This is a genomic window from Sporosarcina sp. E16_3, from assembly GCF_017347125.1.
Classification (GTDB): Bacteria; Bacillota; Bacilli; order Bacillales_A; family Planococcaceae; genus Sporosarcina.
Map to the genome: position 1 here is coordinate 461,374 of NZ_JADPRX010000001.1, position 57,671 is coordinate 519,044.

Genomic DNA, 57,671 nt, shown 5'->3' on the forward strand with positions numbered 1-57,671 from the left:
CCTGTACGTCGAAGGGTCTTAAGATAAAGGCGATCTTTGCCTTTAACTTAAGGACTGAAGCGACAGAGGAAGGCAGCCTAAGTTCGCGACGTCCTTTCGCAATAGCTGCATGACCCACTTCGTGTGGGCCTAGGTGCTAGGCGCTGAAGTCTAGACATGAACAAAATAGGGGGTGCTTTCATGAAGAAAAGAGAGTTGGGTAATAGTGGTCTATACATTTCCGAAATTGGCCTTGGTTGCATGTCGCTGCCAGGTGACTTAGCTGAATCGAAAAACATCGTCGACGCCGCCATTCACGCAGGCATCAATTATTTTGATACAGCCGATTTGTATAATGGCGGTAACAATGAAGAACTTCTGGGATTAGCGCTAAAAGGAAGACGGAATGAAATTATTCTTGCGACGAAAGCCGGTAATAAGATGAATCCCGAGGGTGAAGGATGGACATGGGATTCTTCTAAAAAGCATATTATGGACGCCATCAAACAGAGCCTATTGCGCCTTGACACTGATTATATCGATGTCTATCAGCTTCATGGTGGGACAATGGAAGACGCAGTAGAGGAAACAATTGATGCATTTGAAAGCTTAAAAAAAGACGGGCTTATTCGTCAATATGGCATATCTTCGATTCGCCCAAATGTCATTAAGCGATTCTTGGATACTAGTTCAGCAGTCTCTGTCATGATGCAATATAATCTGCTTGACCGCAGACCAGAAGAATGGTTTCCAATGATCCACGGAGCCGGTGCCGCTGTTATTACGCGTGGGACCATTGCCAAAGGATTTTTGACATCTGAAGGCTTGACAAGAGCTGCAAAAGCAAATGGATTTGTCGAGTATGATGCCGGTGAATTGACACGTACTGTCCAAGCGCTAAGTGAACAAACAGTTGACCTACACGCGGCGGCAATTGCTTTCACTCTTCATGACAATACAGTGGCATCCGCCCTCGTTGGTGCGCGCACAACAGATCAGTTACTTGATTCTGTGATTGCTTATGAGAAAAAAACGACAGGCGAAGAAATCACTCTGCTAGGGAATATCACGAAAATACACAATTACAAAGAACATCGCGTTTGATTCTTGTCTATAGGAACAAACAATGAACTGTATACGATACTGCCCCTTAGGTTCAAGGCATTTCTCGCTGTAGACAGCGACCGTTCACCTGGTTATGACCGGCATAGAGCTCGTTATCACCGCCATGGGACCTGTTATGCTCGCCATGACTTTGTTAATGACCGGCACCAGCCGTATTATGCCCGCCACGGGATACCCGCACAAAAAAGGAGCTACAAACCACTATGGTTTATGCTCCTTTTCCAATTCAATTAACGTCCTCTTATTTTATTGCTTCAACTTGGTCAAGATTTTTCTCCAGATACTGCCTCCAAAAGTCCACGAAACGTAAAAAACACACCCAATGGATGTGCTTTTCATGCTTTATTAATTAAATAAACATCCCCGCAATAGCAGCACTCAATAACGAGGCTAACAGCCCCGCTGCCACCGCACGAATACCCAGTCTTGCAATGTCAGGACGTCGACTTGGCGCTAGAGAACCTAAGCCTCCAAGAAGGATCGCCAATGAACTTAAATTAGCAAAGCCGCAAAGTGCAAAGCTGACGATGATGACTGTTTTAGGGCTAAGTGAAGCAATTTCCGGTGCGAATGCCGCATATGCAACAAACTCATTCAACACAAGCTTTTGACCAATGAATCCGCCTGCTATAACCGCCTCAGACCAAGGCACACCAATAGCAAATGCAAGGGGTGCAAATACAACGCCTAAAATCCCCTCAACCGTTAACGATTCGAAACCAACTAACTTACCGAGTCCACCTAACATGCCATTCATCATCGCAATAAGCGCGATGAACGCCAGTAGCATTGCACCGACATTGAGGGCAAGTTTTAATCCATCCCCTGCCCCACGCGCCGCTGCATCAATGACGTTCACCGATTCCTGATCCTTCTCCATTTCAAAATCGGCAACTTCCGATTTTTCGGTTTCGGGTATCAGTATTTTCGCCATCACTAACCCTGCAGGTGCAGCCATGAAACTCGCTGCAATCAAATACTCAAGTGGAACTCCCAAAAGTGCATAACCCGCGAGAACAGAACCCGCAACAGATGCAAGACCCCCTGTCATAACTGCAAAAAGTTCCGACTTCGTCATGTTTGCCAAAAATGGCCGGATGACAAGCGGAGCTTCTGTCTGTCCGACAAATATATTCGCTGCCGCAGATATCGATTCCGCCTTACTCGTACCAAGTAGTTTCGATAAAGCGCCTCCGATTAGTTTGATAACCATCTGCATAATTCCAAGATAATATAAAACGGATATCAAAGAAGAAAAGAAAATGATGATTGTTAACACTTGGAACGCAAAAACAAAACCGAATCCTTTAACATCTGCTGCCGGACCAAAAAGAAATGCAACCCCTTCTCCTGCATAGTTAATAACATTTTGAACGAGTCCGGAAAACCATATTAACCCAGCTCTTCCCGCTTCCCATTTCAAGACGACGAATGCAAATGTCACTTGAATAGTTAAACCAACTGCGATAGTCCGGTAATTAATCGATTTCTTTCCATTAGATAAAAGAAATGCAATTCCTAACACCACAACTATCCCTAAAAGCCCCCACAATAAATTCAACTAGTACACCTCTTCATATGGAAATTTCCCATTTATAGTTTTGTTACTAATACGCCAATTCGCACTATGTAAACACCTTTTTTTGTCGTCTGACGTCGGACAACTAAATGAGTTTAGCAAACGAAATGACATAAGTAAATAAATTGTGCAGAAATCAGGGAAAACTATGTTTTCAAAACGATTCAGTGGTTAGTATTCCACATTTATCCGCTTTTACCCGTCATTTTTTGAATATGCTCACATTTTTAGTCACGGATAAAAGACTGTCCCCTAAAGTCAATACAGCTGACCTAATGGATAGTCCGATTACAATTGTCTTCTAAATTAATGAAGAAAAATACAGCTGAAATTGATAAGTGGATTAAACGAGGACAGGGAATTGGTCCTAGAATGATTTAAAGAAAATTACTCATCCTATAAAAAAAGGAGATGTGATCAATTATGCGGAAAATAATTATTGCGCTCGGAGTTTTTACTACAGTTAATTCAGCACCAACACATATCCCAACTGTTGCGCATTCACAACCAGAAATTCCAGCCTATGCTAAGTGGGGAAAGCTTGCTATTAAAGAGACACAATCAAAATATCCCAATGCGAATATTGTTGACTACTTGCATGAAGGAAGCGAATCGATTAAGGATTCAACTATTGAAAAGTTTAAGCTATGGTTAAAAGATGGTGACAAAGAATTCGGCGTTTTTGTAAGAATTGAGTATACTACCGCAACTGAAAAAGTAGTTACTATTGAACTTGATGAAACTTCTAGATAAATTATCTTAGTTGAAACTATTCTATTTGAATTTGACAATTCATTTACAGCAAACCAAAAACCACTAATACATCAAGACCTAAAAATACAAAAAGCATTCCAGAAAGTCCTTGATGATTAAAGAATATTAGCACTAGGCTAAATTACTAAGACAATATAAAACACCTTCGTAAATGATCCACTGATGAGTGAATTTATCGAAGGTGTTTTTTCTTGGGCTAGTCTAATTTAACTATTTTCAACATCAAAATAACTGATTTTCACCATCATTCAATTATTGCTCCCATAGGCTCTAAAACAAATTTCTCGATAACATGGAGTACCCCTTCTTCATTGTTCGTCAGTGAAATATAATCTGCAATGTCTTTCAATTCCTGGACCCCGTTACCCATTGCGATACCTAGACCAGCCGTCTTTATCAGTTCTATATCATTGTGATTGTCACCTATACCGATAATTTCTGTACGTTCGATGCCAAGCTTACTCGCAAGGTGTAATAAAGCACATCCTTTGTTTGCTTCGGGATGTGTCACTTCAAGGTAGTTTACTAAAGACTTGGCGATATGTGCGTCCTCCCCAAACAATGCCCACAATTCATCCTGTAAGATTGCAAGGTAGGTAGGCTCTTCGATAAAGAGTGCTTTCGTAAATCCTTGTTTCGCAAGTTTGGCTAGATCCGGTTCTATCTTATACGGGACCTTCGATTTTTTGGAGTACTCAATAATCTTATCATTTTCTGATGCGGCATAAAGAATATCATCTTGATAAACTTGTAAATGTATTTTTTTATCACGAGCAATCTCAACTAGTTTTTGTGCAATGTCAGGCCGAATAAGTCGCTCATACATCACTTCATTGTCATCAATGCTTTTAATGATTGCACCCTGATATGTAATCACCGGTACATTTATGCCAAGTTGTTGTGCAAATAATTTTGCGGATGGAAACATGCGCCCCGTCGCAATCGTGACAACCGTACCTAATTCTACTGCTTTTTGAATCGCCTTGATTGTTCTTGGTGTAATCTGCAATTCATCCGTAAGTAATGTCCCATCAAGGTCAATCGCAATTAGTTTATACACGAAATCTTCCCCCTTTACTTAATACTATCTTGTTATCCTCGCATGTTGTGGCGTGCACTGTCTAGTGAAGATGTTTTTTATGGTTGATTTAATGAAACCGTATATTGGGATAAGAACAAACCTTAACATATACCCATGTTACTACAGCAATCCCCTCCAGTATTAATGGGCTACTGACAAAAATAGCAAGTTTATTAAAAGTAGATGAGTCGCTTTTGTTTTGAGTAAGGCTGCAACCATTTCTCGACAGCTTCCTTCTAAAATGTTATATCTAACCACCGAAGAAGAAAAAAACAATAATAAAAGGCAGGGAAATAATCCATGCCTTCACTTCTTATTAATTAATAATCAAATTGACGATAATAACGACGAGTATCTAGATCATGACCACTATATTTTTCAAAGTAGCGGGAAAGTCGATCAACTAATAGTGTTGAAGAAATAGTCGGAGCTAAAATCCATCGGAATTCATCATCGATCCCCTCTAAGGCATAATCCTTTGTATCAATGACAACTAATTTTTTTGTATACTTTTCACAAAACCTTTCCACACGATCGTCAATTGCTCGACGTTTGCCTTCGCCTTTTACTAGAAATACGGGAACGTCTTCTTCAACTAATTCTAGTGTTCCATGGAAAAACTCAGCTGAGGTAACAGCCTTTGTGCGCATCCATTGGCATTCTTCCAAAACGCACATAGAATAAAGGTAGACTTCACCCCACATCTCTCCATCACCAATCCAAATCGTATACTCTTCATTGTAATACTTTTCGGCAATTTCAGCGGCTATTGGTTCAAATTTCTGCTTTGCTTTCAAAAGATTTTCAGGAAGCTTTTCTAATTGGTCTGCAAACTTTTGATACCCCGCAAATTCATTTCGATTAGCGAGTAACTTAAACACAAGAAGAAACAACTGCATGTACTGGAATTCAATTCCATTCAAAGCTTTGTTTGGTATAGTCCAATTACTTAACTTTTCTAATGGTGTCTCCGGCTTTCCTAATAATGACACAACTCGATAGCCATTATTCCGGCACCACTCTGCAGCCTCAACCGTCTCTTTTGTATCGCCAGATTTCGATGCCATAATAACAATCGAGTCTTTTGTTAATTGTCTATGACCTGTTAAAACAATTTCGCCAGCTTGCTCCGCATATACGGGTACATCTGTTAGTTGTTTTAGCATTTCTTGGATTGGCCACATGATTGCTATAGATCCGCCTGCAGATATGAAAAATATATTTTTAAAACCTTCATTTGAAATCTCATCAGCAATTCTTTCAATCTCATTCCGTGTCTCATACGTAATACGCCCATTTTCTAAGTACACTTCTTTATTAAATTTCAACATTATTTCATCCTCCTTTTATTAACACCAGAAAAAATCGGTATTCACTTCAGTTCGTCTTATGGTATATACCACTCAGCAAGAGCCTCAAGGGTTATATAATATAATCAACCCTTTACCCCTCCCTCGGAAAGGCCACGAACAAAACTTCTTTGAAAAACTATAAAAACAACAATCATCGGAACTGCAGAAATAGCTAATCCTGCTAATTGAACACCAAAGTTTGTATTGAGCTGGCTCCTTAAATTCATTAGACCAACTGGAATTGTCCTTAATGCAGAGTCTTCAATAAAAACTAAGGCAAATGCAAACTCATTCCAAACATTCATAGTTGCTAATAGTGCGGCAGCAATAATAATAGGCTTACCCATTGGCAGTATGATATGCAAATATACTTTCCATGTATTACAGCCATCAATTATCGCTGATTCCTCCAATTCTTTGGGTATGGCAAGGAAATAAGATCTCATCAAAAAAATAGCAAAAGGTAATTGGAATGCGACGTAAGGGAGAATTAATGCCCAATACGTATTGTATATTCCCATGATCTGGAGCATTTTGTATAGGGATATCAAACTTACTTGTGGCGCCAACATTAGCCCACTTAGGATAATGATTAAAAAGACATTTACTCCTCTAAATTTAAAGCGGCTCAATCCGTAAGCAGCCATTGACCCCAGTAATACAATAATCGTGATTGATACAGCCGTTACGAATAAGCTGTTAAAAAAGAACTTTCCTACTCCTGCATTCCATGCATCTACATAATTTCCCCAGATCGGTTCTTTTGGAAATGACCATGTATTTAAAAAGAACTCGCTATTAGATTTTAATCCATTCATTGCTAACCAGATCAAAGGGTAGATAATGGCAATTGAATAGACAATAAACCAGATCAGTACAAAAATACGGAAAATATTTTCTGTAATTCTCATAAGCTATTTCAATCCTCCTTACCCGATTTTGCTAATCTCATCTGGAGCAATGACAATCCTAATGTGATTAAAAATATTGCAGTAGCAATTGCTGAAGCATATCCCATTTCATCGTTACGAAAAGCTGCTCTATAAAGCATCGTACCAAGCACCTCAGTGGAACGACCCGGGCCACCAAAAGTCATAATATAGACTTCATCAAATACTTTAAAAGCTCCAATAACTGTAATCATAGAACCAACTAAAATCATCTCTCTAATTTGAGGAATCGTTATATGGAAAAATGTTTGTATCCGATTTGCTCCATCAATTGTGGCGGCTTCATAAAATTCTCCTGGAACTTTATGCATGGCAATCAAAAAAAGCATGACAATATATCCTGTATATTGCCACTGAGACATAGCAACTATCGCATATATCGCAGTTTTACTATCTCCTAGCCATGCATGGGCCAACTCGCTCTGTCCTATGGCCCTTAGCGCCTCGTTAATCAAACCAATATCGGGATTATATAGCAACTGCCATAATAACCCCACTACTGCAATTGAAATAACGGACGGGATGAAGAAGATTGTACGGAACACGGGTTGCCATCTTCTAATCACCTTATCCTCTAAAACTGCCGCTATCACTAGTCCACCACCCACTTGGACTAGTATTGAAATAATAGCGAATAATGAATTATTTTTTAAGGCAATATAGAAAACAGGATCCTTAAAGAGCTTTATATAATACTTTAGGCCAACAAAAACTCCATCCATATTAAATGCGCTCCAACTGTAAAAACTATAATACAAGTTAAAAATAATCGGGATGAATACAAACGTTAAGATAAGAAGGAACGCCGGCAAAATATAGAATAGTGCCGATTTCGTATTTTGAAAAGACTTCATCCTTCTCCCCCCCAGAGAATAGTTAAGTAGCCAATAATTATGATTTCGCTTCAGATTGTACTTCCTTTGCAACAGCTTGAACTTCTTTCATTATCTCTTCCGGTGATTTTGTTCCATCTAATAGTAATTGAATATTTGACAAGTATACATCAGCTATTTTTGCATGCACGTCCGTATCTAACCATTCTGCCATTCCCTCTGCATCCTTTAGTGTTTCAACACCATTTGCTACTTCTTCTAAAGCAGTATCTGTGTTAGTCGCCCCAATAATAGGACTCGGCCAACCAAGTTGTTCTGATAATTTTCCCGCACTTTCTTTACTTGTTAAAAACTTTAGAAATTTGATTGCTTCTTCTGGATGCTTTGTTTTAGATGAAACAATAAATCCATCAGGTGCACCAGTTATATAATTTTGGTTGCCCTTTCCTTCCTTAATATCAGGCATTTTAAAGAATCCCCAATTTCCAGGTATGTTTTCCTCTATCATTGGAAACTCCTCTAGCTCGAAATACATCATAGCCCCAGTGCCCACAAGAAACTGTTGGCTAGCCATGTCATGGGAACTCGAGTTAACATTTTTATTGAAGTATTGGTTATCTGCTAGTTCTTTGAGATACTCTAGCGCCTTAATATAGCCAGAATCTGTAAACTCGCCTGACTTTGGATTATAATCTTTCCTTAGTACTTCATCCTTTACAATCTTTTGGTTTAATCCCGTTAAATAATGGATTGAAGCCCATGGACTAGCATTTCCAAGCATAATTGGGACTTCTCCGCCAGTCTTTAACGTTTCCAATACTACCAAGAACTCATCCCATGTTGTTGGTTCTGCTAGGTTATATCTATCGAAAACTTCCTTGCTATAGACAAAAAATTTCCCATTAAAACGAAGTGGAATACCGTAATTCTTTCCATCGGATTCAAATGGTTGTAAAGATGCTTGGATGAAGCTATCTTTCCACTCGGGATCCTCCTCTAAGTATTTCGTTAAATCTAGGGCAGCGCCAGAACGTACAAACATACGCGCAAACTCTCCTGACCAAGAAAAAGCGATATCCGGAACATCTCCACCACCCATAATAACTCGGAGTTTATCTTTCATCGGTTCATCCGCAACTGCCTCCATTTTCACCTTGATAGTTGGATTCTGATCTTCAAACTCCTTAACAATCTCATCAAAATAAGGAGAAAATTCCGGTTGTGGCCATTTATGCAGAAACTTAATTTCTATAGAATCAGACTCAGTTGCTTTGCTACCAGATGAATTTGAACATCCAGCGACAACTAAAAGTAATGATAAACATGCTAAAAGAAGTATTCTTGTCGATTTCATGTGTTCAGCCCCTTTATAGTTTTATAACAACAACCCAATAATATGATATAAATATCCTAATCCTCACCTCCCTTGCAAGTGTTAGATAAACCAATAGACTTGTAATGATACTAGTCTAAAAATAATGGAATTAGAAAGGCACTCCATATCCAAATGCACCTTCAACGAGGCACGTCTTTGCAGCAAACTTAGCTGCCTCATCTAAACTTCTCTCAATAATGGGTCCCTTCTCTGCAAATGGTACTTTTTCTATTTCCTTAAGATAATGAATAATAAATGCAGTGAAAAATGAATCACCAGCTCCTAGCGTATCTACGGGTTCTACAAAGTGTGGTTTCTGGTTGTAAAAGGACTCACCATCATAGACTATAGATCCCCGTCCCCCCATAGTTCCTATCGCAAAACTACTACCATAAGAGTGGACTCTTTTCAATAAATTTCGAACTTCATTTTCACTTAATCCACCGCAGGATAATAGGCTAAAATCAATGTTCGGACAGATTTCTTTTAAATATTGTTCATTAAATTCATCAGAGAAATCGAAAGAGACTAGTATTCCTGTGTCCTTTAGTTTTTTTAGTTCTTTCTCGATTCCACTATAGATACTGCTGTGAACGATTTGAAATTCTTTTATATATTCAAGATCCATAGAACCAAGGTGAATTGGGAAATCCTTCTGTACTCCCCCCTGATTTCCCCCAACAAACACTCTGTCCCCATTTACTAAATTGACGAGAGCATATCCATTTTCACCTTCGTGCTGCCTACAATGGGATATATCAATGTCCAGGTCCATTAGCGTCTCTCTAATATGTTCAGATGCCTCATCATTACCAAATACACCTAGGTAAGCGGAGTCTATTCCTAGCTGTTTCGAATAGACACCAAAGTTCAATGCATTTCCACCTGGATACATCTTATTTTTATCCATATACTTATCGACGACATTATCTCCTATGCCAATGACCTTCATCCACTTTAGCCCCTTGCTATCTATTTATTTGGTATATACCACTATATATACACGAATTGAAAGCGCTTTAATATCAGCCGAAGCTACAGGTTTAATTCAGAATAAAATTGGACCACATCGCTTCGAATAAGTGATGTTGAAAATTCAATTTCCTTCATATCAATGTCAAAAGCAACTGCTTCCCTAAGAATACATGGGCTATTAGCTCCTATTTTTAAGAGCTTAATTTCAGATTCATCGGGAAATCTGACCTTCATATATTCTTTTGCTTTGACGAGCACAATTCCATATTGATCTTCTAATACTTGATACAATGACGTGTTATCACTAATAAAACCCTCGATTCCTTTACAATATTTAGACGGGATGAATGACTCTTCAATAGATATTGGCATATTATCGACTAGCCTTACCCTTCTTAATATAGTAACTTCATCATTGGGTTCAATCTTTAATTTATCTGCTAAATAAAGTTTGGCTTTTTCCTGACGAATAGAAAGTTTCTTTGTGGTTGGCTTAAATCCTTTTGCCAACATATCTTTAGAGAAACTATTGAATGTAATAAAATCCATACTTATTCGGTTATTTGTAATAAATGTTCCAGCGCCAGCCCTCCGTTCCACAACACCTTCTCTTTCCAAAACTGATAATGCATGTCTAGCCGTCATACGACTAATACTAAATTGCTCTGCTAACTCTCTTTCTGATGGGAGCTTATCTCCATGTTTAAATCTTCCACTTTCTATATCATCTTTTATTCTATCCCCAAGTTGTTTATAGAATGGAGATTTTTCTTTATTTCGTATAAACTCATGCATAATTAATTCTCCCCTTGGTATATACCACCTTATGAGTACCTAGATTAGTTATCTAATGGTTTAATATCTATTACTATTATTCCACTTTATAATATTCTGATTAATATGTCAAATGTTTTTTCTATAGAAAAATACATAAAAACTCCCCAGCTCTGTTGAACTAGGGAGTTTTCATTATTTAACTTTTCATTTAGACAACTGAGCCGGTTTCTTCTTTTTCGAAGGTAACATATTAAATAAAATATTCAACACAATCGCAGTGACACTTCCAGCGACGATACCATTACTCGTTAAAATTTTAAGACTTGAAGGGAACTGTGCAAAAAGCTCAGGTACAACAGTCACACCAAGTCCAATCCCAATTGCGCAAGCAATGATCATAGAATTCTCTTGAGAATCGCTAATGATTTTGCTTAACATTTTAATTCCTTGTGAAACGACCATTCCAAACATTGCGAGCATCGCGCCGCCTAAAACTGCATTCGGAATTATTGTTGTAAAGGCTGCGATTTTAGGAACAAAACCGAGCGTAATTAGCATAATACCCGCGATTAATATGATCTTTCGTGATCTGACTCCAGACATTTGAATTAAGCCGACATTTTGTGAGAACGTCGTATACGGAAATGCATTGAAAATACCGCCTAGTAAGACGGCAATTCCTTCCGCACGATACCCTTTTTCAAGGTCTTTTTTCTTTATATCGCGTTCACAAATATCGCCTAGCGCAAAGTAAACGCCTGTCGATTCAACAAGAGACACCATTGCCACTAAGATCATTGTAACGATAGCCGGCCATTCGAAAGTCGGCATACCGAAGTAGAAAGGCTCTACCATATGGAAATAGGCTGCATCCCGAACGGCCGAGAAGTCAACTTTCCCCATAAATGTGGCTACAAAAGTGCCGACAACCAAGCCTAGTAAGATGGAAATAGCCCGCATGAAACCTTTGGAAAATTTAAAGACTAGGAGAATAAAAAGCAATGTTCCGAAAGACAATGCTATATTCGACAATGAGCCGAAATCACTAGCACCTTGTCCTCCACCCATATTGTTAATAGCTACGGGAATCAAAGTAATCCCAATAATTGTAACGACAGAACCTGTTACAACTGGAGGGAAAAATCGTACAAGCGTACCGAAAAATCGGCTAATAACAATGACGAAAAGTCCCGATACAATGATTGCCCCGTAAATAGCGGAAATTCCAGACTCGGTGCCAATCGCAATCATCGGTCCGACCGCTGTAAACGAACAGCCTAATACGACTGGCAGTCCGATTCCGAAGAAACGGTTATTCATAATTTGTAAAATCGTTGCAATCCCACACATTAAAATGTCGATGGAAACGAGATAAGTCAATTGTGTAGACGTTAAGCCCAAAGCATCCCCGACAATTAATGGTACGAGGACTGCCCCCGCATACATCGCCAAAACATGTTGCAGCCCTAAAGCAGTTGACTTAAGTGGATTGCTCACTTGGAAGTTTCCTCCTCAATAAAAGTCACTTGCCCGTTTTCGAGTGATGCTATATTCGCCAGTGATTCTACGCGGATGCCGCGTTCACGAATGAGCGCTCCGCCAGGTTGGAAACCTTTCTCGATAACAATACCAACGCCTGCCAACTTCGCTCCAGCTTGCTCGATGATATCTAGCAATCCAAGTACGGCTTGTCCGTTTGCAAGGAAGTCATCGATGAGTAAGACTGTGTCTTGTGCTGTAATAAAGTCCTTTGAAACGGAAATATCATTTGTTTCGTTTTTTGTGAATGAATGTACACTTGCCGTATACAGATGGTCCACTAACGTTAGCGATTTGCGTTTACGTGCGAAGATTACCGGTACACTAAGTATCAAGCCCGCCATCATTGATGGAGCAATACCCGACGATTCAATCGTTAGGATTTTTGTAATACCCGCGTCTTTAAATCGTGCTGCAAATTCTTCCCCTACCGCCTGCATAAGGGGTGGATCGATTTGATGGTTCAAAAATGAATCTACCTTTAGCACCTGATTCGATAATACTTTACCGTCCTGCACAATTTTCTCTTTTAACAATTTCAAAATACTATTCCTCCTTCTCGTTTTCACAATCAAAAGCCAAAAAAAATAAGCCCTATGACCGTGCATCCAATCAAACCATGAGTGGAGCAATGTCATTCGGGCTTATTTGCCGAATGGAAAAGAAAGAGACATACCCAATTAAATGAGTACGATTATTTCAATCCGTTGCTTCCCATAGTCGATTTATTTACGGTAAATCGGTAGAAACTTGCAGGCCATATCCCCGCGATTATATGAGTTAATGCTATTAGAATATTTTTAGTATAGCATGGGAAATTCACATTTCAACGTCTCTCAAAGTTAAAAAATGATTCATTCAATTCAATGAACATACTACGCATGATGAATGTGTTATTGTAGATGAAACAAGTAGACGTTGGGGGTATAATCTTGACCAATCCACATTCCATGAATACAACTAAAAAATTGAAATTCACACGAAATACGTGGTTTCTTCTCATCGGAATCATTTTCATCGCTTCTACACTTAGATCACCCTTAACATCTGTCGGACCATTAATCTCCTCAATTAGAGATAGTTTGGCCATTTCAAATGTGTTAGCGGGATTTCTAACAACCATTCCTTTGCTTGCATTCGCACTCATTTCACCGTTCGCTCCGAAAATTGCACGTCGCTTCGGAATGGAACTGACATTATTCGTATCTCTTATTTTATTGACAGCGGGCATCATTATTCGTTCTCTGGGTACAACACCTAATTTGCTCATTGGGACTTTCCTAATCGGGCTTGCCATTGCGTTTGGAAATGTCTTATTACCAGGTTTAATAAAACTCAACTTTCCGCTTCACATCGGTCTAATTACCGGAATTTATTCTGTCTCGATGAATTTATCCGCATCCATTGCGGTTGGTGTCAGTGTACCGCTTGCCCATGGAACGCGGTTTGGATGGGAAGGCGCATTAGGTATCTGGGCGCTTCTAACATTTATTGCACTACTTGTATGGTTGCCCCAACTTAAAAGCAAGAGAATGCCCGACTCTGTGAAGTTGCAAGCAGAAAAAGCCAAATCCCCTACTTTATGGCGTTCTCCATTGGCTTGGAGTGTTACATTCTTCATGGGGTTCCAGTCGTTGATATTTTACACAACTTCTGCATGGATGCCTGAAGTCTTAAATTCGCGAGGAATAAGTCCCGATAGCGCTGGTTGGATGGTTTCCCTTTTACAATTTTCTCAATTACCAATGACATTCATCGTTCCGATTCTAGCAGGGAAAGTAAAAGATCAGCGCTGGATTGTAGTAGGTGTCGCAGCTTTATATCTCATGGGTTATGGAGGTATCATGTTAGGTGGAACTGCACTCGTTCCATTATGGATGATTATGATTGGAATTGCAGGCGGTGCAGCATTTGGCCTTTCGATGATGTTTTTCTCATTACGTACACGAACACCACATGAGGCTGCGGATTTATCAGGTATGGCACAGTCTTTCGGCTACGCGCTTGCCGCCATCGGACCTGTATTATTCGGTTTATTGCACGATTTCACATCTGGTTGGACAGTTCCAATGCTAATTATTATCGGCGGAATTTTAATCATATTGCTATCCGGTTTGAAAGCGGGTAAAAATGATTTTGTTACTTCGGAAGAGAATAAGTAATTGAAATTTGTTAAATAAGAAATGAAAAAAGCTTCTGGGTATGACTCCCAGAAGCTTTTTTCAATGCATTACTCTTTATCAGCTATCATTAGTTCATTGATAGCTCAGTAAAAGCTTGTTTATATCTGCTATGCCACTTTTTCCATTTAGCGTCTCTAAAATCGATTGGCTCGCCATCAAGCAAAGACTTAATGACATCCAGACAAACATGCCAGCCTGCAAGATCTTTTATTCTTTGTTCAGTTGTCGTTGTGAATTTCTCCGTGAAAACCATTAGGCAGCCACCTTGCTCAGGATGCAGTTCAAAACGAACAACATCTCCAAACCAATCGAATTCCAGTACAGTAAATAGCGTGTGTTCAAAAATTTCAAGTTGCTCAAACTTACCGTCCGGCATGTTAAACTTCATGAATCCACCTTTGCTCGGTTCTCCGATGCTTAACTCTTGAAACCACTTTTTCAGTTCTTCATTATCCATCAGCATTGCCCAAACATGTTCTACGGGGTGCTCGATATGACGTTCATATCGGGCAATGTAACCATTCTCGACTTGTTTGATAGCAGCAATCATCTGAATCTACCTCTTTCGTTCTTTTTTTAAACTAGCGTTTGCGAAAGCGACATAAGAACTACTCCATCCAATGATAACTGTTCAAAATGCCGGTCAATCTCTTCTGCTGTATCGTATAAGACAAACAGCTAGATAGCAGGCGTAAATGTAAATGTAGCAGGCATAACTGTACCATCCGGATTGTGTAGCATTTTTCCGATTTTCGAATCGGCAAATACCGATGCGTAATTATTCATCGCTTCCTCATCTTTTCTTTCGAACATCAGAAATGTCGTGATTTGTTGGTTTGTATTCCCTATCATTCCCCTCCCCTTTATCCTATTAATGTAGAATCCATTTCCAAAACAATTGGACAATGATCACTACCAAGTATGTTCGGATGGATATCGGCGTTTTTTAGCTTAGGTGCAAGCCGCTTTGATGCAATGAAATAATCGATTCGCCAACCGATATTGCGTTCCCTCACTTTGTTCATGTATGACCACCATGTGTAGGCATCTGTTTTATCAGGATGAACATAACGGAACGTGTCGATAAAGCCTTCCGCTAATAAAGCGGTCATCTTACCTCGTTCTTCATCAGTGAAGCCCGAGTTTCCGATATTCGATTTCACATTCCGAATATCAATTTCCTGATGCGCGACATTTAAATCGCCGCATAAAATAACAGGCTTCAATTTGTCCAACTTTTTTAAGTATGCACGCATATCCTCTTCCCATTCCAAGCGAAAAGGCAATCGTGCCAAATCACGCTGCGCATTCGGCGAGTAGACGTTCACCAAATAAAATTGTGGGTACTCTAGTGTAAGAATTCGACCTTCTTCTTCAGTTAACAAATCCCCTACGCCATACTTCACCGTTAACGGTTTTTCTTTCGTAAAGACAGCTGTTCCGGAGTACCCCTTTTTTAGTGCATAATTCCAATACTGATGATAACCATCTACTTGCAAGTCGATTTGGCCTTCTTGCAACTTTATTTCCTGTACGCAGAAGATATCTGCATCCACCGATTTAAAGTATTCCAAGAATCCTTTGCCTACACACGCCCTTAATCCATTGACATTCCAAGAAATTAATTTCATTTATAATAGCTACTCCTTTAGTCGATCCACAAATAACTTAGTTCCTATTCAAATTATACCACAAAAGAACATACGTTCAATTTTTCGAGAAAAAGAAAACTTCTAAAGCATAGACTTCATTTAACAGAATCCAGTTATAAGGTTTGCTAAGTAATAATCCGAAACTAATTTATTACTCGTAAAAAGGCCCATCACTCAAGGAATGAATGATGGGCCTTTTATGGAGGAATCCGAAAAGTGGGATATTTTAATGAGCGTCGGGAAATACTCTTTTCACTGCATCAGAAAACTCTGTAAAGAATCCTTCTACCGGTTCATTAGCTCTGATTTTGGTTCCATATTCATTCATTTGTTTCACAAAGTCAGGATTCATCGATACATAAACATTTTTAAAGGTAGCATTAGTTGACCTGACCTCATCCGCAATCTTGTTTTCAGTTGCTTCTGAACCATTCGCTCCTTCTTTCAACACGACTGCCACATACGCATTCGTGTCAGTTACGATGACATTTGCGCTTTCCACTTCCTCCATTTTCACAAGTTTTTCCGCAACGTCATCGGCCACTGCCAGCTTATGATTTCCTTCTTTATTTAGGTTTGTATCTGTTGTTGATTCTTTGCCGACTTCGTCTTTTACAATCGTTTCCGTTTCCGTGCCCATTGCATTTTCCTTAACTTCTTCAGTTTTCTTCATTCCACATCCCATCAAAGAAAATATGATGAGCAAGCTAGCCAAAACTCGCAACATTTTAGTCATTTAAAATCCTCCTTCAATTTGTCAGTAAGGATAGCATTGTCTGTTTCTCTGTTTTTATGTATACGTTTTATATTTTAATGCCAAAACAAAAGCGCTAGAGTTTGGACGTGAAATCTCTATGTTGTAGCTTTTCCACAGTACATGATTTTATAGTTTCCTAAGCAATAAAAAATTCTCAAGCTAAAAAAAGGCTTGAGAATGAAGAATTTTATATTAATAAGTTTGGGTGACTGTCACTCAGCTGTGATTGCACTTGCAACTTTATACAACTCAAGGTCAATTTCAACCGGTTCATCCATTGCTAATTTTGCTAGTTGTTTGCCTAAGAAAGGTCCGACTGTTAATCCAGAAGCACCCAATCCGTTCGCTAATATAAGTCTCTTTGCTCCTGGAACTTCTCCTATAATCGGTAGAAAACCTGGGGTAAACGGACGATATCCTACACGCACCTCGGTAAATGTACTGTCTGCTAATCCTGGTGCAACTGCTAAGGCTTTGCCTAATACCTCGTGCAAGCCTCCTGCAGTAACGCGCATGTCGAACTGCTTATCATCTTCATGCGTTGCCCCAATGACTACTTTTCCATCATCGAATGCAAGAATATATTGGTCACTTGGCGGCATGACGACTGGCCATTCGGCGGTTTGTGTATTTTCAAGCTGTAAATGGACAATTTGTGCTTTCTGGGAACTAATTTGCAGGTGAATACCAAGTGGCTCCACTAATTCTGCCGCCCATGCGCCAGCGGTAATAATGACTTTATCTGCTAAAATTTGACGGTCTTCCACTTGGACACCCGTGACAATGTTGTCAGTAGAAATAAGCTTTGCTGAACCGTGAATAAATACAGCACCATGTTTTTTAGCTGCACTGACTAACGCTTCCCTTAATGCACGTCCGTTTACGCGTGCCGCTCCACTGATGTTAACGGATGCATATTCCATTGACAGCGGTGGAAATAGTTCCGATGTTTCACTAGAATTCAGTTGACGGATATCGCCGATTTCAGGTGCATCATCTCGTCTTTTCACCGCACGTTCTTTCATTTTAACGAGTTTGACAGCATCCGTATGCAAACTGACCGCACCCACGCGCCGGTACCCCGTTTCGGTTTCACCGACTTCTTCAAGTTGTTGAATGAGTGACGTATAATATGCCGCCCCACCTTTCGCAAGCGCGTACCAGGCTTTATTTCTCCGTTGGGATAGCCATGGACAGATAATGCCCGCTGCTGCATCCGTCGCCTGCCCCGCGTCCTGACGATCTACAACCGTCACTCTAACTCCTGATTTTGCTAAATGGTATGCTGTCGAGGCCCCTAAAATCCCAGAGCCGATAATGATAAACTTCTTCATAATAAACACCTTTTTCACTTTGAATTAATTCCAATCATACCAGTTCTTCTACTAAAGTTTGGTGAATTAACTCGGCTTCGCGGAATTTACCCACGATTCCATTTAAAAACACCACAACCTCATCTTCAGGTTGTGGTGTCTTATCCTTATTCACTTCACACAGATAACAACGCGGCATCACTGTTTAACTTTTCACCGCGAATGCGTTGGAATTCGGCCATTAACTTTTCAATCGTCAGCTGCTTCTTCTCCTCAGCTTCAACTTCCAAGATGATTTGCCCTTTATCCATCATTATGAGCCTATTGCCTAAATCCATTGCTTGCTGCATATTATGTGTGACCATCAACGTTGTCAATTGATCCTTTTCTACGAGTTCTTTCGTCAAATTGGTGATCAATGCCGCCCTCGATGGGTCAAGAGCAGCTGTATGTTCATCAAGAAGTAAAATGGACGGTTGTGTAAAAGTCGCCATTAACAAAGAGAGTGCTTGGCGCTCTCCTCCTGAAAGCATACCTACCTTAGCATTCAAGCGATCCTCGAGGTTCAAATGTAGTGTTTCAAGTGATTCACGGAATAGGTCACGGCGTTTCTTGTGAACGCCTCTGCGCAAGCCGCGTGTTTTATTGCGCGAATAAGCCATTGCTAGGTTTTCCTCAATTGTCATGGAAGGAGCGGTTCCTGCCATCGGATCTTGGAATACCCTGCCAATCATTACAGAACGTTTGTATTCAGGGAGTTTCACAACATTTTTACCCGCGATTTCAATGACTCCGAAATCCGGAGTGAGTGCTCCTGAAATCATATTCATCATTGTTGATTTCCCCGCTCCGTTACTGCCGATGACGGTTACAAAATCACCCTTCTTTAAATGCAAGTTGATTTGATCAAGCGCGATTTTTTCATCAGGGGTTGCTTCGTTAAATACCTTATTTATCTGTTGGAGTTTCAGCAATTGCATTCCCTCCCTTGTTTAGTCCATGATCATAAGTTGTTACTCGTTCTGCATGACGTTTCGCTTTTCTCTTGTTTTCCCGTCTTTTATCAACGTATTGCGGTAAAATAAGTGCCGCTATAACGATAACAGCAGTGATCAACTTCATATCTCCTGTATCGAGAAAATCTACACGAAGTGCAAGTCCCAATACGATTCTATAAATAATAGCACCTGCAATCACTGCAAGTGTTGTTCGCATAATTGTTTTTGTACCAAAGATTGCTTCACCGATAATAACAGAAGCTAATCCGATAATAATCATACCGATTCCCATACCAATATCGGAAAACTTCGAGTACTGAGCAATCAATGCACCGGAAAAAGCGACAAGCCCATTAGATAGGCCTAACCCCAGGATTACAAGCGTATCTGTATTCGCCGAAAAGCTGCGAATCATTTTCTTATTGTCACCGGTTGCGCGTATTGCAAGCCCGATTTCTGTTTGTAAAAACCAATCTACAACGACTTTAATGAACAATGTAGCTATAATCATTAAAAACAACGTTCCCCATGTAGATGGCAAGTATTTGACACCGAGCGTGCTGAAGAACTGATTGATTGTTTCATCGATTCCGAGCGTACTCCAAAATGCATAAAATTTACTAAACAACGTTTCTGCATTTAGCAATGGAATATTTGGGCGTCCCACTGAACTTTCTGACGTTAGGCCCATAATCCTTAAATTAATAGAGTACAGGGCAATCATCATCAAGATACCTGCAAGTAACGGATTAATCTTTCCTTTCGTATGTAAAAGACCCGTAATACAACCTGCCATAAATCCAATTACGATGGCGACTCCAGTTGCTAATAACGGATGATAACCAAAGACAATCATCGTCGCTGCAACCGCTGCCCCTGTTACGAAACTTCCGTCAACCGTTAGATCGGGAAAATCTAGCACTCGGAATGTGATATACACACCGAGTGCCATGATTGCATAGATGATTCCTTGCTCTACAGAGCCAAATATTGCACTAAACATACAGAATCATCTCCTAATTCATTCGCTAAATTCAGCTTTCCATTCGTCTTTGATAGTAAGACCGATTGAATCAGCTGTATCTTTATTTATAATAAGTTTTAGATTTTGTGGAATTTGTACAGGTAAAGTAGCCGGTTCACTTTCACCTTTTAGAACTTTAATCGCCATTTGACCTGCTTCATAGCCGATGTCATAGTATTCAAATCCATATGCCGCTAATCCACCGCGTTTTACAGAATCGAATTCGCCAACCATCATAGGGAGCTTATTATCATTCGCAACTGATATAACGGATTCAAGTGCAGATACTACTGTATTATCTGTAATAATATAGAACGCATCTACTCTACCAACCAGTGATTCTGCAGCCTGTTTAACGTCAGCGGATGTCGCCACTGGCGCTTCCACTACTTTCATATCCATATCCTTTAGTAGCTCTTTAACTGCATCTACTTGTGCACGTGAGTTCTGCTCGCCTGCGTTAAATACCATCCCAACATTTTTCGCTCCAATTTCTTGAAGGAATTTCATCGTATTCGGGATTGCATCAGGGTGATTGTCAATCGTACCTGTGACATTTCCGCCAGGATTTTCATGTGAAGCCACAAGTTCAGCACTTACAGCATCCGTAACAGACGTGAAAATAATTGGAATTTCCTGCGTTGCGCTAGCTGCCGCTTGTGCACTAGGTGTTGAATTCGCGAAAATCAAATCAACGCCTGTACTTACAAGGTTATTCGCAATCGTTGTATTCGCACTGTTGTCGTTCTGTGCATTTTGTATATCATATTCTACATCTAGCCCTGCATCTTCAATTGCCTTTTTAAAACCATCAAAAGCAGCGTTCAAAGATGGATGCTCTACAATTTGAGTCACACCAATTTTATATTTCGTCGTTTCTTCATTAGTTCCTGGTTCCTTTTCACCATCTGATGGCTTCGATGCATTATCCGCTTTATCTCCTCCACATGCTGCAAGGATGAAAATGACACTGAATAATGCTACTGCAAACTTTAACCAATTTGTTTTCATTATTGTTCCCCCTTTTTCATTATCGCCTTCTTTATAGACCTATCTTTATGGCGATAATTATTCGTAACAATACACTGTTTACAAATGTTAGTCAATGGAATTTTAAGTATTCTAAACATTGAAGCGCTTACATTTTCGGACTATTCTATTTTGCTTGCGAACTCTTAACGATTCATCTTCATGTATAAAAACACAATGAATCTCTTAGTTTTTTTTACATACAAAAAAACGACCAATCTCCACCGTTGGAGTTTTGACCGTTTTTTCCACCTAAGTTGAGTAAACCTATCTCAGGGTTGCGTTACTATTTTCTTTATTATGATACTTTTTCTTGATATCTGTTGATCAACACATCTAATTCTTGACTACATGCCACGACAAGAGGATGTGTAAATCCGAAAGTTTTCGCACGTCTATACATCACTTTTCTTTTAATCCCAATTTGTAACAACAACGCCTTTTCATTTAGTAGCCTTTTCACAAATCTTCCTCCATATAATATAATCCGCTTCAAATTATGCAGTTTTTATCTAGTAGGTTCAGAAGCGACTAGTACATCGTATAACAATCTATTTAAAAATTATGTCGTATTAAGGCAAGATTACGCTTATTCATAAATTTGTCACATATTGCAGGAATATAAGTCGTAATAGTTGATTTTCAAGGCTCCGAACACTTTTTTATTTTTTAATAGTTTCAACAAAAAGGTTTACTCCAAATTCAGCTGGGTATAGATAGATTACAAGGTGAAACAACCTGAAGAAGAAATTCGTAGACGAGTAACCTACCCATAACTTCTAAGGATGAAGTGCACAACCTTGGCGGAAAAATTGCTTTACTGGCGACTAGTTACACGCTATGAGAAACACCTAATTTAGATTTAGGTTGCATATCACTTAGTTACTTTTCCAGTTGTATTGATTGATGACTAAGGCATTAACCAAGTAATTTCGGTTAATCACGATGTGTTAGACCAGGCAAGCGTTACGTTTTTTGTTTAAGTGCAAATTAACTTCTGACAGCTTTGTCGAAAGTGGCGACGCGCATCAGCATCACCAAACTGCAAGATGAATAGTAAATAATCATCAGTAAAAACGGTTTGTGATATTGAAAAAAACAAGTTTTCCGAGTGCACCCCTTACACAGGGGAACGAAAAAGCGTGGTCCTTTATGGATCATGCTTTTTTCGTCTTTATACTACTTCTTCACGACGCATACGAATTGAATTCGTTTTTCAAGCCATATTAAAGTGGAATACACTTATTGAAATGGAGGGTTTATTATGAGAAAAGATAATCCAAAAGGAAACACCAACAAATCAGTATCATTGCCACCTATATCGAACCAACAAAAATCAAAATCGAATACCATGAAAGAAGAAATTTCACTTGAACTAGCCGAACTCGGAAACCTAAATCCGAAGCATGAACCAATGACACAAAACAACAGACAAAAGAGTGAATCTGAAAAGACTTACAAGTAATAGAAGAAATTAAACAGGGTAGCTACTAAGAACCACTAGGAATCACCAATCCTAGTGGTTTTTTTCGAACACCCTACGGTAAAAATAAAAGCGTTGAGGAAATCCCATCAATATGTTCCTTATCTGCCCATAAAACAAAGTAATTATAGGTAATTCCATCAATCATTATCGGAGTTGGATAATGTGCAATAAAAGCTGCCTGCCCATTCATGTCAGCCGGTTGATTGGCAGAAGGTAAAATGGTACAAGACTGTTCATATGGATTCTGTGATTTTATTATTCGAGGCGCTGAACCATAGGGCATTAATTTTTGAAAAGCTTCGTTATGGCATACCTTGTCAATCGAATCTGCTCCAAAAAGAGCTGAAATTTGAAAAAAGCCATCATCGCCTTCGTATCTTTCATCGTTTACCTTATGCCAACTTGAAGGATATTGAAAGTTAACGCCAAATGTCTCATTCGTAAATTCTGCTTTTGACAAATCCATAACCGGAGTTGGCGACCATTGCACGGCCGTTATAGGCACCCCATCTATGAGACGAATCGGGACAGGATGGGTTAGATCAAGCACCCACAGTTCATTCGCAAATTCTTGCCCTTTACAACCAGTAAGGTATGCAATTTTTCTTCCGTCAGGTGACCAGGTAACTGGCGTCGAAAAGCAATTCGAAATCGCCCATATCCGATCATCATACCCAAGACGTTCCACAGTTCTTATTTGTGAAGAATAGCCTCTGTCATCAGATGCGGTTGCACTATACGCAATTCGTAAAGAATCAGGTGACCATTCCGGGAAATAGTTTTTGCCATCTGGTCCCCCTTTCACCTCATGGACAGCACCTGTCGTAAGCTCCACAGTGTAAATAATTGAAACACTTGCGCCTGGTGTTGTATAAAGAACAAACCGACCATCCGGCGATAGACGCGCGTCATGAAGAGGACCATCTGTATTTTTAGTAATTTGCTGTTTAGCTGTTCCGTTTATCCCACTTCGGAACAGCTGACTAATACCGGATGCATCCCGGGCTTGAAACAATAATTCCGTGCCACTTGGAAACCAGCTGACATCGGATGCGCCGGGTTGCCTGAGAGCCTTCGCTACATGTAGCGTGGCATTATACAACATGATTGTTCCTCGGGCCACATAAGCCAAACTTGAACTATTTGGAGACCAGTCGAGACTGAAATCTCCCCCTTCTTCCAACTGATCTATACCAGCAATTAAACCCGTCGCGGCATAAATAACATAAATAATTCTATCCTTCCCCACAAATGCGATTCGGCTGCTATCAGGCGACCAAATTGGTTGCGATCGTGCATCACCTAAACCATTTGTAAGCTTCCTATTTTCCCCAGTCCGCGGATTATACACCCAAATATCGTACTGCCCGCCTCGACTTGATGTGTAAGCAATAAATCCTTGATCACCGGTTGGAGCGTAAGGAATAACTAATTTCATTCCGGGAATAATGGCTGTGGTTGGCAGTTCGTTGACAGTTAGTAAATACTTAGGGTTGTTTTGTCCACCTGTTGTCACATTGAAACGCTTGGCAATCTGAACCAACGTATCCCTAGGTTGAACGATGTAATAAGAAACGCCGGGCGGTATTTCAAGTAACTGCCCTACCCGTATGGCATAAGGTGGCCTAAGCCTATTTTTTTCGACAATCAAAGTAACTGGAACACCAAACTTTTGGGAAATCCGATACACAGAATCTCCCGTTTTCACACGGTATCTAGTGACGCCTGGTGGAATTGACAGCTGTTGCCCGACAGAGATTCTATACGGAGACGTTAAATTATTTGCGGCAATAAGGGATTTCACTGGAAGTTCCCACCGCTTAGCTATGTTATTTAATGTGTCACCAGTCCGAACTACGTAAAAAAGTTGCATCGTTACCACATCCCTTCCTCTTGACAACATCGTAGTTTACCGAGTTGATATGACCCTAATCCCATAACTCTACCCACCCTATGTTATTCGTCTAGCGGGCGGTGTGTTCTAACTTAAGGTCTTATGTAATGAATGAATGAATGCAATATGTATCTAGTTGGCACTTAACAAGTGGAATGTTCTTCCTACACCGCTTTGTCGCTTGGTGATAACCTAACGCTAGATTTGTCCGTTATACTGGTGAGGTATACCACCTAGTTAATTCTAAATAAGTAGCGCCAAATATATAGAACAAAAACACGAACTGCTCTTTTAATAAAGAGCAGTTCGTGTTTCCAATTTCACTTATTTACTTTTCAAAGATTTGGTGAATCACATCATTCGGCTTGCTGTTATTTAGGTTTTTGTAAATGCAGCTTGCTGGTTTTTCTCGCAACGTTTCAGCGAAGGCGTTTGCTAAATCGGCTTCACCCGACACATGGATTTCTTGCCAGCCGCGTTCTTTCTTCAGTGTTCCGATGATTTCACCCATGCCTTTGTAGAACCTCTGCAGATTTTCTCTCAGGCGTGGTTCAATTGCGTCGCCTTTTGAGCTTCCCATTCCTACATTATGGGCAGCAGAAGCCTTACTCCTTTCCCCCCACCCTTCCAAATTCGGGTCGAAATCATAGGAGAAATCGGCAAGGATAGCTCCCATTGATGTGTCTAAGATACGCACTTCCCCAAAGCTCGGTAAAATAATTCCCGCTTCCGGATACGCTTTGTACATATACTCCATTTCTTCAGTCACCGGGTGATTCTCCCAGTGGAAGCTGGTTTTCACTGGGACCTGAACATAGTGAACCGACCATAGTTCTGGGTCAACTGATGCAAAAATCACGACACCTTTGCTTAAATCATTCTTATTATCCTCGACTTCTTTTGCGACTTTTTTCTTTAGTTCATTAAATGCTTTCAATTCATTTTCATCATCCGAAGCCGTCAAATATTCATCAATTCGCTTCAAACCACTCTTCAAATGAATTCTCCACGCGCCATTTAATTGCTCTGGATCACCTGGATTGGTGTTTAAATAGACACTCAATACACAACGGTTATCACAGTGAAAGTCTTTTAAGGTTTGAAGTTCTTTGCTTATTGACATAATTTCATTACCCTCCTTGAGTTTTGATTCGTTACTAGCATACCCACGCACGTCTAGTCTAAAACGAATCATGAAGGATACTGTCTACATAAGACACCATGTTTAATTAACAGCACCAAAACTCACGAAAATCATAATGAATCATTCTCTATTTATTCACTACGTTCAGCTTTCCACTCTTCCTTAATCTCAAGACCAATTTTAGATGCAGCATCTTCATTCATTACAAATTTCAAGTTTTTTGGAACTTGAACAGGCAATTCGGAGGGCTTGCTTTCTCCTCTTAAGATTTTCACTGCCATTTGACCTGTTTCATAGCCAAGATCATGGTAATTAAAGCCGTATGCTGCCAAACCGCCTCGTTTCACGGAATCTAGCTCACCAACCATCATTGGTAGTTTATTTTCATACGCAGCTGACGTTACAGTTTCAAGCGCCGAAACAACCGTGTTATCTTTAATGATATACATTGAATCGACTTTACCAATCAATGAGTCCACAGCTTGTTTCACATCCGCTGAAGTAGCAACAGACGCTTCAACAATAGTTATATCCATATCTTGTGCTAATACTTTTGCCTTATCCATTTGAGCACGTGCATTTTGTTCTCCAGAATTAAAAATCATACCTACATTTTTCGCACCTAATTCTTCTTTCAAGAACTTCAGTGTCTGCGGAATTACATCAGGATGCAAATCAATTGTGCCCGTCACATTACCTCCCGGGTTTTCCAATGATTCCACTAATTCAGCACCAACGGCATCCGTGACTGACGTAAAAACGATTGGAATTTCTTGAGTCGCACTTGCTACAGCTTGTGCACTGGGTGTCGAATTTGCAAAAATCAAATCTACACCCGAGTTAACCAGGTTTGTAGCAATCGTTGTGTTAGCACTATTGTCATTTTGTGCATTCTGCACTATATATTCCACGTCAAGCCCTGCATCTTCCAATGCCTGTTTAAAGCCATCATAAGCAGCATTCAATGAGGGATGTTCTACGATTTGCGTGACACCTATTTTATACTTCTTTGTGTCCTCATTAGTACTTGATTCCTTTTTCTCTCCGTCTCCACATGCCGCAAGAAGTAATACAGCACTAAAAATAACCACCTTTATCCAGTTGTTTCCCATTCCATTTCCCCCTTTAGTTAATTAAATCTGCTTATTTTGTAAAAATTTGATTCTAAATGATAATTTTTCATAATGCTACACCGACTGTGATTGATAGTCAATGATGTTCCAAACATTTAGAATACTTAAGCGCTTACATTCGCGTTATTCTCATTGGATAGTCCCCAGCATGTCCAATTTGGACCCAAGCGAAGGCGTAATTCAATTTAGAGGCCTTCCAATTGTTTTGTAATCGCCCTTTTTAACCAATACAAAAAGAACCTACGAAAAAGTTAGTCCTTTTTCATAGGTTCTTCATAATTATTCTATACGGTAGTTTAGTTCAATTCTTAAGTCATCATTTTCGGTTGTCTTTGTGCCAATACCGGTTCTTGACAATCAATTTCTTCACCCGTTTCAATATCAATGAACGTACTTGTTTCATTAAACCAGCAATCGGGCGCTTTGTGTCCCCAGAATGTTTGGCGAAGTGGATCATTTAAATCCCAGCGTTTCGGTTTTAAATCTGGGTCGCATGTTAAATAATCACCCGTGTAAAGTTCAATGCGGTGGCCATCTGGATCTCTCAAATAGAGAAAGAAAGCATTGGATAATCCATGGCGGCCAGGTCCTCGTTCAATTGAATCTGCATAACCCATACTCGCTAAGACATCACAGCAATCAAGGACGCTTAGCCGATCTGTCAGTGAGTAAGCAAAATGATGCAATTTTGGACCTGGACCACTCATGAATGCTTGGTCATGAACAGTCGGCTTTCGATACAGCCATGCTGCCCACAAGTCTCCCTCTTCCGTTTCCGTATACTCTGAACATGAGAATCCTAAATCATGGACATAAAAATCATAGGCTTTCTGAACATTAGGTACTGCACAGTTTACGTGGTCAATTCGCTGAATTTTAGCCCCTCGATAAAGATCATAGCGCTGCAGCATGCGGTCAACGGTGGCCATTTCTGCAAAAAACTCTAATGGTATGCCTGAGATATCATGCACTCGAAGAGCTCTTCCAATTGCATGTTGTACCCCTTTCGCCATCCATTTTGTTTTCAGACCTTGTGAGATGAAAAGCTTTTCAATTTCATCGAGATCCTGTTCTTTTTCCACCTTATAACTAAGTACTTCAACAACAGCTTTGTCTGCTTTTTTCAATAGTAAGCTGTGATGTGAATGTTCTTCTAAACCTCTTAAGTAAATATGATTTTCATCACTTTCTGTTTCAATCATGCCTAATCCATCAACATAGAACTCACGAGACACTTGCAAATCTACTACATGAAGAACGGTTCTGGCGATTCGAATGATTGAAAAGTCCATCGTGTACACCATACCCCCCTATATTTTCCCGAACTGCTGAATATGATGATCAGCAATTGAAACGTGAATAATTTTCTGTTCAGTATAAAAATCGAAGCCGTAATGTCCACCTTCACGACCAATCCCAGAGGATTTTGAACCACCAAAAGGCGTTCTCAGGTCACGAACGTTTTGAGCATTCACCCAAAGCATTCCTGCCTCAACTTTATGCGCAACGCGGTGACCCCGTTTAATATCGTTCGTCCATACATAACCCGCAAGTCCGTAATCGACGCCATTTGCCAGCTTAATAACCTCATCCTCATCTTTAAATGTCATCACGGTTAGTACTGGACCAAAAATTTCTTCTTGTGCAATGCGCATGTTATTTTCAGCATTTAGGATTAGCGTCGGTGCCACAAAGTTCCCTTTAACTAATTCAATTGGGATGTCTCCAGCAATCACTTCGGTACCTTCTTCTTTTGCAATTTCTAAATAACTTTTGACCTTCCTATAATGCCCTTTATCGATCAGCGGCCCCACCTCCGTATCTGCGTCGAGCGGGTCACCAACTTTAATATGCGCAACACGTATCTTTAATGCATCAATAAATTTATCTTTGATCCCTTCTTGGACAAACAAGCGTGAGTTCGCAGTACATCGTTCGCCATTAAAAGAGTAAATTCCCCAGACACAAGCATCCAATGCACGATCGAAATCAGCATCTTCAAAGACGATAATTGGAGATTTCCCGCCAAGTTCCATCGAGCAACTTTTTAGTGTATCGGCACTATTTTTAATGATCGTTGAACCCGTCGTTGTTTCGCCTGTGAATGAAATAAGCTGGACATCAGGATGCTTAACTAGCGCATCCCCTGCTGTTTCGCCGTAGCCGTGAACAACGTTGAAAACACCTTTCGGAAGATTAGCTTTATGAATCACATCAGCTAATAGATTTGCCGAAAGTGGAGAAAGTTCTGCTGGCTTTAAAACAACAGTATTACCTGTCGCAAGTGCTGGTGCAACTTTCCATGTTTCTAACATGAAGGGAGCATTCCAGGGTGTGATCAATCCTGCAACTCCTACAGGCGCATGAATTGTGTAGTTAATAAATTCATCATCTACTTGATAGGCATCTCCAACAAGACGACTTTCTACCATTCGGGCATAAAATCTAAAGTTTTCAGAAGCACGGCTAACCATATTTCGAGTTTGGCTAATTGGAAGTCCCGTATCAAGTGATTCCAAGTAAGCGATTTTCTCTATTTCTTCGTCAATCAAATCAGCAATTCGATAAATGTAGGCCATTCTTTTTTTTAGTTTCATCGTTTTCCATGGTCCATGATCAAAGGCTTCTCGCGCAGCTGCTACCGCTTTATTAATATCAGCAGTCTTCCCTTCAGCCACTTCATTAATTTGTTCATTGGTAAACGGATTCATATTTTTGATCGTGGTCCCGCTTAAAGCAGGAGTGAACTCTCCATTTATATAGTGTGAAATATTCTCTTGTCTTTCATGTTTGTAAGAAGCTGACTTGTGGGTTGATATCATACTTATCACCTATTTTCTTATTAGTATTTTACAGTGATTTCTATCGGCAAAATAGCAAGTTCAATAAGTGATTCTCGAACTTCTTGTTGGATTGCAGCTGATGGTAAGCCTAAAGGTAAGCGAAGCTTCGGCGTAATTTTCCCCATCAGCCCAAGTGCTACTTTAACCGGTGCTGGATTGGTATCTTTGAAAAGTGCATCATTTAATGGCATTAATTCGAAGTGAAGATCTTGTGCTCTAGCAACGTCTCCTGCAACCCACGCATTGTAAAGTTCTGCAACTTTTATTGGCTCAACGTTTGCTGTAGCACTTATGAATCCAGCACCGCCAATTGCAAGCATTGGGTAGCAAAGCAGTTCGATTCCTGAGAACAATAGGAAGTCTCTTCCACAATTTAGAAGCACGCGATTTACATGTTCAAAGTCTTTGTTTGCTTCTTTAACACCGATAATATTCGGGCAATCCTCAACTAAGCGTTTCATCGTGCTAACTTCCATATTGACGGCAGATCGACCTGGTATATTGTAAATAATGATTGGCGTTGTAACTGAATCCGCAACCGTTTTAAAGTGTTGATAAAGTGCTTCCTGGTTCGGCCTATTGTAGTAAGGTACGATAACCATTGCAGCATCTGCACCTAGTTCTTCTGCATATTTCGTTAACTCCATTGTTTCATCATGATTGGTAGAACCTGTGCCAGGTGCAAAAAACACACGTCCGGCTATCGTTTCTTTTGCTAGTTCCATCACTCGTTTTCTTTCAGCAATCGTCAAAGAACTCGGTTCACCACTTGTTCCTGTAACAGAAATCCCATGACTTCCGCTGTCAATTTGCCAATTAATCAAGTCAGTAAATGCTTTTTCATCGATTGCACCACTTTCAGTAAAGGGTGTAACGACAGGACAAATTGAACCTCTTAACTTCTTTTTAGCTTCTTCATATGCCACTAAAACCCACTCCTCTTAAATTAGTAACTATATGCATTGAAGTATGGAACTCCATAGAATTCACTGCGGCGCTAGGGGATGCCTCCCGCCCTAAGCCAAGTAGCTTTGCCGCCAGTCTTAGGGCTTCGGCTCCCCCTTGAGAGGCGCCTTCGCATAGTTTATATAGGTAGACATTTATTCGATTGATATTAAAATACTATGCCAGCTTCTATTTTCGTTTTATTTAAAAAGTTTGTAACCATGTCTTTATAAGGTTGCTTATCAAATCCATCATAATAAGCATTCGACATTCTCACAGGATCTCCAAAGAAATAATATTCATAGAGCGCTTGTCGGTTACCGAACGCACTAATGGAAATATCCCATGCTAAGCGGAATAGCTGTACTTTTTCCTCGCCATTAATAGTTGCACCTTGTGTGTAACGATGAACTAACGGCCCAACATCCGTATTGCTAAAGTCTGCTTCAGTTGGTAGCGCCATCAATCCTGAAGCACCTAGAATTTTAATGATTTCATTCATACGCTGATACATTTTCGGGAACCAGTTACGTGCTGCATTTAACGGTTCAAAATCTGGCGTCATATTGCCGTATTGATCAATTTTTGCATTGTGCTCAGATTTATATAAATGAGAACGCATCACTTCTAAAATCACCATGATTTCACTTGCTTTTTCTTTAACATGCATGAATTTATCAATACCAATCGCTTCCATCATACTAATGACAACACCCAGAATGAACTCGGTTTTTACGACGTTTTTAGCAATAACTTGATGCGTCATATGTATAACCGCATTTGTCTCGGTATACGTACGATTACATATATCAGTACTTTCACTTACAAAAACTCTTTCCCATGGAACAAACACATCTTCAAACGAAATGATTGCATCACTCTCATCAAACCTAGCACCTAGTGGGTGATCCCATTTGCTTTTACCATAGTCGAAGGATTCACGGGATAGGAATTTTAACCCTTTTGTATTATTTGGGATTGCAAATGCAAATGCGAAGGGGTCATCTGTAGTACCTGGCGTTCTATTTATAGTGGAAGGGAATACGACGAGCTCATCAGTGATACCACCTAATGTTGCCAAGAGACGACAACCATTGACAATAATTCCGTCTGAAGTCTTTTTCGTAATACGTGCGGAGAGAAATGGATCTTTTTGCTCTGCTTGCGTTAGCATCGACCTGTTTACCTGTGGATGAATTAATGTGTGGGTTAAGCTAATGTCATTTTCACGTGCATATTCATAGTAATCTGCTGCATTTTTTGCAAATTGATCGCTTCCGCCACCCTCTTGCGCAAAAAATTGACTTGCTGTACCAATGGCCATAATACTTGTGTTCAGATAGTCTGGTGAACGCCCCATCATGCCTCCGGAAAAAGTTGCCCATTCGGTATGCATTTCACGTCTCTTAAACAAATCTTCTTTTGTTTTAGGAGCGATGAAGGATAGTCCAACTTTTTTCCCGGATGTCGGTGACGTATAGAGCATTTTTTCCGGCTTCTCATGTTGTAAATCATACAGACCTGCAACGCTCTCCACTACATTTTTAAATGCTGGATGAATGGTAACGTCGTCTACTTTTTCACCATGGATCCATACTTCCGTATTCCGTTCTTTAATACCTTCTATATATTCTTTCCCCGTTCGTGCGCCCATTCTATTCCCTCCTAGTTTTGGATAAAGTCGTATTCCAATATGACAAGCGACATTTTCAGTTCATTATATTTGTATTGACATAAAGATTTCCCATTGAATCCGCTGCGGCGCTTGGGGATGCCTCCCGCCCTAAGCCAAGCAGCTTCGCCGCCAGTCTTATGGCTTCGGCTACCCCTGTAGGGCGCCTACGCTCAATTTTCATAGATAAGGCAATAACTAGTACAATGAAAAAAATGCATTGTTCCAGTTATTGACACCGCACACTGAAGAGAAAAGGCAACACCAAACAATCTCCAAAAGCGCAAGAACTTAAATAATTCATATGTGCAGCAAATATAGTCATTTCTTACTTCTTATTTAGAATTAACTAGGTGGCGAACACCTCTACCTGTATAACGAACAAATATAGCGAAGAAGCGACACTAATGAAAGGCAGCCCAATAGCGCCGCGTCCTGCGGCAAAGGCTGCACACCCGCATCCTGCAGGCGCCGGAGCAATAAGACCGACAGTGTTCTTCTGGCGGGCTTATTGCGTAAGGCCATCACCAAGCGACTAAGCGGTGTTGGAAGAACATGCCACTTGTTAAGTACCGTCTATATAGTCATTTCTTAATTCTTTTTAAACCTCGCATGAATATTATTTTGCTTATAAGTACCCGCTTCACTAAATTCGATTAATTCCATTGACAATGCTAAATAACGCTTGGCCATCACTAGTGAGAAATGTTCTTTCATCACTTCAAATAGCGCATCACAAACCTCTTTCTTTATTTCTTCCGAACGTCCAGCCCCAATTTTCAACACGGCATGTACAAAAGCATCATCCTCAACACCATCTGCCACCCTATACTCTTTTAATTCAATCGCTCTTGAGCGAATTCCCCCTATCGGGAAAATCGTATCGCGTGCAATCAAGACTTTATGAATCTCTTCAAATAGCTTAGCAATATTTGCATCATTTTTAATATTATCCGTGTACTCTACAATAAAATGTGGCAAGCAGATTCTTCTCCTTTTCACACTATCGATTTATAAAAGATTCATCTCCGATAATGGTATTTACCAAACGTCCGATTCCCTCAACTTCCGTAACGACAACATCGCCAACAGCTGTATCGACAGATCCTTTGGGCGTACCTGTAAGGATGACATCATTTTCACTCAACGTCATAAAGCTACTTAAATACGCAATAAGAGCCGGGATATCAAAGATCATATCCGCCGTCGTTCCTTCTTGAACGAGTTCGTTATTGACATGCGTCGTCAATTTTAAATTCATTGGGTCGGCAACATCTACCGCATCGACAATCCACGGGCCGAATGGCGTACCCAAATCACGATTTTTCACGCGCAAATTGGGACGGTAATAGTTCTCTAAATAATCTCTAATTGCATAATCGTTCGCGACACTATAGCCTTTTACATAATTGTAGGCGTCTTCTTTTTTGACATTTCGAGCTGACTCGCCAATGATGACGGCCAACTCACACTCATAATGCATATAAATAACATCCGCGGGGCGACGCGTATAGGCTTGGTGTCCGATAAAGGTATTCGGTCCTTTTAAAAAGACAAGAGGTTCAGATGGCGCGGCAAATGCAAGTTCTGCTGCATGATCCGCATAGTTAAGCCCTAGCGCAAATACCGTTCGTGGCTCTATCGGCGTTAGCCAAGTTACTTTGCTCTCTTCAACTAATCGACCATCATTTAATTTGAGTTGCCCATCCCATTCAATTGCTTCATGAATGGCGCCCCCATATGCTATTCGTGCTTTTCTCATATTGTCCCGCTCCATTTGAATTCTTTTTCATCTACAATAACGTTGTCTAAACTGCCAATACCCGCAATTTCAACTCGGATTTTATCGCCTATCACGGCTTGGGGTGCATCTTCAGGGACCCCTACGAGTAACACATCACCAGGATTTAACGTCATGAACTCGGTTACATCCGCGAGTAAACGAGTGACCGAACGAATCAAATTCGATGTAGAATTTTCCTGCTGAAGTTTATCATTGATGAATACGCGGATCGTTAAATCATCCGGGTTATCCACTTCTTGACGATCGATAATCCATGGCCCGATAGGACAAAACCCATCACGTGCTTTTTGCTGAACAGCTGGACGGTATACGCTATCATGTGGCACGCTGACATCGTTGACAATCGTATAGCCCGCCACATAAGTCAGCGCATTTTCTTCATCCACAGCGACGGCTTGCTTTCCTATGACCAACCCAAGAGCCGCCCCCATTTCCAGCCTTGATATCCCAGCCGGCATAGGGATTGCTGCACCATAACGGTTGAAGGTATTTGCCGGTTTTATATAAAGAACAGGAGCAATCGGGGGTGAATTATATGGTTTTTCATTTACAGTATCGCCCAGTCTATCAAGTGCTCCCTTATAGTTCAAAAGCGTACCAAAAACTGTTCCTGTAATCGGGGTGTCAAACTGTATGTCATTGGCACTTAATACGCTGTCCTTTATCGTGATGGTATTCGTAACTATATTCACATCCACTGCAACTAATTCATGTGCCCCTAACACTTTGATCCTTGCCCTGCTCATACGTTCCACTCCTTTGCTACGCATAACCGAATAGAAATTAGTACACGGATAACAATGCTTTGTCGCTCGTTAACTTTTCGCCGCGAATGCGTTGGAATTCATCCATCAGTTTAGGTATGGTTAATTTCCTCTTCTCATCGGCCTCTATTTGCAAAATGATTTGCCCTTTATCCATCATAATAAGCCTGTTCCCTAGGTCGAGCGCTTGCTGCATATTATGGGTAATCATCAGCGTTGTAAGTTGATCCTTTTCAACAAGTTGCTTTGTTAATTTTGTAATTAATTCGGCTCGTGCTGGATCTAGTGCAGCTGTGTGTTCATCAAGAAGCAAAATAGATGGTTGTGTAAAGGTAGCCATCAACAGTGAAAGTGCTTGCCTCTCTCCGCCAGAAAGCATTCCTACTTTTGCATTCAATCGGTTTTCAAGATTTAAATGAAGGGTTTCAAGAGATTCACGGAACAATTCACGACGTTTCTTATCAACGGCTTTTTTTAATACACGTTTTTTGTTTCGTGAATAGGCCATAGCCAAGTTTTCCTCAATTGTCATTGCAGGAGCTGTCCCCGCCATGGGATCTTGAAATACCCTTCCAATCATTTGTGAGCGCTTGTATTCAGGCATTCTTGTAACATCATTAGTAGCAATTTCAATTACACCAAAATCAGGAGAAAGAGCGCCTGAAATCATATTCAACATCGTCGATTTTCCGGCACCGTTGCTTCCAATCACAGTCATAAAATCTCCTGGATTTAATGTCAGATTAATTTGATCCAAAGCAACTTTTTCATCAGGTGTTGCTTCATTAAATAATTTATTAATCTGACTGAGCTTTAGCAACGGGATTCCCCCCCTTCATTTGCAACTGTTCATGCTCTATTAGCCGCTCAGCATGGCGTTTAGCTTTTCTATTTTTTTCTCGCTTCTTTTCAAAGCACTGCGGTAAAATCAATGCACCAATTACAATAACAGCTGTAATTAATTTCATATCACCCGTATCGAGAAAGTCCACTCTAAGTGCAAGGCCAAGTACAATTCTATAAATAATGGCTCCTGCAATGACAGCAAATGTCGTTCGCATTATCGTTTTCGTACCGAAAATTGCTTCACCAATAATAACGGAAGCTAGCCCGATGATAATCATTCCGATTCCCATTCCTATGTCAGCAAACTTTGAGTACTGGGCAATCAGTGCTCCGGAAAAGGCAACGAGTGCATTTGAAAAGCCAAGACCTACAATAACGAGTGTGTCTGTATTAGCTGATAAACTACGAATCATTTTCTTGTTATCACCGGTAGCCCTTATCGCAAGACCGACTTCGGTTTTCAAAAACCAATCGACGACAAATTTAATGAGCAAAACGATAATAATCATGATGAACAATGTACCCCAGGTTGAAGGCAAGTGTTGGAATCCCAGCATGCTAAAAAAATTATTAATTGACGTGTCGATTCCTAAAGGGCTCCAAAATGTTTTGAACTGAACAAACAATGTTTCGGCATTTAATAAAGGTATATTCGGACGACCGATGGAATTGGCAGACGTCAGTCCCATTATGCGTAAATTTATGGAATACAAGGCAATCATCATTAATATTCCAGATAGAAGTGCATTGATTTTTCCTTTTGTGTGCAGGAGGCCAGTTACGCACCCAGCAAGAAAACCGATAACAATGGCTACTGCTGTAGCAGCCACCGGATGATATCCGAAGATAATCATCGTGGCAGCAACCCCAGCTCCTGTAACAAAACTTCCGTCAACCGTTAAATCTGGAAAATCCAAAACTCGGAATGAAATATACACGCCAAGTGCCATAATTGCATAGATGATCCCTTGCTCTACAGAGCCAAATACAGCTGAAAACATGTAGAATCACCCTCCTATTTACTCACTAAACTCAGCTTTCCATTCGTCTTTAATGTCGAGCCCTAGAGTAGATGCCGTGCCTTTATTCATAATCAATTTTAATTTTTGTGGAATTTGAACGGGTAAGTCAGCTGGTTTTCTTTCACCTTTCAGGATTTTTACAGCCATTTGTCCTGCTTCATAACCGATGTCAAAGTATTCAAAGCCATATGCTGCTAAGCCACCTCGTTTTACAGAGTCAAATTCACCAACCATCATTGGTATTTTATTGTCATTCGCCACTGAAATGACGGATTCAAGTGCAGAAACAACTGTGTTATCTGTGATGATATACATGGAATCTACTTTACCAAGCAGTGATTCAGTCGCTTGTTTCACATCTGCGGATGTAGAAACCGATGCTTCGACAACAGTCATATCCATATCTTTCAACATTTCTTTTACGGCATCTACTTGGGCGCGGGAGTTTTGCTCACCAGAGTTAAACACCATTCCAACATTTTTCGCTCCCAATTCGTCTTTAAGGAACTTCATTGTTTTTGTGATTGCATCAGGATGCGCATCAATTGTCCCCGTTACATTACCTCCCGGACTTTCCATAGAGTCAACGAGTTCTGCCCCAACCGCATCTGTTACTGAAGTGAATATGATTGGAATTTCCGAAGTAGCGCTGGCAGCGGCTTGAGCACTAGGAGTTGAGTTTGCGAATATTAAATCAACATCCGCACTGACAAGATTCGTCGCGATTGTCGTGTTGGCACTGTTATCGCCTTGGGCTATTTGAACATCATATTCCGCATCAATTCCCGCATCCTCTAAAGCCTTTTTGAAACCATCAAAAGCTGCATTTAGTGATGGATGTTCTACAATTTGGCTAACGCCTATTTTATATTTCTTCGAGGAAGTTGCGTTATTCTTAACTTTTCCATCTCCGCATGCCGCAAGTAGTAATACAGCGCTGAAAATAACAGCCAATACTTTTTTCGAACCTTTCTTCATTATAATTCCCCCTTTTAAAATACGTTTAGATCGTTGACAAGTCTTTCTCTTTTACCGGCGCGGCATGAATCGCTTGTCCGATTAGCCCCTCTACCGCTTCAAGCAGTCCTTCATTGAATCCCGGATGTGCATAGTGCGGGAATTTAATATCTTCTTCTTTCGCAGCCATTTCAAGCAACTGTACAAACGAACCCGACATTTCAACGGCCCCTTCACCAATCATATGAATGCCTTGAATGATTTCAGTTGTTGCATCAGAAATAACTTTAATAAACCCTTCTTTTTTACCAGTAATTGTTGCATAACCGTTGCCGCCAAGCGCAAATTGACTGACTCGAACGTCCAACCCGAAGTCGCGCGCACGTTGTTCCGTAAGCCCCACAGAAACGATTGGTGGAATCGTATGCGCAATAACCGGCATAAATGTCAGATCGACTTCTGTTTGGTGTCCTGCAATTGATGCCACAGCAGTTTTTCCTTGTTTGATCGCTTTCACCGCAAGCACTGGCCCCCCCGTTACATCACCAATTGCATATATAGTAGGAATCGATGATTGCATATTTCCGTCTACCTTTACGAAACCCTCGTCTGTAAGTACAATTCCGAACCGGCTTATGCCGAGAGCCTCTAAATTGGGTCTTCTAGTTCCAGAAACGAATAGATGTGATCCACTTATTGTCTCTTCTACGTTTTTATCCGTTTGAAACGTTAGTGTAATTCCATCCTTTGTTTCATTTGTTGCTATGAATTCAAGTTCTTTATGGATTTTCAATTTACGTTTTTTAAATAAACGATTTAATTCCTTATTAATGGATTCATCAAATGGAAAAACTGCTTGATCATCAATCACGATACTGACTTGTGCTCCCAATGCGGCAAAACTTGAAGCGGCTTCAAGTGCGATATAATCATGACCTCTTACAATAAGATGTTCGGGTATCTCTTCCAATTGAAATAGCTCATGTGGAAATAGAATTCTTTCCCCTTTTTTTTGATTTGTAGATGGCATAATCGGGGAACTTCCTGTCGCGATTATGACTTGCTCAAATTCAAAAATATCGAATTGATGGCCATTTTCTACGCCTATTCTATCTACTGCGAGGAAAGTAACTTTGCCACGGATTATTTCAATTTTATTTTCATTGCATAGTCTTTCCACGCCGGACCTGAGCTGATCGATAACTTTGGTTTTATAGGAAACTAGCTTTTTGATATCGAATAGGTTATCGAATGTCCCCATTCCAAGGTCTTGCAAATGGGCTATTTCTGAACGTTTTCCTGCTGCATGTGTAAAGATTTTAGATGGTATGCATCCTTCATTTAGACAAACACCGCCCATTTCGGCTTGTTCAATTAACGTCACCGAGAGACCAAGTTGTGCACCACGTATGGCGGCAGAGTAGCCGCCTGGTCCCCCTCCAATGATAATGAGATTTCTTTCCTGACTGATTTCCCCAACAACCATTTCAAATCATCTCCATCATCAGCTTGTGAGGCTGTTCAATTAGGCTTGCAAAGCGATTCGTAAATGCAATAGCTGTCGCGCCGTCAGCAACACGATGGTCAAATGCCATGGACAGTGTCATGATATGACCAATAACGATTTCATCATGCTCATTGACAATTGGTTGTTTTTTCGTTTTGTGAAAAGCAATAAGGGCTGTTTCAGGGTAGTTGATAATTGGTGTTGCACCTGTACTACCAAGGGGTCCTACATTGCTCACTGTAAATGTACTATTTTGCATTTCAAACGGTCGTAATTTACCAGCGATCGCTTTTGCTGTTAACTCTTTGACGTCTTTGTTAATTTCTTTGATTGATTTCTTATCGACATCATGGATAACAGGGACAAGTAAACCGCTTTCTGTGTTTGTCGCGATACCGATATGATAGTTTTTCTTGAGTAGTATCCGACTATTTTCTTCATCGAGTTCAGCATTAAATATCGGGAAATCCTTTAATGAAATAACAAGTGCTTTAATAAGAAATGCTGACACACTGACTGATTCACCAGCGGCCTTCAATTGCCCTCTCATTTTAACTAAATTCGTCATATTGACTTCATCAAAATGAGTAACATGCGGAATTGTAAAAAGTGATTTCGTCATTTTTTCAGCGATTTTTTTTCGGATCCCTCTAAAAGGTATTTCATCAGGAATCTCCTGGCAAACCACTGCCTGCTGACTATCCTTCTTTGGTTCCGTGTCAGTTTGTTGTCCTTTTAAGAATCGGAAAATATCGTCTTCGGTTATTCTTCCAGAGGGATCACTAGCTTGGACATCCTCAATATTGATGTTGTTGTCGCGTGCGATTTTGCGTGTATAGGGTGCAGCAAGTACTCGATTAAAAGGCATGTGAGGGGATTTTTCCTCTAGTTTGATTGACGGGATTGCTATCTTCTTTGCAATTCGCTTCGTTTCTTCGTGTGATTTTTGGTCTGTCCGAATGGCTTCATCTATTTCAATGTAAAGTAGACTTGTTCCGACCTGAACGGTTTCACCTACTTCAATACGAATTTCTTTCACAATACCTGAGCAGGGTGAAGTAAGTTCTGCGACCATTTTGTCTGTTTGTACTTCGACAAGTGGCTGATCCGTCATCACTGAATCTCCAACTTTGACTAAGTAATGAATCACTTCCCCTTCGGTCATCCCTTCTCCGATATCATGTAACTTTACTTCGAGCATTCCATTTCCTCCTTAAAAATGAAGCACTTTTTCTATACCTTCAACGACACGTGCCGGTGTTGGAAGATAATGTTCTTCTAATGTGAAGAATGGAACCGGTACGTCGAATCCTGTAACGCGTTCTATTGGAGCACGTAGATAAAGGAAAGAGGTATCATTGATAATCGAAACGATATCGTTGCCGAGCCCCCCGGTATGATGCGCTTCATGAATGATGACTGCCCTCGTTGTCTTTTGCACGGACTCAGCAATAATGTCACGATCGATTGGATACAATGTTCGCAGATCGATTATTTCACAACTAATCCCCTGTTTCTCAGCCTGTTCAGCTGCTTTCTCCGCGATTGAAATCATGGCTCCCCACGCAATAAGTGTGACATCCGTACCTTCCCGTACTTGTTTCCCTTTACCGATTTCCACCGTATATTTTCCAACGGGTACTTCTTCTCTTTTCGAACGATAGTTTTTCATAGGCTCCAAAACAAGTACAGGATCAGGATCTTCCATCGCCGCAATTAATAACCCTTTTGCATCATATGGAGTAGATGGACAGACAACCTTGATGCCAGGCATATGTGTGAATAAAATTTCTGTACTATCGGAATGGATTTCTGGCGCACGAATTCCTGCCCCATATGGTGCTCGAATGACCATAGGCACAGTAAAACGGGACATTGATCGCATTCGAATTCGTGAAACATGTGTCATAATCTGCTCGTACGCGGGATAGATAAAACCCAGGAATTGGATTTCCGCAACCGGACGAAAACCATTTACCGCAAGACCAATTGACGTGCCAATTATTCCTGCTTCAGAAAGCGGTGTATCGACTACCCGGTCATCCCCAAACTTCTCCTGAAGTCCTTCTGTCGCACGGAATACGCCTCCATTTTTACCGATATCTTCACCGAGTATGATGGTTCGATTATCCTCTTCTAGCATCAACCGCATGCCATCATTTATCGCTTGAATTAGCGTCATCAGTTTTGTCGTTTCATTTTTCCGATTCGGCTCTTTCAATTGGGTCATCATTCACAGCCTCCCTAAATGTGCAAGATACGCTTGTTTTTGTTCAACGAGTTGAGCCGGCATTTCAGCGTATACATGATCGAAAACGTCAGCTACATTTGGCGGCGGAAACTTTTCCATTTCTACTACTGCGGCCTCGACTTCACTAGTCGTATCTTCTCTTGTGGCTTGAATCCATTCATCATTCCAATAGCCGTAATTTTTCATAAACAATTCTAATCGGATAAGCGGGTCAACAAAATTCTTCCCTTGTTCTTCAGAACGGTATTTAGACGGATCATCAGCAGTCGTATGGGCACCTTTTCGCCATGTAACCGCTTCTATCAATGTCGGACCATTTCCAACCCGAGCATAGTCAAAGGCCTTTTTCGTTTCAAAGTAAACTGCAAAACAATCATTCCCATCGATCCGAAACCCTGGCATACCATAGGCAACTGATTTTTGTGCTATCGTTGCAGAATTCATCTGTTTTTCAATCGGAACCGAAATCGCGTAGCCATTATTTTGATTAAAAAAGACGACTGGCACTTTGAATACGCTGGCAAAATTTAATCCTTCATGGAAATCCCCTTCCGAGGTAGCGCCGTCCCCGAAATAGGCAATTGCTGCATTTTGTGTTCCTCTTCTCTTTTCAGCCCATGCGGCACCTACGGCATGGGGAAGTTGTGTCGCGATTGGAACGGCTGGTGGAAATATATTTTTATCCGCTGGGGCTACACACCCTTCTACTCTCCCATTCCAGTACAAAAACGTTGTGGCCATATTTTTACCGAACGTGATCGTCGCACCATGATCACGATACGTTGGGAAAACCCAGTCATCCGCGTTTAATGCAAGCGCGCTACCCACTTGAGCGGCTTCCTGTCCCTCAAATGGCGCATAAGTTCCTAGTCGACCCTGTCGTTGCAAATTTATGGCTTTTCTATCAAATGTACGAATTCGTAACATGTGATAGTACAAGTTTCTTACCAATTGCTCATCTATCTGCTTTTCAAAACTCATGTCAACAAGAAAGCCTTCATCATCTACTATTCTTTTTATAGGATAGTTATGTTCCACTTAACTTGCCTCCAATCAGGATTGATTGCGAAACGACCACTTTGGTTTTGCTGGCGCTGAGTAAAAGCTATTCCTTTTTCCTCGCTCAGCTATTCTCTTCTCGCACATTGCATTCGCCGATTCCTCTGTTGTTGTCCCACTACTTGCCGCATCTTTGTATACTTCCAATATTGCATCATATATATGTTTCGTTTTCACAAGTACCCGCTCATGGTTAATGCCATACAATTCATCTGCCACTTGAATAAGCCCGCCAGAATTGACGATATAGTCTGGTGCATATAATATCCCTTTATCTCGCAATAATTTACCGTGTTTGTCCTCTAATAACTGATTATTAGCCGAACCTACAATCGCTTTTACTTTAAACTGAGGTATTGTAGCGTCGTTAATAATTCCACCAAATGCGCACGGAACAAATAGATCCGCTTCCTGCGAATAAATAGCTTCATTTGCAACAATTTGTACGCTGCCCGTTGTTTTTGTTGCCACTTCTTCAATTGCCCGCAGACTCTCATCATTAATATCTGTTACGAAAATGCGGGCGCCTGCCTCAAGTAATCCGCTTGCAACTTTGAATCCAACTTTTCCAAGACCTTGAATGGCATAGATATGTTGGCCTAATTCGTTATTTCCATAGAGCATCTGATTGGTCGCTTTAATACCGTACAAAACACCTGCTGCTGTTGGAATTGATGAGTCGCCACCGCCTCCATATACTTCTGGAAGGCCATTAATGAAATTGGTTTCTTTCATCGCGTGAACGAAATCATCCATCGTCGTTCCCATATCCGTTCCCGTATAAAAACGGCCGCCCAGTGAATTCACAAATTGACCGAACGCGCGGAATAATTCCGGTGATTTATCTGTTTTTGGATCACCGATAATAACGGCTTTCCCGCCCCCGAAATCGACATCGGCAGCCGCACATTTATAGGTCATTCCTTTTGATAGGCGAAGAACATCTTCTAATGCTTCATCGATACTACTATAAGGTTGCATGCGGCATCCGCCGAGTGCTGGTCCAAGCGTTGTGTCATGGATTGCAATTATTGCACGCAGACCTGTGGAAGGATCATTACAAAAAACGACTTGTTCATGCTCACTCATTCGATCGAAGAGTTCAAATTCCTTTGTTATTGACGTTCTCTCAGCTAGCATCATTCGATTCTCCCCTTTAAGATTGGCTATCAAAATCTCTTTTCTAGGATGAAGCTTCATTCAACTTTTCCGCGATTTTTTCCTTTGGCAATATGACTTGCATCACTTCACCTTTTCCGATAAGCCCTAAATGATTTTCCGCGGTGACTTTTGTCACAACCCTATTATCACGAAGCTCAATTAAACTGGCTGTCAAGATTACTTTAGATCCAAGTGGAGATGCAGCAAGATGCTTTAGTTGAACTGATGCACCCATTCCCTCTTCATGATCTTCCAAAAATGGAAGAATAATTTTTCGTGAAACCCACTCCATATGATATGTCATTGCTACCGTTGAATAGACGGGGTGTATAACTTCCCCCTCAAACGACGCAAACATATCCTCTGTCACAATTATCTCGATTGTTTCTTCCCTGCCTATGTTTAACCCATGTTTCATCCGCTATCCCCTACTTAAGTTATAGTTAAAGCCATTCAATTCCCTTATTTATTTCGTGTTTTTCTTAATTCCCCAATCGTTTTATTCAGTTGATTTTCTGCTTCTTCCATCATGCTATCAAGTAGATCCTTCACAGTCGGGATGTTTTCAATTAATCCTGCAATTTGACCGCTGTTGATAAAACCATTTTCCATATCGCCGGCAATTGCACCCAAGACATGTTGTTGTTCTGACGTCAGTTCACCATATTGTTCCAGTGTCATTCCCGATTTTTCTAAGTCATTTAGCTTCATTGCATATGGCGTCTTTAATATCCGCCTTGGCCGACCTACACTGCGTCCAATTAGTAACGTTTCCGTATCACTTGCATTCACAAGATTCTGCTTGTACGTGTCATGAAATGGGGCTTCCTTTGTCGCTATTAAACGGGTCCCCATTTGTACACCACTCGCCCCTAACAGTAGCGCAGCTGCCAATCCTTTGCCGTCACCAATTCCCCCTGCAGCAATTACCGGTACGTTAACATTCTTCACTATTTGCGGGATTAGCGTAAATGTCGTCAGTTCTAGGTTAGAGTTGATACCCGCTGCCTCAAATCCTTCTGCCACGAGCATATCTGCCCCTGCCACTTCCGCTTTAAGTGCGTGTTTCACCGAGGCTACAAGCGCAATGACTGTCACTCCATGTTCATGTAGTGCGGGAATATAAGGCGCCGGATTTCCTGCTGATAGCGAAACGACTGAAATAGCATGTTTGAAGACAAGATTAATTAACTCTTTTGTATATGGTGAAACACTTATTGCGATGTTAATAGCGAAATTCTTTTTTGTCAGTTTTTTCGTTTCAATTATTATTTTTTCTACTTCATCCGGAGTCATTGTTCCGCATCCAATTGTGCCAAGCCCTCCCGCCTCTGAAACAGCTGCTGTCAGTTTTGCATTACTGATATTTCCCATTCCGCCTTGTATAATTGGAAGAGTGATTTGGAGCACTTTACAAACGTATATCATTTTTCTTCCACCCCTGTGCAATTATGTTATGCTAAGAAGAGTTAAAAGATAATTAAGATTAGTAAACTAATTTGAGGGGGGAATAGTTTTGTTAATCACATTTAAAGGGAAAAGTCCTGTTCTCGATCCGTCAGTTTTTGTCGCGCCGGGTGCTAAAATTATTGGAGACGTTCAAGTTGGGGCAGAATCTACTATTTGGTTTAATACGGTCCTACGGGGAGATGAAGGGCCTATTACGATTGGCAATAGATGCAGCATCCAGGATAATTCAACCATTCACTTATATGAAGATGCGCCCGTCGTTATAGAAGATGAAGTTACTGTTGGGCATAACGTCATCCTGCATGGCTGCAAAGTTGGAAAGCGATCGATTATTGGAATGGGTTCTACGATTCTTGACCATGCGGAAATTGGTGAAGAATGTATTATTGGCGCCAACACATTAATCCCACCAGGCAAGAAAATCCCCCCTCGATCATTGGTTGTCGGTTCACCGGGAAAAGTAGTAAGAGAATTGAACGACAAAGACTTTGAAATCATTCAATTGTCGATTGATTCATATGTTCAAAAAGGCTATGACTATCGGAAGATTTTTAAAATGGAGGAAAATAACACGTCTGTTGATTAACCATTTACTTGCATAAAGCGCTGGTGAGTAGGGCTTAATATCCTTCATTTTTACTGGACTATTTCCGGCCCGCTTTCGGCTAACTATTCATGACAGATTTACTGAGGGGTCCTAGTACGGCTAGAAGTGACTCCGCCACTTCTAGCCACACTTTTTTTCAGTAATCCTGTTGTGAATAGTTGCCTATCGCGTTCCTACACTATTCAAGTGAAAAATGAAGTTGTTTTGGAAGAAAAGAGTAGATGACTTTCTATAGAGATTGTAAGTGCCCGAAGATGCAATTTCGGGCACTCTTGCACGTTGAACAATGTGTTCCTTGATTACTTTTAGCTAAGATTATGCATGTAATCATGTGATACCTTATAGAAAGTGAAACTTCTTTACTAGTAAAAAAAGAGTGAATCCTAGAGAATGTTTCAGCCGCCAAAAAGCTTCAGAACTACGTGTACTTATGAATTTGGAGCGCGACGGATGAAGGATCACCATACGATTACCGAAAAAAATGTGTAGGGATGCGACAAAGTCGCATCCCTACACATCCAGACATCTCGGTAAAGGTATAATAGTAGTTCAATCCAAATGCAACTATGCACGTAGCACCCATTAGGTGATCATGCTAGTCACTGGTTACTTCTGGTTAATCAACAGACGTGAACAATTAGCTATGTTTTTAAAAGTTTTTAATGTCATCTATTACACTTTTTAAAACCTCGATTGATTCGACTGTGTTATTTTCGTATTCCAAGCTATGATCGACGTTGGGAATGAGTCTCGCAACGATTTTTGGGTTGTTTGCCAATTGATTAACTCTTTCCTCGATGTAACAATGGTCATTATCTCCGATGAAACATAAACCCCTATTAGTACTGCTAACCATTGCATCGAAAACATCATCCCTTTGAATCAATGGCGTTAACCATACGGCTTTAGCTTCTTTAAAGATATCCCTACTTAACTCTGAACTCATAGCGATTGTCCCAAGCGATTTGCCTATTATATAAAAGTTTTCATAAGAAGTATCCTTTAGAATAATATCAAGCACCGTTCTCACATCGTACTTAATTGCTTCGCTAATTTCTTCCATATTAAATTTGGCATAGACTTCATCATTGTATTGATAATTAACTTGCAATACATCAAAGCCCTTATTTAAGAATAGATCATTTGAGTAATGAAAGAGAGGACTCCGAACGGTATATCCTGCACCCGGAAGAAAGATGGATAAATTTTTCGAGTTTTCTTCAACGCTCAATAAAGTATAGGGAATATTCATTTCTTTATATCCCTTAACACTTTCTGTATTTGTTTTCAACATTGGTATCGCCCCCGTTTCTTATCTATCCAACATCTCCAATAAATCCTCATATTGTTGATTTTAGTCCAAATAGATAGGCAACCCCATCTTAACTAACCTAAATCACCCTTTAGGTGAAGATTATATTATGTAAGAATAGATTTAATACTTAATAACCCCTTATCAACTGACGTCTCTATATAACCAATTATTTGATTAAATGCAAATACATTTAATCTTTCATTTATGACTTTCTTATCGTACTCCATATCTCCTAATACATAAGGTATGAATTCTTCTACATCTTTAGACTTAACCTCTTGTAAATCAAAAGTAATTGGAATATAACTAAGCGTTTTTCTCAATTCATCTTTAAAATCGTAGTATTCCAATACTTTTCCATTTAGTAATCGGAAATCATTATGGTACAAATTTAATATTTCTTTATCAACTTCCATTCTGTTTTTCAACCAAGGTAAATAAAAACCTTTTAGCCATATATCATCAGCAATTAAATGTGTGAAATACCCCAATACATAATGATTTTCTGCTTGCGAATTATATTTATTTAGAAATCCTTTATAGTCAATGCTTCTAGAATAGTCTTGTACTTCACCTATAAAGAAATGTGATAAGTCTTTAGGTGAAACCGCATCTGGAGCAATTCCACCAAGTAAAAATGCTGTTTTATCTTCAATCGACAGACGTTCTGCTATTTTATAAGCGATAACTAAGTGCATTATTCTTGAACCCATTATTTCCTCCACCCTTCAATGATTTCTATAATTAATAAGGTCTAGGTTATTGTTAAATTCTGATAATATGAGTTTAACATAGATTTAATCTATTAAGAACGGGCAACTTTCAACAAACATTTTACTAACTGTTTCGGAATGCCAATAGCTTTCCGAAAGGCACCCTATATAAATTGAAGGATTAAATACGGCATATGGACTGAGCGTAGGCGCCTTACATGGGGTAGCCGGAGCCATATGACTGGCAGCGAACCGAACAACGAAGAGTTCGGTTTGTATAATTTTTGCGTCCTTTGCAGAAATTATACAATAAATGAAAAGGAGTCATTCTATAATAGGGTGTAGAATTAATACCACATTTGCTTATGGTGGGAGACATCCCCGAAGCGGTGTTGAATGGAATCATTATATAAGTCAAAAATAAAAGCATCGCTAAATGCGATGCTAATTGGTGCTTTAAAAGGTTACTGCCTAGGAAACCATTTGGTAGGTTTATTAACCCCATTATCCCCTAAACGGAACTCGTTAATTTTATTTTTTTTATTAATCAATAATAAACGGATGGTCATCCGCGTCATACGATTTGTCTTTCTTTCGCATGTCATTGTCTTCTTGGAACACCTCTTCGAAAAAACGACTTGCTGATTGAGCGAGCAATTTATAATAGTGCTCAAATAACAAAGCAGCATGATTGCCATTCCATACTTCCGGCAACAGCTCTTTTGGAAGGCCTGGATCTGTAAAGAGAAACTTCCGGTATTCGTGCACAAGGTTGGTTCGCTCCACAAAACACTCCGCATCTGACATTTCATTTCGGTTCACTATGCTTTGATGGACAATGTATTTTTTGCTGTACGTCGCAATGAATTCTTGATATTTCCCTTCAATTTCTTCAAGCGGCCAACTTTTTTCTACGAGTATCTTGTCCGCTTGCGGTCCTTTATAGTTGGACACAAAGAAATCGACGTATTCTTGAATCGCATACTTTTCAATTAGCAGATTCACCTCTTTTTCGAGATTATTTGGCGAAATCCAACACCCATTTGAAAAACTTCCGAATCCGCTCCATGATAACTCTTTACGAAGTTCATCACGAATTTGTCTTTTCTCTTCCGGAATTGTATACATAAGCATCCGCCATTTTCCATCCCAGTTAGTTGGATTCAATTTAAAAATACGAATTGCCGCTTCTTCCATCCGTGCTTCTCCACGCGCTGTCAAGAAATAATAGCTTTTATTCCCTCGTTTTTTGGATTGAAGCCATCCTTGCTTCATCATTCTTGAGACGGCTACTCGAACCGATTGCTCATTGTGACCAAATTCTTTCAATAACCGTATCAGGCTTCCAATCCATACTTTGTTGCCGTAATGGCGGATGTAATCACCGTAGATTGTAAAAATCATTGATTGTGTATTTGCCATGATACTCACTCTTTCCTTTTATCGTTCCTTATCGACATATCACGTTTCGACAGTTTCTATATTATTCCGTTACATTCTCAATAATCGCCGCAATTCCCTGGCCTACCCCAATACACATCGTTGCGAGTCCATATTGAACATCTTGTTTTTTCATTTCATAGAGAAGTGTTGTTAAAATTCGGGCACCGCTCGCGCCTAGTGGGTGTCCAAATGCGATTGCTCCACCATTGACGTTTACTTTTTTAGCGTCTACTCCTAACTGTCGAATACACTCCAGCGCTTGGGAAGCAAAGGCTTCATTTAATTCGACGAGCCCTATATCATCCATCGTCAGCCCCGCACGTACTAGCGCTTTTTTTGAAGCATTAATCGGACCAAGCCCCATAATGGCTGGTTCAAGTCCCGCGATTGCGCCCGCAACATATTTTGCTAATGGTTTAAGGTTTAGTTCCTTCGCTTTTTCAGCACTCATAAGAAGCAATGCACACGCACCATCATTGACACCTGATGCGTTGCCTGCTGTAACCGTTCCGCCTTCAACTAATGGCTTTAGTTGTGCCAGTTTCTCAAGCGTACTATCCGGCCGCGGATGTTCATCTTGATCTACAGTGATTTCATTGCCTTTTCGGTCCTTATAGACAACTGGTACAATTTCTTCTGCAAAACGATTTTCTTCTATCGCAACCTTTGCACGTTGCTGACTTTCATACGCAAACAAGTCCTGATTTTCTCGCGTTATCGTATAGCGCTGCGCAACGTTTTCAGCGGTACGCGGCATCGAATCCGCTCCGTATATTTCTTTCAGTTTTTCATTTGTAAAGCGCCAGCCAATTGTTGTATCTTGCAGCTCCATATTACCGCGTGGATTTGCCTTATCCGGCTTTGCCATAACAAGCGGGGCACGCGTCATACTTTCTGTTCCGCCTGCAATGTAAATATCACCATCCCCAACTGCGATTGCTCGTGCAGCGTAAATGACAGCGTCAAGCCCTGAACCACAAAGACGGTTGATCGTCGTGCCCCCCACTTCGACCGGAAGTCCCGCCAACAATCCTGCCATACGTGCAACGTTGCGGTTATCCTCTCCTGCCTGATTAGCGTTTCCGAGAACGACTTCTTCAATCTGCTCCGCGGGAAGAGTAGGATTTCGATCAATTAGTGCCTTAATAACAACGGCTCCTAAATCATCCGGACGTACGTCTTTTAAAACGCCATTGTATCTGCCAATAGGTGTACGAACAGCGTCTACTATGACTACTTCTTTCATTTCGGAACCAACTCTTCTCCAACTGTATAATCGTAGACACCCCTGCCGCTTTTTCGTCCAAGACGACCCGCTTTGACGTATTGTTCCAAGAGAGGCGCTGGTCGGTACTTCTCTCCAAGCTTTTCATGTAAATAGTTCAAATTGTTCAAACGTGTGTCAAGACCCACTAAATCCACGAGCTCGAATGGACCCATGGGGTAATGTAAGCCGAGCTTAATCGCTTTATCAATTTCTTCCGGTGTTCCAAGTCCTTCTTGCAGCATAATAAATGCTTCGTTACCGACAAGCGCACTAATCCGGCTCGTAACAAACCCAGGAAATTCATTAATAACAACCGTTTCTTTACCCATTTTCACAGCTACTTGTTTAATCATTTCAACCGTTTCATCACTCGTTTCCAAGCCCCGGACAATTTCAACAAGTGGCATTTTATGTACAGGATTGAAAAAGTGCATGGCGATTGTTTTTTCTGGACGTTTACCAAATGATGCAATTTCTGTCGGGCTCATCGTCGATGTATTTGTTGCAAAATAACAATGTGCTGGTGCATACCCTTCCATCATTTCAAACACTTGCTTCTTAATCGCTGTTATTTCTGGAACGGCTTCAATGATTAAATCCGCGGTCTTTGCTGCTTTAGCTAAGTCACATTCATAACTTAAATTACTATGCGCTTGTTCAGCCTGATCTGCCGAAATCTTACCGCGTGCAAGACCTTTTCCAAAGATGCTATTAATAGCTTGTTTTGCATTGTCCAATGCGGATTCATTATTATCGACAATTGTTACTGTATAGCCGCCAATCGCTCCGACGTAGGCTATTCCTCTGCCCATCACACCGGAACCGACAACTACTATTCGATTAATCATCAGTATTCCTCCTTTTTATGATGAAAGAATACGGACAGGAAATCATACATCCCTGTCCGTCGTTTTTTTCTATATATTCGGCACTACTTATTTAGAATTAACTAAGTGATATAACTCGCCAGTATAACGAACAAATCCAGCGAAGGAGCGACAAGTGTGAGCCGAAGCAATAAGACTGACAGTGTTCTTCTGGCAGGCTTATTGCGTAAGGCCATCACCAAGCGACAAAGCGGTGTTGGAAGAACGTTCTATTTGTTATGTGCCGACTATCTATTATGTTCATAGTCCAAATGGATTAACTGGACGACTGCCAAAGTACGACATGATGCTTTTCGTTTCAGTGTAAAGATCAAGCGATCCGATTGATAGCTCACGGCCAAATCCGGATTGTTTATAGCCACCGAATGGTGTACCTGGGAACGCCGAGAATGGCGTGTTGATCATAACGATTCCCGCTTGAATCTGGTTCGCAACACGTGTTGTAGTGGCAGTATTTGTTGACCAAATAGAAGAAGCTAAACCAAAATCCGAGTCATTCGCTAATGCAATTGCCTCTTTTTCATTTTTAAACTTCGATACGACGACAACTGGTCCAAAGATTTCTTCACGAACGACTTTCATGTCTTGTGTGACGTTTCCAATTATCGTCGGCGCATACCAAAATCCATTTTCAAAGCCTTCTGGTTTCAATTCTTTACCACCAGTAAGGATTTCAGCTCCCTCATCAATTGCGGATTGAACATACATTTTCACTGTGTCCAACTGGATTTGATCAATAACTGCGCCCATATGTGTTCCTTTATCAAATGGGTCTCCAATTGCCAGTTTTTCAGTTTTAGCAATAAATTTCTCAATGAACTCATCGTACACATTTTCATGAATATAGATACGTGTTCGTGCATCACAAGATTGACCTGTGTTATTGAATGCACCGTAGAGCGAACCATCAACGGCTGCATCAATATCTGCATCTTCAAAAACAAGGCTTGGAGATTTCCCACCAAGTTCTAGTGTTACGCGTTTAACTGTTCCTGCCGCTCTTGCCATAATTTCTTTTCCAATTGGTGTAGAACCTGTGAATGCAACTTTATTCACTAGATCATGTTCTACCAAGTAGTTACCTATTTCAGAACCAGATCCTGGCAATATGTTAACGACACCTGCTGGAACGCCTGCTTCATAACAAATTTCTCCCAGAATAATAGCTGTTAGTGGCGTTAGTGATGCTGGCTTAATAACGACCGAGCAACCTGCTGCAATAGCCGGTGCAATCTTCCAAGCTGCCATCATAAGTGGATAGTTCCACGGAATAATTTGCGCACATACACCAAGTGGTTCTTTTTCTGTGTAGTTATGGAACTGACCAGGTACGTTGTTTACAGATCCACCGTGTCCAACGATAGCGCCCGCGTAAAATTCAAAGTCTTCAATCGCTTGTGAAATCTGCCCTTTAGCAGCTGCAAGTGATTTACCCGTATTCAAAACTTCAAGTTCTACAAGCTCATTAAAGCGTGAGCCCATAATTGCTGCAATTTTGTTTAGTACACGTGCACGACGTCCTGCAGGAGTTATTTTCCATTTCCCATTATCAAATGAATCTCTGGCAGCTTGAACAGCTTTTTCAGCGTCTTCTTTCGTCGCTTTTGCTACTTCAGCAAGTAGCTCACCTGTAGCTGGATTGTAAATTTTTGTTCGTTCGCCACTGCTACTTTCAACTTGTTCACCGTTGATAAAAAGTTTGTAAAAATCACGCTTCATCGTTTCTAGTTCGATTTCATTTTCATGGGTTTTTGTCATATGTTTTACTTCCCCCTATTGGCCTGTAAATACAGGTTTTCTTTTTTGCATAAATGCGTTGACGCCTTCACGATGATCTTTTGTTAAACCAGCTGTTCGCTGTCCTTGGGCTTCTAGTTCAAGATAGTCTTCAAAAGAAAGTTCCGATGTCGCCTTCAATGAGCGTTTGATGAGTCCGATTGCTTTTGTTGGTAAAGCGCCAAGTCGTGCTGCAAATGCAGATACGTCAGCATCCCATGTTTCTGATGGTATCAATCGATTTGCAAGGCCAATTGCCACCGCCACTGTAGCCGGCACTTTTTCACCTAAAATAGCTAATTCCGCAGCTTTAGATTGTCCGACTAACTGTGTTAAATAATATAGATTACCCGAATCTGGAATAAGCCCGACATGGATGAATGCGTTCAAAAAGCTAGCACGCTCTGACATTAGTCTGAAGTCACAAGCGAGCGCAAGACTAAATCCTGCTCCAGCGGCAACCCCATTTACTGCTGCGACAATCGGTTTTTCACATTGTCTAATTTGCTTAATCATCGGCCCATAATGATCTCTTAACACTTGGCCATGATCCATATTTTCATCGACTTCTGATAAATCTTGTCCGGAACAAAATGCCCGTCCCTCACCTGTAATGACAATACAGCGCACTTGTTCATCGTAAGAGGCTGCTTTGATTGCCTCTTTTACTTCGCGATTCATTTGCGCGATAAAGGCATTCAGTTTGTCGGGTCTATTTAAAATAAGCCATGCAATTCCATCTTTGACATCGTAACGAATCGTCTCAAACATGTAGCACACTCCTTACTTTCCCGTATAATTCGGTTTTCTTTTTTCAACAAATGCCTTCATACCTTCTTTTTGATCCTGTGAAGCGAAAAGAAGATAGAAATTCTTCCGTTCATATTGCATTCCTTCATACAGAGGGTAGTCCACTGCTTTATTAACCGAATCTTTAATAAGGCGCAGTGAGAGTGGGGGTTGTGTGGCTAGCCGATTTGCGAATTTCATCGTTTCATCCATTAAGAGTTCGGGAACAACGATTTTGTTAATGACCCCATGTTTGAGAGCCGTTTCCGCGGAAATGCGCTCACCTGTCCATAGCCATTCGAGCGCTTTCGTGCGGCCGACAAGTTTCGTTAATCGCTGCGTTCCTCCCGCTCCTGGCATGACGCCAAGGCTAGCTTCGGGGAATGAAAACTCTGTACCACTTGCGGCAATTAAAATGTCACAGCACAGCGCGAGCTCGAATCCCCCTCCTAAAACGAAGCCTTTTACTGCACCGATAATTGGCTTTTTAATAAGTGAAAAACGGTCCCAATCGGCAAATTGGTTCAACAGTTCAAGGCTGATAGAATCATCACCCATCATTTCATCAATATCAGCACCTGCTGAAAATGAACGGCCTTTTCCAGTGAGTACGATTGCGCGAACATCCTCTTCACGGTCAAATGTTTCCATAGCCGTAATAATTTCACTAACCATTTTTCGATTCAATGAATTTAACTGACGTGGCCGATTTAGTTCAATCACCGCGGTGTTTCCCGTTAATGTGGTTTCAATGAATTCAAAGCCGTTCATTAGGCATCCTCACCAATCATTAATGTGACAAGATCACCCGCGAACCCCATCAAGTCCTTGCCCGATGCCTTTCCTTCGGCTGAGCGTAACCCCGCCTGCAACGCTTCTAAATTGTCATATTTCATTTCACATGTGAGATAGTATTTCCCCTCTCCTCCCATTGGTGATCCCGTAACTTTTGTCACTTTCATTTCACGGAGACCAGGGATCTTTGCTGTTAGCGGTGAATGTACATTGAAATAATGATCATCAAAAGCCTCTTTGTTTTCAGGGTGTTTGTACAATGCGATTAGTTTAGCCATTTTTTCTTCTCCTCCATTTACATTAGTGTCGAAACTGGTTTCATTGCCTCAAATACGTTTTTACAGCTCTTGCAATACAAAATACTTCTGCAAGCCGTCGGTCCAAAAATGTTTTCCATTGATACATAGCTGGATCCGCAATATGCACAATTCACATGCCACGAGCCGTCTTCCTCCAAATAGCGAGGCGGTGGAGCTATCCCAAACTTTTTTAGATTCACATGACCTTGTTCCGTTATACGGTCTGATGTCCACGGCGGATGAAAGACGAATTCTACTTCAACGGACCCGACTTCAGGTAATTTTTTCACGGCATTTACAGTATTCGTTTTAATGAATTCAAGTGCTGGACATCCTAAAAAAGTCGGAAGCAAAGTGATCTTAACTTTATTTCCTTCGATTAAGACCTCGCCTACCATACCAAGGTCAATAATGCTCACTGAGTCAATTTCCGGATCGTTTACATTCATAAGGACTTCAAAAATGCGCTCAATTGAAACATCAATAGAAGCAGTCATATTATTCACCTCTTTACTATTTCTTTTTACCAGACGGCAACCGGGTCAAGTTTGTAAACTTCTGAAAGCGTAAGGAGCGCTTCATCCAAGTCTTTTGTATGCTCGCCGTTTCGTCCGTTCATCACGGGATGATCTGGAATCGCCGGTACCTCCATTTGAAGGGCTTCGAACACTGGGCCGATGCTAGCTTGCCATCGTTTCTTCATTTCTTCCTCACTATCTAGTAAGTTATTGCTTTCAATCTTCTGTTTTAGATTACCAAAAGAAAATACATCCCCAAAGTCATTCATAACGAGCGTTATTGCATCATTCATTTTCTTTTTTGCTACATCCGTAGAATTCATTAATTGTTTAAACCACGTTTCCCAGTGCAACTTATGATAATAAAGTTCCATTTTCACTTTTATCGCCACTTCAGCAATAGGCCTATACGAGCTTTCACATAGGGAATCCATTTTCACCCTTTTCGCTTGTATATAAAAATAACTTCTTACAACTTGATAGGCCCAGTCATAATTGGGGGTTTCCATATAATAGCCTTCACCATTCACCCGCTCAGTTAAAATGCTATTGCTTCTGTCCTGTGCCGAGCGTAAATGAGCCAAATCATCTGCTTTTCCGGCTCCAAGATCCTCAAGTAATTGGTAGAACATTGCGGCATGTCCCATGCTGTCTTGGCTAATCGAGGAGGATGCGACGTCTTCTTCAATATGGGGAGCGAGTCCGAGCCATTCAGATCCGCGGAATGCGTACAGAAAATCATCATCCGCTAACTGGAATAGCAAACTAGTGATTGCTTCTTTATATTCCGCACTCATACTATTGTCTGTCATGCTCATTTCCGTTCACCTCCCCATGACAATATCTCTTTTTCATCGAGTACTTGTTGTTCGTATTGACGCCACTTTTTCTTTAAATAACCATAGCCTTTTGTGGTCCTATACTCTTTATTGTCTAGCCTGCCGAGCGTCATTTTCTCCTCGGCATCCATTTTCCTAACATTTTTTCGATTTACGATCCAAATATCTGCAACAGGCTCTCGTCGCATGAAATTTTCCTGTGCTAAAACCAGTGCCATATCTTCATTTGGAGCCAGTAAACTGAATTGGTGTTGGAATGTTGAACTCGGTGTCCGCTTGCTAAAAACTTCATATTCTTGATAAAATGTTTTTTCTCCAGTCATTTTACTGACCCCTTCCATTAATTAACGACTGCACTTAATGCATCACGTACCCATGCATTATTTTCATAAGAAGTGCGGCGCAAGTTCAGACGCTCCTGAGAACGAGGCCCTTCATTTTTAATGATTTTCTTGAATTCATTCCAATCCGGCTGTTTGTATGTCCATATTTTGCTGTCAGCATCGAATTTTATGGTCGAATCTGGGATTGTTAAACCAAGAGATAAAATACGCGGGATATATTTATCAAAAAAGATTTGCCTAAACTCTTCGTTTGTTTTCGTCCGTATTTTATATTTAATAGTCAAATCTTGTTTCGAAGAACCTGTTGTTTCTTTACTCGCTGGTCCAAAGAACATTAACAGTGATTCCCACCAATAATTGATGGATTCCTGAATCATTGCTTTCTGATTATTTGTTCCTTCCGCAAGTGCCATAATAATGGATTCACCATGCTGTGCATGGAACACTTCTTCCGCGCAAATACGCTGCAATGCCCTTCCGTAAGGACCATAAGAAGCCCCAAGCATATTGGTTTGTGTAATAATTGCTGCGCCATCAACGAGCCAACCAATAATTCCCGCATCTGCCCAAGTAGTTGTTTTCATGTGAAATACATTATGAAATTTCAAATCTCCATTGAATAAGTCTTGCATTAAATCCCCGCGATTTTTTCCATATGGCTTGAGTAAATCTTCGGTTACTCGGAGAAGCAGTTGACCGTGACCCATTTCATCTTGCACCTTGGCCATAATGCCTAACTTCCGAGAAAGCGACGGAGCTTTTGGTACCCATTCCTTCTCAGGGAGAGCCCCCATTATTTCGCTTATTCCATGCATGGAAATCAATT

57 protein-coding genes and 1 riboswitch (1 of these 58 running past the window's edge) are annotated in these 57,671 nt (G+C 40.6%); of the genes, 5 read left to right on the forward strand and 52 right to left on the reverse strand.

Going from position 1 to position 57,671, the window contains the following annotated elements; translation table 11 throughout:
• The first annotated feature begins 180 nt into the window (after nt 1–180).
• Nucleotides 181–1,083: an aldo/keto reductase gene (locus I2483_RS02305; RefSeq protein WP_207173573.1), complete on the forward strand. Its 903-nt coding sequence runs from the start codon at nt 181–183 to the stop codon at nt 1,081–1,083.
• Nucleotides 1,084–1,453: 370 nt separating this feature from the next.
• Here I2483_RS02305 and I2483_RS02310 read toward each other — a convergent pair whose 3' ends face one another.
• Nucleotides 1,454–2,665 (reverse strand): NupC/NupG family nucleoside CNT transporter, encoded by a 1,212-nt coding sequence (locus tag I2483_RS02310; RefSeq protein ID WP_207173574.1) that lies wholly within the window; start codon nt 2,663–2,665, stop codon nt 1,454–1,456.
• Between the two features lie 441 nt (nt 2,666–3,106).
• On the opposite strand from I2483_RS02310, the gene I2483_RS02315 reads away from it, so the two are divergent.
• Entirely contained in the window at nt 3,107–3,436 is a 330-nt protein-coding gene (locus I2483_RS02315; protein ID WP_207173576.1) for a DUF3889 domain-containing protein, read from the forward strand.
• A 265-nt stretch (nt 3,437–3,701) separates the two neighbouring features.
• On the opposite strand, the gene I2483_RS02320 is transcribed toward I2483_RS02315, so the two are convergent.
• From I2483_RS02320 to I2483_RS02360, 9 genes are all read right to left on the reverse strand, one after another.
• A complete protein-coding gene (locus I2483_RS02320) occupies nt 3,702–4,517 on the reverse strand; it encodes a Cof-type HAD-IIB family hydrolase (protein WP_207173578.1) in 816 nt (271 codons plus the stop codon).
• A gap of 341 nt (nt 4,518–4,858) precedes the next feature.
• A complete protein-coding gene (locus tag I2483_RS02325) occupies nt 4,859–5,869 on the reverse strand; it encodes an SIS domain-containing protein (RefSeq protein ID WP_207173580.1) in 1,011 nt (336 codons plus the stop codon).
• A 104-nt stretch (nt 5,870–5,973) separates the two neighbouring features.
• Nucleotides 5,974–6,801, reverse strand: coding sequence for a carbohydrate ABC transporter permease (locus I2483_RS02330; RefSeq protein ID WP_207173582.1), 828 nt, complete (start codon nt 6,799–6,801; stop codon nt 5,974–5,976).
• A gap of 8 nt (nt 6,802–6,809) precedes the next feature.
• Complete coding sequence (locus tag I2483_RS02335; RefSeq protein ID WP_207173584.1) at nt 6,810–7,694, reverse strand: carbohydrate ABC transporter permease; 885 nt, start codon at nt 7,692–7,694, stop codon at nt 6,810–6,812.
• A gap of 37 nt (nt 7,695–7,731) precedes the next feature.
• On the reverse strand, nt 7,732–9,027 hold the full coding sequence (locus tag I2483_RS02340; RefSeq protein WP_207173586.1) for an ABC transporter substrate-binding protein: 1,296 nt from the start codon (nt 9,025–9,027) through the stop codon (nt 7,732–7,734).
• 130 nt (nt 9,028–9,157) lie between these two features.
• Entirely contained in the window at nt 9,158–10,000 is an 843-nt protein-coding gene (locus tag I2483_RS02345; protein WP_207173588.1) for a fructoselysine 6-kinase, read from the reverse strand.
• A gap of 83 nt (nt 10,001–10,083) precedes the next feature.
• Nucleotides 10,084–10,818 (reverse strand): GntR family transcriptional regulator, encoded by a 735-nt coding sequence (locus I2483_RS02350; protein ID WP_207173590.1) that lies wholly within the window; start codon nt 10,816–10,818, stop codon nt 10,084–10,086.
• Between the two features lie 186 nt (nt 10,819–11,004).
• Nucleotides 11,005–12,297 carry a solute carrier family 23 protein gene (locus tag I2483_RS02355; RefSeq protein ID WP_207173592.1) on the reverse strand — a complete coding sequence of 431 codons (1,293 nt, stop codon included), beginning with the start codon at nt 12,295–12,297 and terminating at the stop codon, nt 11,005–11,007.
• On the reverse strand, nt 12,294–12,881 hold the full coding sequence (locus I2483_RS02360) for a xanthine phosphoribosyltransferase (protein WP_207173594.1): 588 nt from the start codon (nt 12,879–12,881) through the stop codon (nt 12,294–12,296). The genes I2483_RS02355 and I2483_RS02360 overlap by 4 nt, the downstream gene beginning before the upstream one ends.
• A gap of 155 nt (nt 12,882–13,036) precedes the next feature.
• Nucleotides 13,037–13,138: riboswitch (purine riboswitch) on the reverse strand.
• Nucleotides 13,139–13,289: 151 nt separating this feature from the next.
• On the opposite strand from I2483_RS02360, the gene I2483_RS02365 reads away from it, so the two are divergent.
• On the forward strand, nt 13,290–14,501 hold the full coding sequence (locus tag I2483_RS02365) for a CynX/NimT family MFS transporter (RefSeq protein WP_207173741.1): 1,212 nt from the start codon (nt 13,290–13,292) through the stop codon (nt 14,499–14,501).
• Nucleotides 14,502–14,589: 88 nt separating this feature from the next.
• Here the strand turns inward: I2483_RS02365 and I2483_RS02370 are convergent, their stop codons facing one another.
• The 9 genes from I2483_RS02370 to I2483_RS02410 all read right to left on the reverse strand — a co-directional run bounded on the left by I2483_RS02370 (nt 14,590) and on the right by I2483_RS02410 (nt 21,758).
• Complete coding sequence (locus I2483_RS02370; protein WP_207173596.1) at nt 14,590–15,072, reverse strand: SRPBCC domain-containing protein; 483 nt, start codon at nt 15,070–15,072, stop codon at nt 14,590–14,592.
• A 128-nt stretch (nt 15,073–15,200) separates the two neighbouring features.
• Nucleotides 15,201–15,374: a VOC family protein gene (locus I2483_RS02375; RefSeq protein ID WP_207173598.1), complete on the reverse strand. Its 174-nt coding sequence runs from the start codon at nt 15,372–15,374 to the stop codon at nt 15,201–15,203.
• A gap of 11 nt (nt 15,375–15,385) precedes the next feature.
• Complete coding sequence (locus I2483_RS02380; RefSeq protein ID WP_207173599.1) at nt 15,386–16,153, reverse strand: exodeoxyribonuclease III; 768 nt, start codon at nt 16,151–16,153, stop codon at nt 15,386–15,388.
• 247 nt (nt 16,154–16,400) lie between these two features.
• Complete coding sequence (locus tag I2483_RS02385; RefSeq protein ID WP_207173603.1) at nt 16,401–16,910, reverse strand: YhcN/YlaJ family sporulation lipoprotein; 510 nt, start codon at nt 16,908–16,910, stop codon at nt 16,401–16,403.
• A gap of 233 nt (nt 16,911–17,143) precedes the next feature.
• On the reverse strand, nt 17,144–18,265 hold the full coding sequence (locus I2483_RS02390) for an NAD(P)/FAD-dependent oxidoreductase (RefSeq protein WP_207173604.1): 1,122 nt from the start codon (nt 18,263–18,265) through the stop codon (nt 17,144–17,146).
• 155 nt (nt 18,266–18,420) lie between these two features.
• Nucleotides 18,421–19,218 carry an ABC transporter ATP-binding protein gene (locus tag I2483_RS02395; protein ID WP_207173606.1) on the reverse strand — a complete coding sequence of 266 codons (798 nt, stop codon included), beginning with the start codon at nt 19,216–19,218 and terminating at the stop codon, nt 18,421–18,423.
• Complete coding sequence (locus tag I2483_RS02400) at nt 19,193–20,245, reverse strand: ABC transporter permease (protein ID WP_207173608.1); 1,053 nt, start codon at nt 20,243–20,245, stop codon at nt 19,193–19,195. Before I2483_RS02400 ends, I2483_RS02395 begins: the two co-directional genes overlap by 26 nt.
• Before the next feature lie 18 nt (nt 20,246–20,263).
• The gene (locus tag I2483_RS02405; protein WP_207173609.1) at nt 20,264–21,277 is read right to left on the reverse strand and encodes an ABC transporter substrate-binding protein; all 1,014 of its coding nucleotides are present in this window, start codon (nt 21,275–21,277) and stop codon (nt 20,264–20,266) included.
• Between the two features lie 316 nt (nt 21,278–21,593).
• Nucleotides 21,594–21,758, reverse strand: a complete 165-nt coding sequence (locus I2483_RS02410; RefSeq protein WP_207173610.1) for a Spo0E family sporulation regulatory protein-aspartic acid phosphatase — start codon at nt 21,756–21,758, stop codon at nt 21,594–21,596.
• 801 nt (nt 21,759–22,559) lie between these two features.
• Here I2483_RS02410 and I2483_RS02415 point away from each other — a divergent pair.
• Nucleotides 22,560–22,760, forward strand: coding sequence for a hypothetical protein (locus I2483_RS02415; protein ID WP_186671016.1), 201 nt, complete (start codon nt 22,560–22,562; stop codon nt 22,758–22,760).
• A gap of 73 nt (nt 22,761–22,833) precedes the next feature.
• Here I2483_RS02415 and I2483_RS02420 read toward each other — a convergent pair whose 3' ends face one another.
• From I2483_RS02420 to I2483_RS02515, 20 genes are all read right to left on the reverse strand, one after another.
• On the reverse strand, nt 22,834–24,654 hold the full coding sequence (locus I2483_RS02420) for a LysM peptidoglycan-binding domain-containing protein (protein WP_207173614.1): 1,821 nt from the start codon (nt 24,652–24,654) through the stop codon (nt 22,834–22,836).
• A 349-nt stretch (nt 24,655–25,003) separates the two neighbouring features.
• Complete coding sequence (locus I2483_RS02425; protein ID WP_207173615.1) at nt 25,004–25,798, reverse strand: VLRF1 family aeRF1-type release factor; 795 nt, start codon at nt 25,796–25,798, stop codon at nt 25,004–25,006.
• Between the two features lie 152 nt (nt 25,799–25,950).
• Nucleotides 25,951–26,931 (reverse strand): ABC transporter substrate-binding protein, encoded by a 981-nt coding sequence (locus I2483_RS02430; protein WP_207173617.1) that lies wholly within the window; start codon nt 26,929–26,931, stop codon nt 25,951–25,953.
• Between the two features lie 329 nt (nt 26,932–27,260).
• On the reverse strand, nt 27,261–28,244 hold the full coding sequence (gene hpaD, locus I2483_RS02435) for a 3,4-dihydroxyphenylacetate 2,3-dioxygenase (protein WP_207173742.1): 984 nt from the start codon (nt 28,242–28,244) through the stop codon (nt 27,261–27,263).
• A gap of 18 nt (nt 28,245–28,262) precedes the next feature.
• Entirely contained in the window at nt 28,263–29,774 is a 1,512-nt protein-coding gene (hpaE, locus tag I2483_RS02440) for a 5-carboxymethyl-2-hydroxymuconate semialdehyde dehydrogenase (RefSeq protein WP_207173619.1), read from the reverse strand.
• Nucleotides 29,775–29,794: 20 nt separating this feature from the next.
• Complete coding sequence (hpaI, locus tag I2483_RS02445; protein ID WP_207173621.1) at nt 29,795–30,721, reverse strand: 2,4-dihydroxyhept-2-ene-1,7-dioic acid aldolase; 927 nt, start codon at nt 30,719–30,721, stop codon at nt 29,795–29,797.
• A 188-nt stretch (nt 30,722–30,909) separates the two neighbouring features.
• On the reverse strand, nt 30,910–32,394 hold the full coding sequence (gene hpaB / locus I2483_RS02450) for a 4-hydroxyphenylacetate 3-monooxygenase, oxygenase component (protein WP_207173623.1): 1,485 nt from the start codon (nt 32,392–32,394) through the stop codon (nt 30,910–30,912).
• A 609-nt stretch (nt 32,395–33,003) separates the two neighbouring features.
• Complete coding sequence (locus tag I2483_RS02455; protein WP_207173624.1) at nt 33,004–33,393, reverse strand: 5-carboxymethyl-2-hydroxymuconate Delta-isomerase; 390 nt, start codon at nt 33,391–33,393, stop codon at nt 33,004–33,006.
• A 22-nt stretch (nt 33,394–33,415) separates the two neighbouring features.
• Nucleotides 33,416–34,174 (reverse strand): fumarylacetoacetate hydrolase family protein, encoded by a 759-nt coding sequence (locus I2483_RS02460; RefSeq protein ID WP_207173626.1) that lies wholly within the window; start codon nt 34,172–34,174, stop codon nt 33,416–33,418.
• A complete protein-coding gene (locus I2483_RS02465; protein WP_207173628.1) occupies nt 34,171–34,962 on the reverse strand; it encodes a fumarylacetoacetate hydrolase family protein in 792 nt (263 codons plus the stop codon). The genes I2483_RS02460 and I2483_RS02465 overlap by 4 nt, the downstream gene beginning before the upstream one ends.
• Nucleotides 34,963–34,999: 37 nt before the next feature.
• Nucleotides 35,000–35,800 carry an ABC transporter ATP-binding protein gene (locus tag I2483_RS02470; protein WP_207173631.1) on the reverse strand — a complete coding sequence of 267 codons (801 nt, stop codon included), beginning with the start codon at nt 35,798–35,800 and terminating at the stop codon, nt 35,000–35,002.
• The gene (locus I2483_RS02475; protein WP_207173632.1) at nt 35,778–36,827 is read right to left on the reverse strand and encodes an ABC transporter permease; all 1,050 of its coding nucleotides are present in this window, start codon (nt 36,825–36,827) and stop codon (nt 35,778–35,780) included. The genes I2483_RS02470 and I2483_RS02475 overlap by 23 nt, the downstream gene beginning before the upstream one ends.
• An 18-nt stretch (nt 36,828–36,845) precedes the next feature.
• Nucleotides 36,846–37,826 carry an ABC transporter substrate-binding protein gene (locus I2483_RS02480; RefSeq protein ID WP_207173633.1) on the reverse strand — a complete coding sequence of 327 codons (981 nt, stop codon included), beginning with the start codon at nt 37,824–37,826 and terminating at the stop codon, nt 36,846–36,848.
• A gap of 25 nt (nt 37,827–37,851) precedes the next feature.
• Nucleotides 37,852–39,291 carry a dihydrolipoyl dehydrogenase family protein gene (locus tag I2483_RS02485; RefSeq protein ID WP_207173634.1) on the reverse strand — a complete coding sequence of 480 codons (1,440 nt, stop codon included), beginning with the start codon at nt 39,289–39,291 and terminating at the stop codon, nt 37,852–37,854.
• Between the two features lies 1 nt (nt 39,292).
• On the reverse strand, nt 39,293–40,513 hold the full coding sequence (locus tag I2483_RS02490; protein ID WP_207173635.1) for a dihydrolipoamide acetyltransferase family protein: 1,221 nt from the start codon (nt 40,511–40,513) through the stop codon (nt 39,293–39,295).
• A 12-nt stretch (nt 40,514–40,525) separates the two neighbouring features.
• Nucleotides 40,526–41,545, reverse strand: a complete 1,020-nt coding sequence (locus I2483_RS02495; protein ID WP_207173637.1) for an alpha-ketoacid dehydrogenase subunit beta — start codon at nt 41,543–41,545, stop codon at nt 40,526–40,528.
• The gene (gene pdhA / locus I2483_RS02500) at nt 41,546–42,601 is read right to left on the reverse strand and encodes a pyruvate dehydrogenase (acetyl-transferring) E1 component subunit alpha (RefSeq protein ID WP_207173638.1); all 1,056 of its coding nucleotides are present in this window, start codon (nt 42,599–42,601) and stop codon (nt 41,546–41,548) included. It abuts the gene before it with no gap.
• Nucleotides 42,602–42,616: 15 nt separating this feature from the next.
• Nucleotides 42,617–43,765: a Leu/Phe/Val dehydrogenase gene (locus tag I2483_RS02505; protein WP_207173639.1), complete on the reverse strand. Its 1,149-nt coding sequence runs from the start codon at nt 43,763–43,765 to the stop codon at nt 42,617–42,619.
• 40 nt (nt 43,766–43,805) lie between these two features.
• A complete protein-coding gene (locus tag I2483_RS02510) occupies nt 43,806–44,201 on the reverse strand; it encodes a thioesterase family protein (RefSeq protein ID WP_207173641.1) in 396 nt (131 codons plus the stop codon).
• Nucleotides 44,202–44,245: 44 nt separating this feature from the next.
• Nucleotides 44,246–45,211 carry an NAD(P)H-dependent flavin oxidoreductase gene (locus I2483_RS02515; protein WP_207173643.1) on the reverse strand — a complete coding sequence of 322 codons (966 nt, stop codon included), beginning with the start codon at nt 45,209–45,211 and terminating at the stop codon, nt 44,246–44,248.
• Between the two features lie 88 nt (nt 45,212–45,299).
• Between I2483_RS02515 and I2483_RS02520 the strand changes: the two genes are divergently transcribed.
• The gene (locus tag I2483_RS02520) at nt 45,300–45,839 is read left to right on the forward strand and encodes a gamma carbonic anhydrase family protein (protein ID WP_207173644.1); all 540 of its coding nucleotides are present in this window, start codon (nt 45,300–45,302) and stop codon (nt 45,837–45,839) included.
• 670 nt (nt 45,840–46,509) lie between these two features.
• Here I2483_RS02520 and I2483_RS02525 read toward each other — a convergent pair.
• From I2483_RS02525 to paaA, 13 genes are all read right to left on the reverse strand, one after another.
• Nucleotides 46,510–47,154 carry an alpha/beta family hydrolase gene (locus I2483_RS02525; RefSeq protein WP_207173646.1) on the reverse strand — a complete coding sequence of 215 codons (645 nt, stop codon included), beginning with the start codon at nt 47,152–47,154 and terminating at the stop codon, nt 46,510–46,512.
• A 125-nt stretch (nt 47,155–47,279) separates the two neighbouring features.
• Complete coding sequence (locus I2483_RS02530; protein ID WP_207173647.1) at nt 47,280–47,888, reverse strand: zinc dependent phospholipase C family protein; 609 nt, start codon at nt 47,886–47,888, stop codon at nt 47,280–47,282.
• 543 nt (nt 47,889–48,431) lie between these two features.
• On the reverse strand, nt 48,432–49,310 hold the full coding sequence (gene paaX / locus I2483_RS02535) for a phenylacetic acid degradation operon negative regulatory protein PaaX (RefSeq protein WP_207173650.1): 879 nt from the start codon (nt 49,308–49,310) through the stop codon (nt 48,432–48,434).
• A 61-nt stretch (nt 49,311–49,371) separates the two neighbouring features.
• Nucleotides 49,372–50,577: an acetyl-CoA C-acyltransferase gene (locus I2483_RS02540; RefSeq protein WP_207173651.1), complete on the reverse strand. Its 1,206-nt coding sequence runs from the start codon at nt 50,575–50,577 to the stop codon at nt 49,372–49,374.
• Nucleotides 50,574–51,446, reverse strand: coding sequence for a 3-hydroxyacyl-CoA dehydrogenase (locus I2483_RS02545; RefSeq protein ID WP_207173656.1), 873 nt, complete (start codon nt 51,444–51,446; stop codon nt 50,574–50,576). The genes I2483_RS02540 and I2483_RS02545 overlap by 4 nt, the downstream gene beginning before the upstream one ends.
• A gap of 279 nt (nt 51,447–51,725) precedes the next feature.
• Nucleotides 51,726–53,243, reverse strand: coding sequence for an aldehyde dehydrogenase family protein (locus I2483_RS02550; RefSeq protein ID WP_207173658.1), 1,518 nt, complete (start codon nt 53,241–53,243; stop codon nt 51,726–51,728).
• A gap of 15 nt (nt 53,244–53,258) precedes the next feature.
• Nucleotides 53,259–54,032 carry an enoyl-CoA hydratase-related protein gene (locus I2483_RS02555; protein WP_207173659.1) on the reverse strand — a complete coding sequence of 258 codons (774 nt, stop codon included), beginning with the start codon at nt 54,030–54,032 and terminating at the stop codon, nt 53,259–53,261.
• A 12-nt stretch (nt 54,033–54,044) separates the two neighbouring features.
• Nucleotides 54,045–54,821: an enoyl-CoA hydratase/isomerase family protein gene (locus I2483_RS02560; RefSeq protein ID WP_207173661.1), complete on the reverse strand. Its 777-nt coding sequence runs from the start codon at nt 54,819–54,821 to the stop codon at nt 54,045–54,047.
• Nucleotides 54,821–55,123: an EthD family reductase gene (locus I2483_RS02565; RefSeq protein WP_207173663.1), complete on the reverse strand. Its 303-nt coding sequence runs from the start codon at nt 55,121–55,123 to the stop codon at nt 54,821–54,823. The genes I2483_RS02560 and I2483_RS02565 overlap by 1 nt, the downstream gene beginning before the upstream one ends.
• A gap of 17 nt (nt 55,124–55,140) precedes the next feature.
• Nucleotides 55,141–55,641: a 1,2-phenylacetyl-CoA epoxidase subunit PaaD gene (gene paaD, locus I2483_RS02570; protein WP_207173668.1), complete on the reverse strand. Its 501-nt coding sequence runs from the start codon at nt 55,639–55,641 to the stop codon at nt 55,141–55,143.
• 26 nt (nt 55,642–55,667) lie between these two features.
• Complete coding sequence (gene paaC / locus I2483_RS02575; protein WP_207173672.1) at nt 55,668–56,480, reverse strand: 1,2-phenylacetyl-CoA epoxidase subunit PaaC; 813 nt, start codon at nt 56,478–56,480, stop codon at nt 55,668–55,670.
• Complete coding sequence (paaB, locus tag I2483_RS02580; RefSeq protein ID WP_207173674.1) at nt 56,477–56,824, reverse strand: 1,2-phenylacetyl-CoA epoxidase subunit PaaB; 348 nt, start codon at nt 56,822–56,824, stop codon at nt 56,477–56,479. The genes paaC and paaB overlap by 4 nt, the downstream gene beginning before the upstream one ends.
• 17 nt (nt 56,825–56,841) lie before the next feature.
• Nucleotides 56,842–57,671 carry the 3' portion of a 1,2-phenylacetyl-CoA epoxidase subunit PaaA gene (paaA, locus tag I2483_RS02585; protein WP_207173677.1) on the reverse strand. Its footprint extends 121 nt past the window's final position, so only the last 830 of its 951 coding nucleotides appear in the window; its start codon lies off the right edge, out of view; it ends in the stop codon at nt 56,842–56,844.

Coding starts and splice junctions, on each gene's coding strand:
- I2483_RS02330 (WP_207173582.1), bottom strand. CDS start 6,801: ATGAGAATTACAGAAAATATTTTCCGTATTTTTGTACTGATCTGGTTT.
- I2483_RS02315 (WP_207173576.1), top strand. CDS start 3,107: ATGCGGAAAATAATTATTGCGCTCGGAGTTTTTACTACAGTTAATTCA.
- I2483_RS02425 (WP_207173615.1), bottom strand. CDS start 25,798: ATGTCAATAAGCAAAGAACTTCAAACCTTAAAAGACTTTCACTGTGAT.
- I2483_RS02350 (WP_207173590.1), bottom strand. CDS start 10,818: ATGCATGAGTTTATACGAAATAAAGAAAAATCTCCATTCTATAAACAA.
- I2483_RS02385 (WP_207173603.1), bottom strand. CDS start 16,910: ATGACTAAAATGTTGCGAGTTTTGGCTAGCTTGCTCATCATATTTTCT.
- I2483_RS02560 (WP_207173661.1), bottom strand. CDS start 54,821: ATGAACGGCTTTGAATTCATTGAAACCACATTAACGGGAAACACCGCG.
- I2483_RS02345 (WP_207173588.1), bottom strand. CDS start 10,000: ATGAAGGTCATTGGCATAGGAGATAATGTCGTCGATAAGTATATGGAT.
- I2483_RS02510 (WP_207173641.1), bottom strand. CDS start 44,201: ATGAAACATGGGTTAAACATAGGCAGGGAAGAAACAATCGAGATAATT.
- paaB (WP_207173674.1), bottom strand. CDS start 56,824: ATGACTGGAGAAAAAACATTTTATCAAGAATATGAAGTTTTTAGCAAG.
- I2483_RS02555 (WP_207173659.1), bottom strand. CDS start 54,032: ATGTTTGAGACGATTCGTTACGATGTCAAAGATGGAATTGCATGGCTT.
- I2483_RS02415 (WP_186671016.1), top strand. CDS start 22,560: ATGAGAAAAGATAATCCAAAAGGAAACACCAACAAATCAGTATCATTG.
- paaC (WP_207173672.1), bottom strand. CDS start 56,480: ATGAGCATGACAGACAATAGTATGAGTGCGGAATATAAAGAAGCAATC.
- I2483_RS02405 (WP_207173609.1), bottom strand. CDS start 21,277: ATGAAAACAAATTGGTTAAAGTTTGCAGTAGCATTATTCAGTGTCATT.
- I2483_RS02480 (WP_207173633.1), bottom strand. CDS start 37,826: ATGAAGAAAGGTTCGAAAAAAGTATTGGCTGTTATTTTCAGCGCTGTA.
- I2483_RS02490 (WP_207173635.1), bottom strand. CDS start 40,513: ATGCTCGAAGTAAAGTTACATGATATCGGAGAAGGGATGACCGAAGGG.
- hpaD (WP_207173742.1), bottom strand. CDS start 28,244: ATGGACTTTTCAATCATTCGAATCGCCAGAACCGTTCTTCATGTAGTA.
- I2483_RS02365 (WP_207173741.1), top strand. CDS start 13,290: ATGAATACAACTAAAAAATTGAAATTCACACGAAATACGTGGTTTCTT.
- I2483_RS02465 (WP_207173628.1), bottom strand. CDS start 34,962: ATGAGCAGGGCAAGGATCAAAGTGTTAGGGGCACATGAATTAGTTGCA.
- I2483_RS02340 (WP_207173586.1), bottom strand. CDS start 9,027: ATGAAATCGACAAGAATACTTCTTTTAGCATGTTTATCATTACTTTTA.
- hpaB (WP_207173623.1), bottom strand. CDS start 32,394: ATGGGCGCACGAACGGGGAAAGAATATATAGAAGGTATTAAAGAACGG.
- I2483_RS02460 (WP_207173626.1), bottom strand. CDS start 34,174: ATGAGAAAAGCACGAATAGCATATGGGGGCGCCATTCATGAAGCAATT.
- I2483_RS02515 (WP_207173643.1), bottom strand. CDS start 45,211: ATGATATACGTTTGTAAAGTGCTCCAAATCACTCTTCCAATTATACAA.
- I2483_RS02545 (WP_207173656.1), bottom strand. CDS start 51,446: ATGATTAATCGAATAGTAGTTGTCGGTTCCGGTGTGATGGGCAGAGGA.
- I2483_RS02475 (WP_207173632.1), bottom strand. CDS start 36,827: ATGTTTTCAGCTGTATTTGGCTCTGTAGAGCAAGGGATCATCTATGCA.
- I2483_RS02325 (WP_207173580.1), bottom strand. CDS start 5,869: ATGTTGAAATTTAATAAAGAAGTGTACTTAGAAAATGGGCGTATTACG.
- I2483_RS02525 (WP_207173646.1), bottom strand. CDS start 47,154: ATGTTGAAAACAAATACAGAAAGTGTTAAGGGATATAAAGAAATGAAT.
- I2483_RS02305 (WP_207173573.1), top strand. CDS start 181: ATGAAGAAAAGAGAGTTGGGTAATAGTGGTCTATACATTTCCGAAATT.
- I2483_RS02540 (WP_207173651.1), bottom strand. CDS start 50,577: ATGAAAGAAGTAGTCATAGTAGACGCTGTTCGTACACCTATTGGCAGA.
- I2483_RS02430 (WP_207173617.1), bottom strand. CDS start 26,931: ATGGGAAACAACTGGATAAAGGTGGTTATTTTTAGTGCTGTATTACTT.
- I2483_RS02370 (WP_207173596.1), bottom strand. CDS start 15,072: ATGATTGCTGCTATCAAACAAGTCGAGAATGGTTACATTGCCCGATAT.
- I2483_RS02375 (WP_207173598.1), bottom strand. CDS start 15,374: ATGATAGGGAATACAAACCAACAAATCACGACATTTCTGATGTTCGAA.
- I2483_RS02565 (WP_207173663.1), bottom strand. CDS start 55,123: ATGGCTAAACTAATCGCATTGTACAAACACCCTGAAAACAAAGAGGCT.
- I2483_RS02550 (WP_207173658.1), bottom strand. CDS start 53,243: ATGACAAAAACCCATGAAAATGAAATCGAACTAGAAACGATGAAGCGT.
- I2483_RS02485 (WP_207173634.1), bottom strand. CDS start 39,291: ATGGTTGTTGGGGAAATCAGTCAGGAAAGAAATCTCATTATCATTGGA.
- I2483_RS02530 (WP_207173647.1), bottom strand. CDS start 47,888: ATGGGTTCAAGAATAATGCACTTAGTTATCGCTTATAAAATAGCAGAA.
- I2483_RS02335 (WP_207173584.1), bottom strand. CDS start 7,694: ATGAAGTCTTTTCAAAATACGAAATCGGCACTATTCTATATTTTGCCG.
- paaD (WP_207173668.1), bottom strand. CDS start 55,641: ATGACTGCTTCTATTGATGTTTCAATTGAGCGCATTTTTGAAGTCCTT.
- I2483_RS02495 (WP_207173637.1), bottom strand. CDS start 41,545: ATGATGACCCAATTGAAAGAGCCGAATCGGAAAAATGAAACGACAAAA.
- I2483_RS02390 (WP_207173604.1), bottom strand. CDS start 18,265: ATGAAGAAGTTTATCATTATCGGCTCTGGGATTTTAGGGGCCTCGACA.
- paaX (WP_207173650.1), bottom strand. CDS start 49,310: ATGGCAAATACACAATCAATGATTTTTACAATCTACGGTGATTACATC.
- I2483_RS02400 (WP_207173608.1), bottom strand. CDS start 20,245: ATGTTTAGTGCAATATTTGGCTCTGTAGAGCAAGGAATCATCTATGCA.
- I2483_RS02380 (WP_207173599.1), bottom strand. CDS start 16,153: ATGAAATTAATTTCTTGGAATGTCAATGGATTAAGGGCGTGTGTAGGC.
- hpaE (WP_207173619.1), bottom strand. CDS start 29,774: ATGATATCAACCCACAAGTCAGCTTCTTACAAACATGAAAGACAAGAG.
- I2483_RS02505 (WP_207173639.1), bottom strand. CDS start 43,765: ATGATGCTAGCTGAGAGAACGTCAATAACAAAGGAATTTGAACTCTTC.
- I2483_RS02420 (WP_207173614.1), bottom strand. CDS start 24,654: ATGCAACTTTTTTACGTAGTTCGGACTGGTGACACATTAAATAACATA.